This window comes from Streptomyces sp. NPDC005492 (assembly GCF_040605995.1).
Lineage (GTDB): Bacteria > Actinomycetota > Actinomycetes > Streptomycetales > Streptomycetaceae > Streptomyces.
Genome location: NZ_JBEXDX010000010.1, coordinates 112207 through 169877 on the forward strand (window position 1 = coordinate 112207; position 57671 = coordinate 169877).

The 57671-nt window shown below is 70.7% G+C and carries 47 protein-coding genes, 2 tRNA genes and 2 pseudogenes (2 of these 51 only partly in view); 12 read left to right on the forward strand and 39 right to left on the reverse strand.

Going from position 1 to position 57671, the window contains the following annotated elements; genetic code table 11:
• The 3 genes in view from ABZT04_RS16550 to ABZT04_RS16560 are tightly spaced (at most 12 nt apart) and all read right to left on the reverse strand, a layout consistent with a single transcriptional unit that may run on beyond the window.
• Nucleotides 1–436, reverse strand: the start of a protein-coding gene (locus ABZT04_RS16550) for a hemolysin family protein (RefSeq protein ID WP_356056985.1). Its footprint begins 872 nt before the window's first position; 436 of the gene's 1308 nt are visible here — the first part of the coding sequence; its start codon is at nt 434–436; the stop codon falls past the left edge of the window.
• Between the two features lie 11 nt (nt 437–447).
• Nucleotides 448–945 (reverse strand): rRNA maturation RNase YbeY, encoded by a 498-nt coding sequence (gene ybeY / locus ABZT04_RS16555; protein ID WP_355923460.1) that lies wholly within the window; start codon nt 943–945, stop codon nt 448–450.
• Between the two features lie 12 nt (nt 946–957).
• Nucleotides 958–2013, reverse strand: a complete 1056-nt coding sequence (locus tag ABZT04_RS16560; protein ID WP_356056987.1) for a PhoH family protein — start codon at nt 2011–2013, stop codon at nt 958–960.
• Between the two features lie 262 nt (nt 2014–2275).
• Here ABZT04_RS16560 and ABZT04_RS16565 point away from each other — a divergent pair, with 262 nt between their 5' ends.
• On the forward strand, nt 2276–2986 hold the full coding sequence (locus ABZT04_RS16565) for an FAD binding domain-containing protein (protein WP_356056989.1): 711 nt from the start codon (nt 2276–2278) through the stop codon (nt 2984–2986).
• Between the two features lie 21 nt (nt 2987–3007).
• Here ABZT04_RS16565 and ABZT04_RS16570 read toward each other — a convergent pair.
• The 5 genes and pseudogenes from ABZT04_RS16570 to ABZT04_RS16590 all read right to left on the reverse strand — a co-directional run.
• A pseudogene (locus ABZT04_RS16570) lies at nt 3008–3170 on the reverse strand (sugar kinase); the annotation flags it as partial.
• A gap of 8 nt (nt 3171–3178) precedes the next feature.
• Nucleotides 3179–4330: a PfkB family carbohydrate kinase gene (locus tag ABZT04_RS16575; protein WP_356056991.1), complete on the reverse strand. Its 1152-nt coding sequence runs from the start codon at nt 4328–4330 to the stop codon at nt 3179–3181.
• Nucleotides 4331–4355: 25 nt separating this feature from the next.
• Nucleotides 4356–4529 (reverse strand): hypothetical protein, encoded by a 174-nt coding sequence (locus ABZT04_RS16580; RefSeq protein WP_356056993.1) that lies wholly within the window; start codon nt 4527–4529, stop codon nt 4356–4358.
• 189 nt (nt 4530–4718) lie between these two features.
• Complete coding sequence (locus ABZT04_RS16585) at nt 4719–6008, reverse strand: glucarate dehydratase family protein (protein ID WP_356056995.1); 1290 nt, start codon at nt 6006–6008, stop codon at nt 4719–4721.
• On the reverse strand, nt 6005–6955 hold the full coding sequence (locus ABZT04_RS16590; RefSeq protein ID WP_356056997.1) for a 5-dehydro-4-deoxyglucarate dehydratase: 951 nt from the start codon (nt 6953–6955) through the stop codon (nt 6005–6007). Before ABZT04_RS16590 ends, ABZT04_RS16585 begins: the two co-directional genes overlap by 4 nt.
• A 94-nt stretch (nt 6956–7049) precedes the next feature.
• Between ABZT04_RS16590 and ABZT04_RS16595 the strand changes: the two genes are divergently transcribed.
• On the forward strand, nt 7050–7832 hold the full coding sequence (locus tag ABZT04_RS16595) for an IclR family transcriptional regulator (protein WP_356056999.1): 783 nt from the start codon (nt 7050–7052) through the stop codon (nt 7830–7832).
• 230 nt (nt 7833–8062) lie between these two features.
• A pseudogene (locus ABZT04_RS16600) lies at nt 8063–9292 on the forward strand (MFS transporter); the annotation flags it as partial.
• Nucleotides 9293–9355: 63 nt separating this feature from the next.
• Here ABZT04_RS16600 and ABZT04_RS16605 read toward each other — a convergent pair.
• From ABZT04_RS16605 to hrcA, 10 genes are all read right to left on the reverse strand, one after another.
• Nucleotides 9356–10348 carry an adenosine deaminase gene (locus ABZT04_RS16605; RefSeq protein WP_356057001.1) on the reverse strand — a complete coding sequence of 331 codons (993 nt, stop codon included), beginning with the start codon at nt 10346–10348 and terminating at the stop codon, nt 9356–9358.
• Nucleotides 10349–10368: 20 nt separating this feature from the next.
• Nucleotides 10369–11274, reverse strand: coding sequence for a ribonuclease Z (locus ABZT04_RS16610; RefSeq protein WP_356057003.1), 906 nt, complete (start codon nt 11272–11274; stop codon nt 10369–10371).
• Nucleotides 11275–11280: 6 nt separating this feature from the next.
• Complete coding sequence (locus ABZT04_RS16615; protein ID WP_356057006.1) at nt 11281–11634, reverse strand: histidine triad nucleotide-binding protein; 354 nt, start codon at nt 11632–11634, stop codon at nt 11281–11283.
• 57 nt (nt 11635–11691) lie between these two features.
• Nucleotides 11692–14934 carry a S41 family peptidase gene (locus tag ABZT04_RS16620; protein WP_356057008.1) on the reverse strand — a complete coding sequence of 1081 codons (3243 nt, stop codon included), beginning with the start codon at nt 14932–14934 and terminating at the stop codon, nt 11692–11694.
• Between the two features lie 45 nt (nt 14935–14979).
• Nucleotides 14980–15528, reverse strand: a complete 549-nt coding sequence (locus ABZT04_RS16625) for a hypothetical protein (RefSeq protein WP_356057010.1) — start codon at nt 15526–15528, stop codon at nt 14980–14982.
• A gap of 88 nt (nt 15529–15616) precedes the next feature.
• Complete coding sequence (locus tag ABZT04_RS16630; RefSeq protein ID WP_356057012.1) at nt 15617–16009, reverse strand: VOC family protein; 393 nt, start codon at nt 16007–16009, stop codon at nt 15617–15619.
• A gap of 17 nt (nt 16010–16026) precedes the next feature.
• The gene (locus ABZT04_RS16635) at nt 16027–16782 is read right to left on the reverse strand and encodes a 16S rRNA (uracil(1498)-N(3))-methyltransferase (protein WP_356057014.1); all 756 of its coding nucleotides are present in this window, start codon (nt 16780–16782) and stop codon (nt 16027–16029) included.
• A complete protein-coding gene (locus ABZT04_RS16640) occupies nt 16779–17855 on the reverse strand; it encodes a nitronate monooxygenase (protein WP_356057016.1) in 1077 nt (358 codons plus the stop codon). Before ABZT04_RS16640 ends, ABZT04_RS16635 begins: the two co-directional genes overlap by 4 nt.
• A gap of 201 nt (nt 17856–18056) precedes the next feature.
• Nucleotides 18057–19190: a molecular chaperone DnaJ gene (gene dnaJ, locus ABZT04_RS16645; protein ID WP_356057018.1), complete on the reverse strand. Its 1134-nt coding sequence runs from the start codon at nt 19188–19190 to the stop codon at nt 18057–18059.
• Complete coding sequence (hrcA, locus tag ABZT04_RS16650) at nt 19191–20207, reverse strand: heat-inducible transcriptional repressor HrcA (protein WP_356057020.1); 1017 nt, start codon at nt 20205–20207, stop codon at nt 19191–19193.
• A 172-nt stretch (nt 20208–20379) separates the two neighbouring features.
• Here hrcA and ABZT04_RS16655 point away from each other — a divergent pair, with 172 nt between their 5' ends.
• Together ABZT04_RS16655 and ABZT04_RS16660 are read left to right on the forward strand one after the other, a co-directional pair.
• On the forward strand, nt 20380–21099 hold the full coding sequence (locus ABZT04_RS16655) for an MBL fold metallo-hydrolase (RefSeq protein WP_356057023.1): 720 nt from the start codon (nt 20380–20382) through the stop codon (nt 21097–21099).
• A 34-nt stretch (nt 21100–21133) separates the two neighbouring features.
• Nucleotides 21134–21943, forward strand: coding sequence for a DUF3097 domain-containing protein (locus ABZT04_RS16660; protein ID WP_356057025.1), 810 nt, complete (start codon nt 21134–21136; stop codon nt 21941–21943).
• A gap of 9 nt (nt 21944–21952) precedes the next feature.
• Here ABZT04_RS16660 and hemW read toward each other — a convergent pair whose 3' ends face one another.
• Both hemW and ABZT04_RS16670 read right to left on the reverse strand, forming a co-directional pair.
• The gene (hemW, locus tag ABZT04_RS16665) at nt 21953–23185 is read right to left on the reverse strand and encodes a radical SAM family heme chaperone HemW (RefSeq protein ID WP_356057027.1); all 1233 of its coding nucleotides are present in this window, start codon (nt 23183–23185) and stop codon (nt 21953–21955) included.
• 31 nt (nt 23186–23216) lie between these two features.
• The gene (locus ABZT04_RS16670; protein WP_356057030.1) at nt 23217–25130 is read right to left on the reverse strand and encodes a SpoIIE family protein phosphatase; all 1914 of its coding nucleotides are present in this window, start codon (nt 25128–25130) and stop codon (nt 23217–23219) included.
• Nucleotides 25131–25232: 102 nt separating this feature from the next.
• On the opposite strand from ABZT04_RS16670, the gene ABZT04_RS16675 reads away from it, so the two are divergent.
• On the forward strand, nt 25233–29351 hold the full coding sequence (locus tag ABZT04_RS16675) for a HAMP domain-containing protein (RefSeq protein ID WP_356057032.1): 4119 nt from the start codon (nt 25233–25235) through the stop codon (nt 29349–29351).
• The gene (locus tag ABZT04_RS16680) at nt 29348–29923 is read left to right on the forward strand and encodes a response regulator (RefSeq protein ID WP_356057034.1); all 576 of its coding nucleotides are present in this window, start codon (nt 29348–29350) and stop codon (nt 29921–29923) included. The genes ABZT04_RS16675 and ABZT04_RS16680 overlap by 4 nt, the downstream gene beginning before the upstream one ends.
• A 744-nt stretch (nt 29924–30667) precedes the next feature.
• Here ABZT04_RS16680 and ABZT04_RS16685 read toward each other — a convergent pair.
• Entirely contained in the window at nt 30668–32560 is a 1893-nt protein-coding gene (locus ABZT04_RS16685; protein ID WP_356057036.1) for an AMP-dependent synthetase/ligase, read from the reverse strand.
• A gap of 210 nt (nt 32561–32770) precedes the next feature.
• The gene (lepA, locus tag ABZT04_RS16690) at nt 32771–34645 is read right to left on the reverse strand and encodes a translation elongation factor 4 (RefSeq protein ID WP_356057038.1); all 1875 of its coding nucleotides are present in this window, start codon (nt 34643–34645) and stop codon (nt 32771–32773) included.
• A gap of 232 nt (nt 34646–34877) precedes the next feature.
• Between lepA and rpsT the strand changes: the two genes are divergently transcribed.
• A complete protein-coding gene (rpsT, locus tag ABZT04_RS16695; protein WP_019074070.1) occupies nt 34878–35144 on the forward strand; it encodes a 30S ribosomal protein S20 in 267 nt (88 codons plus the stop codon).
• Between the two features lie 177 nt (nt 35145–35321).
• On the opposite strand, the gene holA is transcribed toward rpsT, so the two are convergent.
• The 4 genes from holA to ABZT04_RS16715 all read right to left on the reverse strand — a co-directional run bounded on the left by holA (nt 35322) and on the right by ABZT04_RS16715 (nt 38074).
• Complete coding sequence (holA, locus tag ABZT04_RS16700; protein ID WP_356057040.1) at nt 35322–36311, reverse strand: DNA polymerase III subunit delta; 990 nt, start codon at nt 36309–36311, stop codon at nt 35322–35324.
• Between the two features lie 71 nt (nt 36312–36382).
• Complete coding sequence (locus ABZT04_RS16705; protein ID WP_033285933.1) at nt 36383–36628, reverse strand: hypothetical protein; 246 nt, start codon at nt 36626–36628, stop codon at nt 36383–36385.
• A 35-nt stretch (nt 36629–36663) separates the two neighbouring features.
• Nucleotides 36664–37458: an arylamine N-acetyltransferase gene (locus ABZT04_RS16710; protein WP_356057044.1), complete on the reverse strand. Its 795-nt coding sequence runs from the start codon at nt 37456–37458 to the stop codon at nt 36664–36666.
• 28 nt (nt 37459–37486) lie between these two features.
• Entirely contained in the window at nt 37487–38074 is a 588-nt protein-coding gene (locus tag ABZT04_RS16715; RefSeq protein ID WP_356057046.1) for a TetR/AcrR family transcriptional regulator, read from the reverse strand.
• 56 nt (nt 38075–38130) lie between these two features.
• On the opposite strand from ABZT04_RS16715, the gene ABZT04_RS16720 reads away from it, so the two are divergent.
• Nucleotides 38131–39051: an alpha/beta hydrolase gene (locus tag ABZT04_RS16720; RefSeq protein WP_356057048.1), complete on the forward strand. Its 921-nt coding sequence runs from the start codon at nt 38131–38133 to the stop codon at nt 39049–39051.
• Between the two features lie 90 nt (nt 39052–39141).
• Here the strand turns inward: ABZT04_RS16720 and ABZT04_RS16725 are convergent, their stop codons facing one another.
• The 5 genes from ABZT04_RS16725 to leuS form a co-directional block, all read right to left on the reverse strand.
• Nucleotides 39142–41838, reverse strand: a complete 2697-nt coding sequence (locus ABZT04_RS16725) for a ComEC/Rec2 family competence protein (RefSeq protein WP_356057050.1) — start codon at nt 41836–41838, stop codon at nt 39142–39144.
• Nucleotides 41835–43040, reverse strand: coding sequence for a ComEA family DNA-binding protein (locus ABZT04_RS16730; protein WP_356057053.1), 1206 nt, complete (start codon nt 43038–43040; stop codon nt 41835–41837). Before ABZT04_RS16730 ends, ABZT04_RS16725 begins: the two co-directional genes overlap by 4 nt.
• A 175-nt stretch (nt 43041–43215) precedes the next feature.
• Nucleotides 43216–44061, reverse strand: coding sequence for a DegV family protein (locus ABZT04_RS16735; protein ID WP_356057055.1), 846 nt, complete (start codon nt 44059–44061; stop codon nt 43216–43218).
• Between the two features lie 108 nt (nt 44062–44169).
• Entirely contained in the window at nt 44170–44901 is a 732-nt protein-coding gene (locus tag ABZT04_RS16740; RefSeq protein ID WP_356057057.1) for a hypothetical protein, read from the reverse strand.
• Between the two features lie 143 nt (nt 44902–45044).
• The gene (gene leuS, locus ABZT04_RS16745) at nt 45045–47933 is read right to left on the reverse strand and encodes a leucine--tRNA ligase (RefSeq protein ID WP_356057060.1); all 2889 of its coding nucleotides are present in this window, start codon (nt 47931–47933) and stop codon (nt 45045–45047) included.
• A 434-nt stretch (nt 47934–48367) separates the two neighbouring features.
• On the opposite strand from leuS, the gene ABZT04_RS16750 reads away from it, so the two are divergent.
• Both ABZT04_RS16750 and ABZT04_RS16755 read left to right on the forward strand, forming a co-directional pair.
• Complete coding sequence (locus tag ABZT04_RS16750; RefSeq protein ID WP_356057063.1) at nt 48368–49696, forward strand: cytochrome b/b6 domain-containing protein; 1329 nt, start codon at nt 48368–48370, stop codon at nt 49694–49696.
• On the forward strand, nt 49693–51306 hold the full coding sequence (locus ABZT04_RS16755) for an NADH-ubiquinone oxidoreductase-F iron-sulfur binding region domain-containing protein (protein ID WP_356057065.1): 1614 nt from the start codon (nt 49693–49695) through the stop codon (nt 51304–51306). The genes ABZT04_RS16750 and ABZT04_RS16755 overlap by 4 nt, the downstream gene beginning before the upstream one ends.
• A 127-nt stretch (nt 51307–51433) precedes the next feature.
• Here ABZT04_RS16755 and ABZT04_RS16760 read toward each other — a convergent pair.
• From ABZT04_RS16760 to ABZT04_RS16775, 4 genes are all read right to left on the reverse strand, one after another.
• Nucleotides 51434–51506 (reverse strand) — tRNA-Ala (locus ABZT04_RS16760).
• 137 nt (nt 51507–51643) lie between these two features.
• Nucleotides 51644–51877, reverse strand: a complete 234-nt coding sequence (locus ABZT04_RS16765) for a hypothetical protein (protein WP_003976229.1) — start codon at nt 51875–51877, stop codon at nt 51644–51646.
• Nucleotides 51878–51880: 3 nt separating this feature from the next.
• Nucleotides 51881–52054, reverse strand: coding sequence for a hypothetical protein (locus tag ABZT04_RS16770; protein WP_019063265.1), 174 nt, complete (start codon nt 52052–52054; stop codon nt 51881–51883).
• 69 nt (nt 52055–52123) lie between these two features.
• Nucleotides 52124–53476, reverse strand: a complete 1353-nt coding sequence (locus tag ABZT04_RS16775; RefSeq protein WP_356057068.1) for an MFS transporter — start codon at nt 53474–53476, stop codon at nt 52124–52126.
• 226 nt (nt 53477–53702) lie between these two features.
• Between ABZT04_RS16775 and ABZT04_RS16780 the strand changes: the two genes are divergently transcribed.
• Entirely contained in the window at nt 53703–54560 is an 858-nt protein-coding gene (locus tag ABZT04_RS16780) for a helix-turn-helix transcriptional regulator (protein WP_356057070.1), read from the forward strand.
• Between the two features lie 47 nt (nt 54561–54607).
• On the opposite strand, the gene ABZT04_RS16785 is transcribed toward ABZT04_RS16780, so the two are convergent.
• The 4 genes from ABZT04_RS16785 to ABZT04_RS16800 form a co-directional block, all read right to left on the reverse strand.
• Nucleotides 54608–54680, reverse strand: a tRNA-Ala gene (locus tag ABZT04_RS16785).
• 93 nt (nt 54681–54773) lie between these two features.
• The gene (locus ABZT04_RS16790) at nt 54774–55439 is read right to left on the reverse strand and encodes a histidine phosphatase family protein (protein WP_356057072.1); all 666 of its coding nucleotides are present in this window, start codon (nt 55437–55439) and stop codon (nt 54774–54776) included.
• Nucleotides 55436–55879, reverse strand: coding sequence for a ribosome silencing factor (gene rsfS, locus ABZT04_RS16795; protein ID WP_355921533.1), 444 nt, complete (start codon nt 55877–55879; stop codon nt 55436–55438). The genes ABZT04_RS16790 and rsfS overlap by 4 nt, the downstream gene beginning before the upstream one ends.
• 153 nt (nt 55880–56032) lie before the next feature.
• A protein-coding gene (locus ABZT04_RS16800; protein WP_356057074.1) for an LCP family protein crosses the window boundary here: on the reverse strand, nt 56033–57671 show its 3' portion. 35 nt of this gene lie beyond the right edge of the window; 1639 of the gene's 1674 nt are visible here — the last part of the coding sequence; its start codon lies beyond the right edge, outside the window; the stop codon is at nt 56033–56035.

Consider the following 57671-nt stretch of genomic DNA (forward strand, 5'->3'; position numbering starts at 1 on the left):
GGATCAGCAGATACGGGATCGGGCCCATGATCCGCGCCAGCGGCAGCAGGACGTACGACGCCGCCGTGGCCGTGTTCAGCGGATGCTGACGCCCGATGGTGCGCGGGGAGACCCCGACCGCGACGTACGACACCAGGACCATGACGCCGATCGCGGCGAGGAGGGCGGGCGCGGTGCCGTGGATCACGTGCAGACACTCGTAGGTGACCAGCGCGGCGGCGGCCATCTCGCAGACGACCCTGACCAGCAGCGCCACATTGAGATAGCGGGTCGGGTCGGCGGCGACCTGCGCGAGCTTGGCGCTGCCGCGCCGACCGGACCGTACGGCCTCCTCGGCCCGGAAACTGGAGACGCGCGCGAGACCCGCCTCGGCGCAGGCGGCGAGCCAGGCGACCACGACAAGGGCGATGGCGCCGAGAACGATCTGAGGACTCATCAGGCGGACTCTTATGAGACGGTCGGCGCCGGGGAGGGGCCGTCATGGCCCTTCTCCGCGCGCCAGCCGTCCACGATGGCCGCCTGCAAGCCGAACATCTCGGCCTTCTCGTCGGGCTCCTCGTGGTCGTAGCCCAGCAGGTGCAACACACCGTGGACGGTGAGCAGTTGAAGCTCCTCGTCCATGGTGTGCTGCGTCTCGGCCTCGGCTCCCTGCTTCGCGGCGACCTCCGGGCACAGCACGATGTCACCGAGCAGCCCCTGCGGCGGCTCCTCGTCGTCCTTGCTCGGCGGACGCAGCTCGTCCATCGGGAAGGACATGACATCGGTCGGCCCGGAGAGATCCATCCACTGGATGTGAAGCTGCTCCATGGCGTCGGCGTCCACGACGATCACCGAGAGCTCGGAGAGCGGGTGGATGCGCATCCGCGCGAGCGCGTAGCGGGCGATGTCGAGGATCGCCTGCTCGTCGACCTCGGTTCCGGACTCGTTGTTGACGTCGATCGACATGGTCGTGCTGATCTACTTCCGCTTGTCACGGGCACCCTTGTGGGTGCCGTTCTCCGTACCGTGCTCGCTGTCGTACTTCTCGTACGCGTCGACGATACGGCCGACCAGCTTGTGCCGGACGACGTCCTGCGACGACAGGCGGGAGAAGTGCACGTCGTCGAGCCCCTCCAGAATGTCCTGCACCTGCCGGAGCCCCGACTTCGTACCACTCGGCAGGTCGACCTGTGTCACATCACCGGTGATCACGATCTTGGACTCGAACCCGAGCCGGGTGAGGAACATCTTCATCTGCTCGGGGCTCGTGTTCTGGGCCTCGTCCAGGATGATGAAGGCGTCGTTCAAGGTCCGGCCGCGCATGTATGCCAGCGGCGCCACCTCGATCGTCCCCGCTGCCATCAGCTTCGGGATCGACTCCGGGTCGAGCATGTCGTGCAGGGCGTCGTACAGGGGGCGCAGGTACGGGTCGATCTTTTCGTACAGGGTGCCGGGGAGGAAGCCGAGGCGTTCGCCCGCCTCGACCGCCGGGCGGGTCAGGATGATGCGGCTGACCTGCTTGGCCTGGAGGGCCTGGACCGCCTTGGCCATGGCGAGGTAGGTCTTGCCGGTGCCTGCGGGGCCGATGCCGAAGACGATCGTGTGCTTGTCGATCGCGTCGACGTACCGCTTTTGGTTGAGGGTCTTGGGGCGGATCGTGCGGCCTCGCGAGGACAGGATGTTCTGGGTGAGCACCTCGGCGGGTGTCTCCTCCGGACCATCCCCGTTCTCGCTCGCCCTGAGCATGGCGATCGAGCGTTCCACTGCGTCCTCCGTCATCGGCTGCCCGGTGCGGAGCACCAGCATCATCTCGTCGAACAGGCGCTGGACGAGGGCGACTTCACGGGCATCGCCGGCCGCGCTGATCTCATTGCCCCGGACGTGGATGTCGGCCGCCGGGAAGGCCTTCTCGATCACGCGCAGGAGGGCGTCGCCTGATCCCAGCAGGGACACCATGGGGTGATGGGCGGGGACGGTGAACTCTGCTCTCGCCTGCTCCTGCGCGGGGGTGTGAGCTGTGGGTGTCTGAGTCATGGGCCGGCTCTGTAGGCCTTGCTCGTCCTCCTCGATACGGCTCGCCCGCCACAAGGGCAGCCTGGTGATCCCAGGGTACGCCGGGCCACTGACAACGCCGTAGGGCTTTTCGGTGACCGTCGGGCCACGAAACGCGGGGCGTGCCCAGCGCAGGGCGGGCGCACAGGGTGACGCCGTGAGCCCTGTTCGCGCCCCCTCGTATGTACGGACAATGCGCTGTGTCCGTCAAGTAAGGCCATGCAGGGAAAGCAGGTCGGCCGCTGTGTTCGTGCGTCTGCCCACGTCCGTGTCCGAAGCGCAGGAGTGTCTGGCCGAGGGGGCGGTGCCCGTCGGCGGGGCGACGCTTGTGTGGGCCTCCTGGCAACGGGACGGTTTCCCCGAGCAGGCGGTGTCGCTGCGGGAGCTGCCGGAGGCGCGGGCGATCGGGGACGGGACGCTGGGCGCGGCCGTACTGCTGCACGAGATCGACGCGCGGGTGCCGGAGGTGCTGCGGCGGGCGGCGGGCGGGGTGGGGACCGGCGCGGTGCGCCGGACGGCGACGGTCGGCGGGAACATAGTCGGCAGCACGTTGCGCTGTCTGCTGCCGGCCGCGCTGGTGCTGGACGCCCGCGCGGTGGTGCTGGAGCCGGAGGGGCCGGTCGAGACCGATCTCGCCGAGTTGCTGGCGAAGCGGCCGCTGCTGCTGGGGCTGCGCTGGCGGGAGCCGGCGGCGAGCGGTTACCGCAAGCTGACGGGTGAGTTGCGCGGGGAGGTTCCGTTCGTGGTCGCGGTGGCCGTGGGGGCGGGCGCGTCCGTGGTGCGGGTCGCTGTGCGTGACGGTTATGACGTGGTCAGTGAGACCGTTCCCTACGACACGGACGCGGGCCGGGTCCTCGGCGCGCTGGCGCTCACACCGCTCGGCACGCTGCCGGAGGCGGTCTTCGATGCCGTACGGGAAGAGGTCGTGGGTGTGGTGGAGCGGGCGGCGGCGTAGGTCGGCCAACAGGCTCTGAGTCGATCTGCCGAACCCGATCGCCGGGACCGCCCGCCGCAGCGGCCAGCGGCCCGCGTCGCCCTGGTCCTCCGGCGGTACGACGCCGGCCAGGAACGCGTAACGGCTGAAGGCCCGGCGCGGAGAGCGAGCCGCCGAACTCCTGGACGGAGAAGGCGGCGGCAACAGGTCGCCCTACGTCGATCTGCCGAACCCGATCGTCGGCACCGCCCGCCGCAGCGGCCACCGGCCCGCGTCGCCCTGGTCCTCCGGCGGGACGAGGCCGGCCAGGAACGCGTAGCGGCTCAGGGCCGTCGGGTTCTGGCCCTCGACCGACTGGACCTTGCGCCACCAGGCGCCGATCTCGGACCAGCCGGGTGCGGAGAGGGAGCCGCCGAACTCCTGGACGGAGAGGGCGGCGGTGAGGCCGGCGAAGGCGAGGCGGTCGGCGAGTGGCCAGCCGGCCAGGGTGCCGGTGACGAAGCCGGCCACGAAGACGTCGCCGGCGCCGGTGGGGTCGAGGGCCTCGACGGCGATGGCCGGGACCTCGGCGGATTCTCCGGTGCGCCGGTCGACGGCGTAGGCGCCGTCCGCGCCGAGGGTGACGACGGCTAGCGGCACGTGGGCGGTGAGCGCGTGGGCGGCGGCGCGGGGGCAGTCGGCGCCGGTGTAGCGCATGGCTTCCTCGGCGTTCGGCAGGAAGGCCTCGCAGTGGGCGAGGTCGGCGAGTCCTGCGAGGTCCCAGGCTCCGGTGTCGTCCCAGCCGACGTCGGCGAAGATGCGGGTGCCCTCGCTCGCGGCCTGGGCGACCCAGGGGGCCTGTTTGCCGGGGGTGAGGGAGGCGACGGCGGCACGCGCGCGTGGAGGGTGGGCCGGTGCGCCGCCTTCACCGAACACGGTCTCCGGGGGCGGTTCGTGGCCGTGGGAGACCATCGTGCGTTCGCCTTCGTACGCCATCGACACGGTGACCGGGGAGTGCCAGCCGGGTACCGAGCAGGAGGTGGAGAGGTCGATGCCCTCGCCCTGTTCCAGCGCGTCCCAGCAGTACTCGCCGTAGTGGTCGTCGCCGAATGCCGCGGCGAGGGAGGTCCGCAGGCCGAGGCGGGCCAGGGCGGTCGCCATGTTGGCGACGCCGCCGGGGCTGGACCCCATCCCCCGGGCCCAGGACTCGGTGCCGCGGACGGGGGCGGATTCGAGCCCGGTGAAGATGATGTCGAGGAAGACGGTGCCGGTGAGGTACACGTCCCAGGGCGGATCGTCCGGCGCGCGCAGGCCTGCCAAGGGGTCGACCTGGGCGGCCCGACAGGACGACGGTTCCTTTCCGGTGGACGCGTTGGACGCGGTCACGGTGTGCTCCCTGACGTGATACGGATCAGGCCAGTGTGCACCACCACGCACGCGCGGGGGCGACTCCCGCTCCGGGGCCGCCCTTCGCACCGGTGGCGAGCAGCCGCAGGTCCGGGCCGTACGGTGGGCGCCGCGCCGGGGCGACGGTTCGGGCGGGTCCGCCACGCGCGCCGTGCGGGCCGCCTCCGGAACCGGCCATCGGCCCCGTCCGCCACGCGCGGACAGTGCGCTCGGCGCCGCCGAAACCCGAGAACCGCGGGCCCACGTCGGACCGCCGGCATGCCCGTCCCACGACAGGCGCCACACCCCCGTACCCACCCCTGCTGTCGCCCTCGTAGCCGGGCGTGCCCGAGTCCGAACGGGCTTCAGGGAGACGTGAGTTACGTGGTCACCAGCGTGGCATGGAAGGAGTCACCCACTCCGGGTCGGTGACGCGCATCGCGGCCGCGTCGTCGCGTTCGCGCAGGGAACCGTCGTCGTCGAGCCACCGCTGGTGCAGGAACTCCAGCTTGGCGCGGTCGAGTTCGATGCCGAGGCCGGGGGTGTCGGAGACGGTGACCTTGGCGTCGGCGAAGGTGAGGCGTTCGGTGAGAACGTCCTCGGACTGCCAGGGGTAGTGGGAGTCGCAGGCGTGGTGGAGGCCCGGGACGGTCGAGGCGACGTGGGTCATCGCGGCGAGGCTGATGCCGAGGTGGGTGTTGGAGTGCATGGAGATGCCGACCCCGAACGTGCGGCAGATGGCGGCGAGTTGCTGGGTGTTGCGCAGTCCGCCCCAGTAGTGGTGGTCGGAGAGGACCACCTGTACGGCGTCCTTGGTGAAGGCTTCCTTGATCTCGGCGAACGTCGTCACGCACATGTTGGTGGCGAGCGGCACGTCGGTGCCGGCGGACACCTCGGCCATGGCGGGGATGCCGAGGGCGGGGTCCTCCAGGTATTCGAGGACGTCGCCCAGTTCCTTCGCGACCTTGAGTGAAGTCTCCACGGACCAGGCGCCGTTGGGGTCGAGACGCAGAGGGTGGTCGGGGAAGGCGGCCGCCAGCGCGCGGACGGCGGCGATCTCCTCGTCGGGCGGGAAGACGCCGCCCTTGAGCTTGAAGGAGGTGAAGCCGTAGCGCTCCTTGAACTTCCGGGCCTGCTCGACGACTCCGGCCGGGTCGATCGCGGCGCCCCAGTCGTCCTTCTCGGCCCTCATGCCCTCGGGGTGGTGGGCCCACTTGTAGAACAGGTAGCCGCTGTACTCGACCGCGTCCCGCACCTTGCCGCCGAGCAGTGCGTGCACGGGCAGTCCGAGTGCCTTGCCGAGGGCGTCGAGGCAGGCGACCTCGAAGGCGGAGACGACGGACAGGCGCAGCTTGTCGGCGGTCTGGACGCCGCGCAGTCCGCCGACATCGACCTGTCCGGAGACCCGGGAGCTGTCGACGGCGACCTCGTCGGCGACGGTGAACAGGCCGTTCAGGTCGCCGACTTGACGGCCGATCAGTTTGTCGGCGTAGGGGCGGGCCAGTTCGAGGTACTTGGTGTCCCCGTAGGTCTCGCCGAGTCCGGTGACGCCGTCTGCGGTCACCACTTCCACGATCAGGCGGGGGGTGTACGGCTGGTGGACGCCCTGGGTGTTGAGCAGGGGCGGGTCGGCGACCAGGATCGGGGTGAGGCGGATGTCGGTGATGGTGAGGTTCACAGGGCGGCTCCTACGAGGTCGAGTCCGGCGGTGAGCAGGGCGGTCAGCTCGGTGAGGTCGGTGGCCGAGGGGTCGGTGAGCGGGGCCCGCACGGGTCCCACCGGGCAACCGCGCAGCCGGGCCGCCGACTTGACGAGGGACACGGCGTATCCGGGTACGCGGTCGCGGAGTTCGACGAGCGGGACGTAGAACTCGCGCAGCAGTTTCTCGACCGTCTTGTCGTCGCCGTCCCGCAGCGCGGTGAAGAAGGCGTTCGCGATCTCGGGGGCGAAGGCGTGCACGGCGGAGGAGTAGGCGGGGACGCCGACGGTGGCGTAGGCGCGGGCCTGGATCTCGGCGGTGGCAGCGCCGTTGAAGAAGAGGAAGCCCTCGGGGGCGGCGAGGGTGAGGCGTTGGAGGCGGTCCAGGTCGCTGTGGCCGTCCTTGAGGCCGATGACACCGGGGATGCGCGCGATGCGCTTCAACGAGCTTGCGGTGAAGGCGACTTGGCCGCGCTGGTAGGCGATGAGCGGGAGCCGGGTGCGGGCGGCGAGCTGTTCGAGTTGGGCCACCAGGCCGTCCTGCGGGGCGGCGACGAGGTAGTGCGGCAGGACGAGGAGGGCGTCGGCGCCGGCCATTTCGGCGATGCGCGCGAAGCGGGCGGCCTGGGCCCAGCCGTAGCCGACGCCTGCGACGACGGGGACGCGGCCTGCCGCCTCCTCCACGGTGATGGTGACGACCTGCCGGTACTCGTCCTCGTCGAGCGAGAAGAACTCGCCGGTGCCGCAGGCGGGGAAGACCGCGCCGGGGCCGGCGGCGATCCGCTCGGCGACATGGGTGCGGAAGCCGTCGGGGTCGAGGGAGCCGTCGTCGTGGAAGGAGGTGAGCGGGAAGGAGAGCACGCCGCCCGCCATCCCGTCCCGCAGCCTGCGCACCACGGCATCCGTTTCGCCGCTCACTCGACCCATCTCCCTATGTAGACGCTATCCACGTATGAAGACAGAGATTAGATACGCGAACCGCGACCGTCAATGGGGTGCCCACGCTGGCTACGATCGGCGCATGTCAGAGCCCGGTGGCGTCCGCGAGGTGAAGTCCGCCGCCCGCACGGTCGAGCTGCTCGAACTGCTCGCCGCGCGCGGCGACCGTCCCGCGCGCCTCCAGGAACTCGCCGACGCGCTGGGGGTGCCGCGCAGCTCGATGTACGCCCTGCTCCAGACCCTGATCGCGCACGGCTGGGTCCGCACCGACATCACCGGCTCCCTCTACGGCATCGGCATCCACGCCCTGCTCACCGGCACGAGCTATCTGGACTCCGACCCGCGCGTGCGGGCCGTACGGCCCTATCTCGACGAGGCGTCCCAGGCGCTCGGCGAGACGATCCACCTGGGGCGGCTGGACGGGCGGGACGTGGCCTATCTGGCGACGCGGGAGTCGCACGAATACCTGCGGACCATCAGCCGGGTGGGGCGGCGGCTGCCCGCGCACGTCGGCGCCCTCGGCAAGGCGCTGCTCGCCGAACGGCCGGACACCGAACTGCCCGCCGGGCCCTACGAGCCCGCCACCCCCAACACCCACACCACCCGGGAGTCCCTCACCGCCGACCTCGCCGCGATCCGCGCCCGCGGGTACTCGATCGACCGCGAGGAGGGGGTCCTCGGGATCGTCGGTTTCGGCTTCGTCCTGCGCTACGACAATCCGCCGCTGGACGCGATCAGTTGCTCGGTGCCGGTGGCCCGGCTGACGCCGGAGCACGAGGGGCAGATCGTGGCGGTGATGCGCGAGGTCAGGGCGAAGATCGAGGCGACGGCGCCGGGCGCCGGGGGCGCTCCGCACTGGCGTTAGCACCGGGAATTCGCCGGGCGGCACCGCGAGGTGGGCGCTCGCTTACCCGGCACTCCCCACCCCAAACAGAACGTGCTCCAGATCACACCCCCCGCCCTTCTTCCAGCGACTACGTGCTTGATACAAATTGCCCGCGCGTTCCTGTCCGTCGACGGTCGTCGCCCAACCCCCTTTTCGAGCCGCTTCTTTCGCATGCCCTGGGAACGCCCGTGTCCGCCCGCACCACCACCATGCCCTGGCCCCTCGTCGCCCTTTTCACGGCCGGGTACCTCGCCCCCTACCTCCTGCCCACCACCGTCGGCCGCCTCGACGCCGGGCTGCCGCTGTCCGCCACGCAGGCCGGTGCCGTCGGCAGTGCGCTGCTGCTGAGTTCGGCCGCAGCGGGGTTTCTGCTCGCCTCGCGCGTCGACCGGATCGGCCCGCGCGTCCTCGCCCGCATCGGCCTCGCCCTCGCCGTCCTCGGCTACGGCTCGGCCGCCTTCACGCACGCCGTCCCCGCGGTCGTCGCGGGCGCGGTGATCGGCGGCTTCGGATCGGGTACGGCCACGACGGTCGCCGCGTCCGGCATCGCCGCCCACCGGGACCCCCACCGTGCCTCCACCCTCGGCCTGTTGTGCGTGTCCGCGCTCGCGGGAGCGGTGTATCTGACCGTCCCGCACCTCGGCGCGGGCCACGGCCAACCCCTCGCCGCCCTCACCCTCACCGCACTCGCCGTATGGCCGCTGACCGGCCGTCTCCCGGTCCGTACGGCGACGGAGCACATGCGGGTGGAGACCGCCGGGCTCCCCCACCGCCGCGCCGGACTGGTCCTCGCCGCGACCCTGCTGTGCTGGTCGCTCGCCCAGAACTCCCTCTGGGGCGTCAGCGGACGCATCGGCCTCACCCAGGCCCACCTCTCCGAGGTCACCGTCGGCGCGGTCTTCGCGATCGCGCTCGGCACGGGTCTGGTCGGCGTGATCGGCGCGGGCGCACTCGGCTCCCGGCTGGGGCGCGCGGTACCGATCGGCGCGGGCACGGCACTCATCGCGGGCTGCATCGTCCTCAGCGCGTCCGCACACGACCTGAGGACGTTCGCGACCGGCGAGATCGCCTGGAACACCCTCTACCCCATCGTCCTGTCCTACGTCCTCGGCCTCGCCGCCTCCCTTGATCCGCGCGGGCGTTGGGCCGTCCTCGTCGGCTCGGCCTCGTCACTCGGCACAGCGGCGGGCCCCCTGACGGGCAGCGTGCTGTCGGCCGGGGCCGGCTTCCCGGCGATGGGCGGGATCCTCGCGGCGGGGCTGGTCGTGATCGCCGTACCGATGACGGCGGTGGCGCTGCACACCGGCGGCCGCCTGCTCCTCCCGGGCACGGTCCGCCGCCGCGGCGGCACCCCGGCCGCCGTGGTCGCGGCCTCCACCGGCCTTCCGACCGGCCCGGTCCCGGAGATCGGCGCGCGGGAGCAGGAGATCGTGGAGCTCCTCGCGGTGAGGACGAGGTCGTTCAGGCCGAAGAGGGGTGTGGGGGCACCGCCCCCACCACGCTCACCCGAACTCGTACGCCTCCACCTCGGCGAGATACCGCTCCCGTCGCTCCTCGTCGTCCTCGAGGAAGGACGCCACGAAGGAGTTGCGGGCCAGCTCGCGCAAGCGGTCCTCGTTCAGGCCCAGCGCCGAGCGCACCGCGTCGAAGTTGTCGCCGGCGTAACCGCCGAAGTAGGCCGGGTCGTCGGAGTTGACCGTGCAGAGGAGGCCCGCGTCCAGCATGGCGGGGAGGGGGTGGTCGGCGAGGACGTCCACCGTGCGGAGGCGGACGTTGGACAGCGGGCAGAGGGTGAGCGGGATGCGGTCGCGGACGAGGCGGGCGACCAGTTCCGCGTCCTCCATGCAGCGCAGGCCGTGGTCGACGCGCTCGACGCCGAGGATGTCCAGGGCCTCGGTGATGTAGGCCGGCGGGCCCTCCTCACCGGCGTGGGCGACACGTCGTAGACCCAGCGCGGCGGCGGTCTCGTAGACCTCGCGGAACTTCACCGGCGGGTGGCCGACCTCGGCCGAGTCGAGGCCGATGCCGGTGATCCGGTCGAGGTAGGGCTTGGCCGCGTCCAGGGTCTCCATGGCCGAGGCGGCGGACTCGTCGCGCAGGAAGCACAGGATGAGCCGGGTCGAGATGCCGTGGTTGCTCTCGCTGTCGCCCAGCGCCCGCCACAGGCCCTCCACCACCGTGCCCATGTCCACGCCCCGCGCGAGGTGCGCCTGCGGGTCGAAGAAGATCTCCGCGTGCCGTACGCCCTGCGCGGCGGCGCGGGCGAGATAGGCGTTGGCGAGGTCCTCGAAGTCCCGCTCGGTGCGCAGGACCGCCATCAGCTCGTAGTAGAGGTTCAGAAAGGACTGGAGGTCCTCGAAGCGGTACGCCTCGCGCAGCGCCTCGGTGTCCGCGTACGGCAGCTCGACGCCGTTGCGCGCGGCGAGCGCGAAGGCCAGCTCGGGCTCCAGGGTGCCTTCGATGTGCAGGTGCAGTTCGGCTTTGGGGATGGGCATCGAAATATCGTACGGGTGTTTTACCGGCGTTTCGGAACCGGCACCCTCAGTAGGTCGTGCGCCACGGTCAGCTCCCCCTCGAAGCCCGCGGCCCGCGCCTGCCGCTCGAACTCCTCCGGCTCGGAGTAGCGCTGACTGAAGTGGGTCAGCACCAGGTGGCGCACGCCCGCGTCCCGTGCGACGCGTGCCGCCTGTCCGGCCGTCAAGTGGCCATGGTCTACGGCTAGTTGCTCGTCCTCGTCCAGGAACGTCGACTCGATGGTCAACAGGTCGCAGCCTTCCGCGAGGGCGTGCACCCCGTCGCAGAGCCGGGTGTCCATGACGAACGCGAACCGCTGTCCGCGCCGCACCTCGCTCACCTCGTCGAGGGAGACACCGGCCACGGTGCCCTCGCGCTGGATGCGGCCCACGTCCGGGCCCTTGATGCCGTGCGCGGCGAGGCGGTCGGGCAGCATGCGGCGGCCGTCGGGTTCGATGAGGCGGTAGCCGTAGGACTCGACGGGGTGGGAGAGCTTGCGGGCTTCGAGGGTGTACGCGGGCGTGGTGGCGAGCACGCCGTCCTCGGCCACCGGTGCCTCGGTGATACCGACCGTCTCGCGGTAGGCGGTGGAATAGCGCAGCCGGTCGAAGAACCCCTGGCCGGACTTCGGGTAGTGGGCGGTGACCGGGTGCGGGACCCGGTCCAGGTTGATGCGCTGGATGACGCCCGCGAGGCCGAGGGAGTGGTCGCCGTGGAAGTGGGTGACGCAGATCCGGTTGAGGTCGTGCGCGGCGACCCCGGCGCGCAGCATCTGGCGCTGGGTGCCCTCGCCGGGGTCGAAGAGGATGCCTTCGGCGTCCCAGCGCAGCAGGTAGCCGTTGTGGTTGCGGTGGCGGGTGGGGACCTGGCTGGCGGTGCCGAGGATCACCAATTCACGTACGGACACGGTGAGTTATCCGGGCGGCCACTGCATGCCGCGGCCACCCATGACATGCGCGTGGGCGTGGAACACGGTCTGGCCGGCGCCGCTGCCCGTGTTGAACACGACCCGGTAGCTGTCGAGCTTCCCCTCGGCGGCGACCTCACCGGCCTCGCGCAGCACGTCGGCGGCGATGGCCGGTTCGGCGGCGGCGAGGGCGGCGGCGTCGGGGTAGTGGACCCGGGGGATCACCAGGACGTGGGTCGGTGCCTGGGGGTTGATGTCCCGGAACGCGACGGTGGTGTCCGTTTCGCGGACGATCGTCGCCGGGATGTGTCCCTCGACGATCCTGCAGAACAGGCAGTCGTCCTGCGGTTCCCCTGACATGGTGTGGCCTCCTCGCACCCGGTGATCGCTGACCGGGGCATCGTATCGAGCGGTGGGTCAGTCCACGTCCGGCAGGACCGGCGGTGTTTTCGCGGGAGTCGTCTCCAGCGCCTCCAGCGCCAACCGGATCGCCTCGTCCAGTTGCGCGTCCCTGCCCGCCGCGTAGTCCTGCGGACGCTGCACCACCTCCACGTCCGGGTCGACGCCGTGGTTCTCCACTCCCCAGCCGTAACCCTCGAGCCAGAACGCGTACTTGGGCTGGGTGATGAGTGTGCCGTCGACCAGGCGGTAGCGGCTGTCGATGCCGATCACGCCGCCCCAGGTGCGGGTGCCGACGACCGGGCCGATGCCCAGTGCCTTGATCGCCGCGTTGACGATGTCGCCGTCCGAGCCGGAGAACTCGTTCGCCACGGCCACGACCGGACCGCGGGGAGCGTCCTCGGGGTAGCTGTACGGCCGCATGCCCCGGGGGAGGTCCCAGCCGACGATCCGCCGGGCCAGTTTCTCGACGACCAACTGCGAGGTGTGGCCGCCGCGGTTGTAGCGGACGTCCACGACCAGGCCCTCGCGGGCCACCTCGACGCGCAGGTCGCGGTGGATCTGGGCCCAGCCAGGGGCCTGCATGTCGGGGACGTGGAGGTAGCCGAGGCGGCCGCCGGACTTCTCGTGGACGTAGGCGCGGCGGTCGGCGACCCATGCGTGGTAGTAGAGCGGTTCCTCGTCCGCGAGCGGGACGACGATCGCGTGCCGCGGGTCGCCGCCGCCGGCCGGGGAGATGGTCAGCTCGACGGGCTTGCCCGCCGTGCCGACGAGCAGGGGGGCGGGTCCGGTCACCGGGTCGACGGGCTGTCCGGCCACCGCGAGGATCGCGTCGCCCGCGCGGACGGCGACGCCGGGGGCGGCGAGCGGGGCGCGGGCGGCGGGGTCGGAGGTCTCGGAGGGCAGGATGCGGTCGATACGCCACTGGGCCGATCCCCCTGGGCCGTCCTCGTGACGGGAGATGTCCGCGCCGAGCAGGCCCTGGCGTTCGCCGTGGCCGTGGCCGCCGCGCGGGGTGACATAGGCGTGCGAGGTGCCGAGTTCGCCGTGCACCTCCCAGAGGAGGTCGACGAGGTCGTCGTGGGTGGCGAGGCGGTCCAGGACGGGGCGGTAGCGGTCCAGGACGCCGGTCCAGTCGACGCCGCTCATGTCGGCGCGCCAGAAGTTGTCGCGCATGATGCGGCCGGTCTCGTCGAACATCTGCCGCCACTCGGCCGCCGGGTCGACGGTCTGGCGGATGCGGGACAGGTCGACGTTGATGTTCGAGTCGTTGTCGTCGTCCTCGGAGGAGGAGGCGCGGCGGTCGCTGGGCACGACCCGGAGTTTGTGGTCCGTCCACAGCAGGACGCGTTTGCCGTCGCCGCTGACCTCGAAGTGGTCGGCGTCCCCGGCGAGGTGCTCGATGCGCTGCTGGGCGAGGTCGTAGCGCTCCAACTCCGTTTTGGGGTCCGGGTCTTCGGGGGTCGCGCGGGTGGCGCCGAGGACGCCCTGTACCGGGTGGCGCAGCCATAGGACGCCGTCCTTGGCCGCGCGCAGGTTGGAGTAGCGGCCGGCCTCGACCGGGAAGGGGACGATGCGGTCGGCGAGGCCTTCGAGGTCGACGCGGGTGGTGGGGCGGCCCTCGCTGTCGGGGGTCTCGTCCTTGTCGGGGGCCTCGAAGGGGCGGCCGTGCCGCTGCGGTCCGAACGGGGACGGGGTGGTGGCGGCCAGGGTGATCAGGTGCGGGCGGTCGCCGACCACGAAGGCCAGGTCGAAGACGTGCTCGTCGTAGACCGGGTCGAAGGAGCGGGTGGAGAGGAACACCAGGTGCTTGCCGTCGAGGGTGAAGGCGGGGGCGTAGTCCTGGAAACGGAGCGGGGTCGCCTCGGTGACCGAGAGGTCGGTGGTGTTGGCGAGCTTGAGCTGGCGCAGCGGGCGCGGGCCGGGGTGCGACCAGGCGAGCCAGGCCGAGTCCGGGGAGAAGGCGAGGCCGGAGGCGTCGCCGTCCTCGCTGCGGTCGACCTCGCGGACCTCGCCGGTCTCCCGCTCGACGAGGAGGACGCGGCCGTCGTGCGAGGCGACGGCGGCGCGGCTGCCGTCGGGGGCGACGGTGAGGGCGAGGACGCGGCCGAGCTGTCCGGCGGCGATCCTGCGCGGGGTGGCGCCGGGGGCGAGGCCGGTGGCGGGGGCGAACTCCAGGGCGTCGTCGCCCTCGGCGTCCGTCACCCACACCACCCATTCCTCGCCGTCGCTGCGGAAGGTGCGGGGCAGCCGGGCCCGTACGCCGGGGGTGGCGGCGAGGGCGCGGGCCGGGCCGGAGCGGTGGGTGACCCAGTGGACGGCGCCGCGCACGGCGACCGCGCTGCCGCGCGCGGTGTGGTCGGGCGAGGCGGATCCGAACCAGCGGCCCGCGGCCACCGGGAAGGGCTGCTGGTCGGTGCGCTGCCCGCCGAGCCGGATGTCGAGCCGGCGCGGCTCGGCGCCGTCCAGGTCGTCCAGGAGCCAGAGTTCACCGGCCGAGGAGTACACGATCCGGGTGCCGTCGCCGGCCGCGTGCCGGGCGTAGAAACCGTCGAGAGGGGTGTGCCGGCGGAGGTCGGAGCCGTCGGCGAGGGAGGAGTAGAGCGCGCCGGTGCCCTCGTGGTCGGAGAGGAACGCGATCCGGTCGCCCGCCCACACCGGGTACTCGATGTTGCCGTCCAACTCCTCGTGCAGGCGCGTGAATTCACCATCGCCATCCCGGTCGATCCACAACTTGCCCGCGGTGCCGCCCCGGTAGCGCTTCCACCAGGCGGCCTCACGGCCCATGGGGGCGGAGAGCAGGACCGTGGCCCCGGGGCCGACGGCGACATCGCCGACGGGCCCGTACGGGAGGGTCGTCGCCGGTCCGCCGTCCAGCGGGATCGCGCGGGCCCAACTGCGGCGGAGATTCGCCTGGCCCGCGGTGCTGAGTGCGAGGACCTCGCCGTCCGCCGTCCAGCCGCGCACCTGGGTGCGTGAACTGCCCCAGTGCGTCAGGCGTTTGGCGGGTCCGCCGTCGACGGGGGCGATGTGCACCTCGGGGGCGCCGTCCCGGGTGGAGGTCCAGGCGACGGTGGTGCCGTCGGGCGAGATCCGCGGATGGTTCACGGGAACGTTCTCCGCGCTGACCCGCCAGGCCCGGCCGCCGCCGTCGAGGGACGCCAGCCACACGTCGTCCTCGGCGGTGAAGGCGATCAACTCGCCGTGCAGGTGCGGGAAGCGGAGATAGGCCTGGGCTGCGGACGCTGAGGGCTGAGTCACCTGATCAGGGTATGCATCGACGGTATCCGCCGACAGCCCTTTGGATCACTTGCCTTCCACGGGCCAGCAGGTCGGGTCGCCCTTGCACCAGATGGTCTTGGTGACGGTGACGGTCGGTCCCGGGCCGTAGGTGAGGGTCGGGTTCGGGTTGCTCACGGACGACGGTGTCGCCGCGTTGCAGTCGCCGAGCCCGGTCACGTGGAAGACCTGCTTGCCGCCGACCTTGGCGACCAGGTCACCGCGCACACAGGCGCCGTCGACGGCGCGGGTGACCGTGCCGGTGACGGTGATGTCCCGGTTGTCGTTCGTCTGCCCCTGGCAGTCGACGGTGACGACCGTGGTCTCGGTCGGCGAGGGCGTGGAGACCTTGTTGTTGCTGCCGTAGTTGCCCGTGCAGGTCAGCCAACTCACGCTCACGTGGTCCCGATTGAGCTCGGCGGTCGCGGTCTTGTCGGTGGTGTACGCGACGGTCGCCGCGCTGAGATCACCGGGCTGGCACGCGACGGCCCCGCCCACGGTCACCGCCACGAGTCCCGCCGCAGCGGCCACTCGCCGCCCGCGCGGCCGACGCCAGATCTGTCTCAACGCCCCCATGGACGGCAGCCTGCCACCGTCGAGGCGCACACGGAAGAGCGCATACGGCCACCCGTGCGCCGGGGGCGTAATCACCGGCGCACGACCGTCAGCCCCGCAGCAGCAGCCACTCCTGAAGCTCCACCACATTGCCCTCGGGGTCCTTGAGATGGGCGACCCGCATCCGGTCCGTCATCGGCGCCGGACCGTGCAGCAGCACCGCGCCCCGGGCCGCGATCTGCTCGCAGTACCCGTCCAGGTCGTCGACGCGCAGCACCACCAGCGAGCGGTGCCCGGTCGCCAAGTCCCCCAGTTCACCGAGGACTTGGGCCATCATCGCCCGGTCCTGGAGCGCGATCCCGGCCGCCCCGATGGAGGGGGAGAACTTCTCGTACGGCCCCTGCGCCGACCCCGACTGCGGCTTCAGGCCGAGGACTTCGGCGTAGAAGCGGTAGCAGGCGGCGAAGTCGCTGACGAGCAACCGTACTTGGGCGAGTTCCACGGCGATTCTCCCCTGCCTCAGGACCAACGTCCGGTACGGCCCAGGAGCAGGGCCGTCGCCGCGGTCCCGGCCGTCGATGTACGCAGCACGCTACGCCCGAGCCGGTAGGCCTTCGCCCCGGCCTCCTCGAAGAGGGTCAACTCCTCGGGCGAGACGCCTCCTTCGGGGCCCACGACCAGCACGATCTCGCCCTCGGCGGGGAGTTCGGCGGTGGCCAGCGGTTCGCCGGCGTAGACGCGGTCCTCGTGGAGGACGGCGGCGAAGTCGGCTTTGGCGAGAAGTGCGGCAACCTGTTTGCTCGTCGCCGCGTCCGCGACCTCCGGGAAGCGGATGCGGCGGGACTGCTTGCCTGCCTCCCGGGCGGTGGCCCGCCACTTCGCGAGGGACTTCAGACCCCGTTCGCCCTTCCACTGCGTGATGCAGCGGGAGGCCGCCCAGGGGACGATCGCGTCGACCCCCGTCTCGGTCATCGTCTCGACGGCCAGCTCGCCGCGGTCGCCCTTGGGGAGGGCCTGGACGACGGTGATGCGGGGCTGTTCCTGGGGCTCCTCCATCACGGTCGAACCCAGGACGACCAGGCGGTCCTTGCCCTCGACGGTCTTGACGACACCGTCCAGATACCGGCCGCGCCCGTCGGTGAGCGTGATGTCCTCGCCCGGCCGCAGGCGTTTCACCGAGACGGCATGACGCCCCTCGGGACCGTCGAGGACGACCTCGCCACCGCTGAAGTCCGGGATCACCAGTGGATCCACGACGAACACCGCCGCGGTCATCGGAGATCGCCTCCGGCCGACAACGCTGTCCGGGCGGAGGCCAGTTCGGCGGCCAGCACCTCGACCAACTGGCCGGCGGGCAGCTCGCGCGCCATGCGGTGGCCCTGTCCGGCCCACAGCGCCATGCCCTGTGCGTCACCGGCCTTGGCGGCGGCCTTGCGCAGCGGCGAGGTCAGGTGGTGGACCTCGGGGTAGGCGGCGGGGGCGTAGGGGCCGTGCTCGCGCATGAAGCGGTTGACCAGGCCGCGGGCCGGGCGGCCGGAGAACGCGCGGGTCAACTCGGTGCGGGTGAAAAGGGGGTTGGTGAGGGCCTGCTTGTGCACGGCGTGCGCGGCGGACTCCGGGGTGGCGAGGAACGCGGTGCCGAGCTGGGCCGCGCTCGCGCCCGCCGCGAGGACCGCGGCGATCTGGCCGCCGCGCATCAGACCGCCGGCGGCGACGATCGGGAGGGTCACGGTCTCGCGGACCTGCGCGACGAGGGAGAGCAGACCGATGCCCGCGCCCTCGTGCTCCGGGAGGTCACGGTGGGTGCCCTGGTGGCCGCCTGCCTCGACGCCCTGCGCGATCACCGCGGCGGCACCGGCCCGCTCCACGGCGAGGGCCTCCTCGGCGGTGGTGGCGGTGACGAGGGTGAAGGTGCCGGCCCGGCGCAGCGCGTCCAGCACCTCACGCGTCGGGACGCCGAAGTGGAAGGAGACGAACGGCACCGGGTTGTCGAGCAGTACCGACAGCTTGGCGTCGTAGCCGTCCTCGCGGCCGCTGTCCGGATCGCCGAGTTCCGTCTCGTACCAGGCGGCCTCGCCGGCCAGCTGATGGGCGTAGACGTCGACGGCGGCCCTGTCCGCGTACTCGGGCTGGGGCAGGAACAGATTCACGCCGAAGGGGCGGGCCGTCAGGCTCCGCAACTGCTTGATCTCCTGGTACATGCCGTCGGCCGTCTTGTGCCCGGCGGCGAGGAACCCCAGCCCACCGGCCTCGGACACGGCCGCGGCGAGCTGGGGGACGGAGACACCGCCCGCCATCGGGGCCTGCACGATCGGATGAGGGAGGAGATCGGTCAGTGCGGAGGACATGACGGCATGTTGTCACGTCCTCCGAACAAGTCCGAATCCGGCCTTCCGCCCGGCATAGGACAGGTGCATGCCCCGGTTCCGACCGGGTCAGCGGCCGTTGAACGCGTCCTTCAACCGCGAGAACAGACCCTGCTGACCAGGCTGACTGTGTCTGCCCGGGGGACAACCCCCGGACCCCCGGCAGTTTCCACCACGCCGGCGTCAGCGACCGTTGAACGCGTCCTTCAACCGCGAAAACAGACCCTGCTGGCCCGGCTGGAACTGGCCCGTGGGCCGCTCCTCGCCGCGCAGTTTCGCCAGTTCCCTCAGCAGGCGTTCCTGCTCCACGTCGAGCTTGGTCGGCGTGGTGACCTCGACGTGCACGATGAGGTCGCCCCGGCCACCGCCGCGCAGATGCGTGACGCCCCGGGTGTGCAACGGGATCGACTGGCCGGACTGGGTGCCCGGCCGGATGTCGACCTCCTCCATGCCGTCCAGCGTCTCCAGCGGCACCTTCGTGCCGAGGGACGCCGCCGTCATCGGGAGCGTGACCGTGCAATGCAGGTCGTCGCCGCGGCGCTGGAACATCGCGTGCGGCAGCTCGTGGATCTCGACGTACAGGTCACCGGCGGGGCCGCCGCCGGGGCCGACCTCGCCCTCGCCCGCGAGCTGGATCCGCGTGCCGTTGTCCACGCCCGCCGGGATCTTGACGGTGAGCGTGCGCCGCGAGCGGACGCGTCCGTCACCGGCGCACTCCGGGCACGGGGTCGGGACGACGGTGCCGAAGCCCTGGCACTGCGGGCAGGGGCGGGACGTCATGACCTGGCCCAGGAAGGACCGGGTCACCTGCGAGACCTCACCGCGGCCGCGGCACATGTCACAGGTCTGCGCGGAGGTGCCGGGGGCCGCGCCCTCGCCGTTGCAGGTGTTGCAGACGACGGCGGTGTCGACCTGGATGTCCTTCGTGGTGCCGAAGGCCGCCTCGTCCAGCTCGATCTCCAGCCGGATCATGGCGTCCTGGCCCCGGCGGGTGCGCGAGCGCGGTCCGCGCTGCGAGGCCGTACCGAAGAAGGCGTCCATGATGTCCGAGAAGTTCCCGAAGCCACCGGCGCCGAAGCCGCCCGCGCCGCCGCCCGCCTGCGAGAGGGGGTCGCCGCCGAGGTCGTAGACCTGCTTCTTCTGCGGGTCCGAGAGCACCTCGTAGGCGGCGTTGATCTCCTTGAACCGCTCCTGGGTCTTCGGGTCCGGATTCACGTCCGGGTGCAGCTCGCGCGCGAGCCGGCGGAAGGCCTTCTTGATCTCATCCTGCGACGCGTCGCGACGCACGCCGAGAACGGCGTAGTAGTCCGTGGCCACTTAGGACTCCGCCAGGATCTGTCCGACGTACCGTGCCACTGCGCGTACCGCTCCCATCGTTCCCGGGTAATCCATGCGGGTCGGTCCGACCACGCCGAGCTTGGCGACTGCCTCGCCGCCCGAACCGTAACCGACCGACACCACCGAAGTGGAGTTGAGTCCCTCGTAGGCGTTCTCGTGACCGATCCGTACGGTCATGCCCGAATCCCCCGCCTCACCAAGCAACTTGAGGAGGACGACCTGCTCCTCCAGGGCTTCCAGGATGGGGCGGATGGTGAGGGGAAAGTCATGTCCGAAGCGGGTGAGATTGGCGGTGCCGCCGATCATCAGCCGCTCCTCGGTCTCCTCGACGAGGGTCTCCAGGAGGGTGGAGAGCACCGTCGTGACCGTGCCGCGGTCCTCGGCCTCGAAGGCCTCCGGCAGGTCCTGCACGAGCTGCGGCACGTCCGCGAAGCGGCGGCCGGCGATCCGGCTGTTGAGCCGCGCGCGTAGATCCGCGAGCGAGGCCTCCCCGAACGGCGCCGGGCAGTCCACCATGCGCTGCTCCACCCGACCGGTGTCCGTGATCAGCACGAGCATCACGCGCGCGGGCGCCAGCGCCAGCAGCTCCACGTGCCGCACGGTCGAGCGGGTCAGCGAGGGGTACTGCACGACGGCGACCTGCCGGGTGAGCTGCGCCAGCAGCCGTACCGTACGGCCCACGACGTCGTCGAGGTCGACGGCGCCGTCCAGGAAGTTCTGGATCGCCTTGCGCTCGGGGCCGGTCATCGGCTTGACGCCGGCCAACTTGTCGACGAAGAGCCGGTAGCCCTTGTCGGTGGGGATCCGCCCCGCGCTGGTGTGCGGCTGGGCGATGTACCCCTCGTCCTCCAGGGCCGCCATGTCATTGCGCACGGTCGCCGGGGAGACGCCGAGGCTGTGCCGCTCGGTGAGCGCCTTGGAGCCGACCGGCTCCTCGGTGCCGACATAGTCCTGGACGATGGCGCGCAGCACCTGAAGCCTGCGTTCGCTGAGCATCGCGCACACCTCCAGTTCTGGTCGCCGGTACCGTCGGTCTGCCCTTTTCCTGGCACTCTGTGCGCGCGAGTGCCAGCGTTCCCCGGCCCAGTGTACGGCCGTGAGGTACACCCCGGGCAAGGCCCGTCCTGCGATGTCACGCCGTGGGTGCCGTCACCGTTAGCGTCGCCGTATGACGGTGACTTGGGAAGAGCTGGGGTGGGAGCGGCTGGCCGCCGGGGTGGGGCGGTGCCGGCTGCCTGGCTGGGACTGCACGGTGGGGCTGGTCTTCGGAGGCGGCTCGGCGCTCATGATCGACGCGGGGTCGAGCGTCACGGAGGGCGCGCGGTTGCGCAGGGAGGCGCAGGCGCTCGCCGGCCACCGTGTGACCCATCTCGCGCTCACCCACCCGCATTTCGACCATGTCTTCGGGGCGGCGGTCTTCGCCGGGGCGACGGTCTTCTCGGCCGGGGGCACGCGCGAGGTGTTCGAGCGCGGCGGCGAGGAGCTGCGGGCCGACGCCGTGCGCAACGGGCTGGACCCGCGGGCGGCGGAGAACGCGGCGGACACCCTCGTACGCCCCCGCGCATACGTGTGGGGCAACGCGCTGCTCGAACTCGACGGCGGCCCGAAGGCCCTGATGGTGACCGCCCGGGGACACACCGCCCACGACCTCGTGCTCGTGGTGCCGGGCGACCCGGTGGTCGTCTTCTGCGGTGACCTGGTCGAGGAGTCCGGCGAACCCCAGGCGGGCCCCGACGCCGTGTCGTCCCACTGGCCGGCCGCCCTGGACCGGCTCCTGGACCTGGGCGGCGAGGACGCGGTGTACGTGCCCGGTCACGGAGCGGTGGTGGACGCGGGGTTCGTGCGGGCCCAACGGGACGCGTTGGCAAGCCGTTTCGGCGTGTCGTGACAGGGTGCGGGCCGGTTCTCCTATCGTCATCCGAATGCGCCAGTACTCCGCCGATCTGACCCCGCCGTGGAAGAAGCCCAAGCCCGTCCCCGAGGTCGCCGCGGAGGCGGGCCTGGTGGTCGAGGAGCCCGGCACCGGTTTCTGCGGCGCGGTGATCCGCTGCGAGGCCGGCACGGTCACCCTGGAGGACCGCTTCGGCAAGCACCGGGTGTTCCCGCTGGAGCCCCGCGGCTTCCTCCTGGAGGGCCGGGTGGTCACCCTGGTCAGGCCCGCTTCCGGTCCGCTACGGCCCACCCGTACGGCGTCCGGTTCGGTCGCCGTTCCCGGTGCACGCGCGCGTGTGGCCCGCGCCGGGCGGATCTATGTGGAGGGCCGGCACGACGCGGAACTCGTCGAGCGGGTGTGGGGCGACGACCTGCGCATCGAGGGTGTGGTGGTGGAGTACCTGGAGGGCGTCGACGATCTCCCGTCGATCGTCGAGGACTTCTCCCCCGGCCCGGACGCCCGCCTCGGCATCCTGGTCGACCACCTGGTGCCCGGCACCAAGGAGTGGCGCATCGCCCAGTCCGTCACCAGCGAGCACGCGCTCGTGGTCGGCCACCCCTACATCGACATCTGGGAGGCCGTGAAGCCGTCCTCCGTCGGCATCGAGGCCTGGCCCCGGATCCCTCACGGGCAGGACTGGAAGACGGGGGTGTGCCGGGCGCTGGGTTGGCCGGAAAACACCGGTGCGGTGTGGCAGGCGATTCTGGCCAAGGTGGGGTCGTACAAGGATCTTGAGCCGGAACTGCTGGGGCGGGTGGAGGAGCTGATCGACTTCGTCACGGCACCCGACGGCGACTGACGGGTCCGGTCAGTCCACCAGGTCCCGCACCACGGCGTCCGCCAGCAGCCGCCCGCGCAGCGTGAGCACGGCGCGCCCCTCTTCGTAGGGACCGGTCTCCAGCAGCCCCTCCCCCAGCGCCCGGCGCGAAGCCGCCAGCCCGTCCGGCCTGAGCAGGGACAGCGGGGCGCCCTCCCGGAGCCGTAGTTCCAGCAGGATGCGCTCCACCCGGCGGTCCTCGTCCGACAGCAGCTCCCGGCCCGCGCCCGGTGAGCGGCCCGCCGCCAGCGCGCCCGCGTACGCCCCCGGATGCTTCACGTTCCACCACCGCACGCCGCCCACGTGGGAGTGCGCGCCGGGGCCGGCGCCCCACCAGTCGGCGCCGCGCCAGTACAGCTCGTTGTGCAGACAACGGCCGGATTCCGATGTCGCCCAGTTCGAGACCTCGTACCAGTCGAAGCCCGCCGCGGACATCACCTCGTCCGCGATGAGGTACCGGTCGGCGTGCACGTCGTCGTCCGTCATCGGGACCTCGCCGCGGCGGATCCGGCGGGCCAGCTGGGTGCCCTCCTCGACGATCAGGGCGTACGCGCTGATGTGGTCGGGGCCCGCGCCCAGGGCGGCCTCGAGCGACGCGCGCCAGTCGTCGTCCGTCTCGCCGGGTGTGCCGTAGATCAGGTCGAGGTTGACGTGGTCGAAGCCGACCGCGCGGGCCTCGGACACACAGGCCTCGGGGCGGCCGGGGGTGTGGGTGCGGTCGAGGATCTTCAGGACGTGCTGTTTCGCGCTCTGCATGCCGAAGGAGATCCGGTTGAAGCCGCCGTCGCGGAGGGCCGCGAGGTAGGCGGGGTCGACCGACTCCGGGTTCGCCTCCGTGGTGATCTCCGCGTCGGCCGCGAGGCCGAACTCGTCGCGGATCGCGCCCAGCATCCGTACCAGATCGCCCGCCGCCAGCAGCGTGGGGGTGCCGCCGCCGACGAAGACCGTGCGGACCGGGCGGGGGTCGTCGCCGAGGACCTTGCGGGCCAGGCGGACCTCGTCGATCAGGGTGTCCGCGTAGTTGTCGCGGGAGGCCAGCACTCCGCCCGTGCCGCGCAGCTCGGTCGCCGTGTAGGTGTTGAAGTCGCAGTAGCCGCAGCGGGTCGCGCAGTACGGGACGTGGAGGTAGAACCCGAGGGGGCGGTCGGCGGCCCCGGCGAGCGCCTGCGTGGGCAGGTTGCCGTCTTCGGGGACGGGATCGCCGTCGGGGAGTGCGGAAGGCATGTCCTCCATTGTCCAGCACCCGTACGACTCTCTACTCCGCCTGGAGCACCAGCAGCGCCAGGTCGTCCTCCGGGGGCCTGCCGCCGAACTCGTGCACCAGTCGTTTGATCCGTTCCGCGATCAGCTCGGCGCTCAGCCCCGCGCACCCGGCGAGCGCGGTCGCGAGCCCGTCGCCGTCGTCGAACTGGACTGAGCCGGAGCGCCGCTCTGTCACCCCGTCCGTGACACACAACAGGCTGTCGCCCGGCCGCAGTTCGAAACTCTCGCTGGTGTACGTCACATCCTCTATGACCCCGAGGAGGGTCTGCGGGCGCGCTGCCGTACCGACGCTGCCGTCCGGCCCGAGGAGCAGCGGCAGGGGGTGTCCGGCGGAGGCGAGGGTGCAGCGGACGCCGCCGTCGAAGGGGACGAGTTCGCCGTAGAGGAGGGAGAGGAACCGGGGGCCGTCACCGACCGGACCCGGCCGGCCACCGGCTGCTACCAGGGCGTGGGCCGCCGCGTCGGCGGCCTCGGTGGCGTCGTCGAGGAGGAGCTGGTTGAGGCGGTCGAGGACGTCGGCGACGCGGTAGCCCTCGCGGGCCAGGAGCCGCAGCCAGGGGCGGGCGAGGCCGATGACCACGGCGGCCTCGGGGCCCTTGCCCTGAACGTCGCCGAGGGCGAAGCACCAGCGGCCGTCGCCGGCCGGGAACACGTCGTAGAAGTCGCCGCTGGGGCCGCCCTTGTCGCACGGTTCGTAGACGAGGGCGCTGTGCACACCGGGAATCTCGGCCACGGCACCGGGCAGCAGGCCGCGCTGGAGGACGCGGCTGATGGTGGCCTGGCGCGCGTACTGGCGGGCCGCGCCGATGGCGAGCGCGACCCGGCGGCTGAGGTCCTCGACCAGACCGGTGACCTCGTCGGGGAAGCACGGCAGCCCGGACCGTCCGATGACCAGCGTGCCGAGCGGCCGGCCGCCCGCGATCAGCCGGTACGCCAGGGCCGCGCCCTGCGTGCCGTCCGGACCGAGGGCGTCGGCGGGCCAGGGGTAGGACACCGGCCGCAGCGAGTCCGACGGGCGGGGCGGGTCCTTCTCCAGGGCGCCGCGCAGTTCCTCGATGCGGTTCTCGCTGCCGTGCCAGACACGGGCCAGGCGCGGTCCTGCGCCGGCGTCCTCGCTCCAGCCCCCGCGGCCCATCGCCTCGTCCTCCAGCCATACGGCGCACCAGTCGGCCAGTCTGGGCACGATCAACTGTCCGGCGAGGGCGGCGACCAGGTCCTCGTCGAGCTGACCGGCGAGGAGGTCGGAGGCCTCGGCGAGGAAGGAGAGGGCGCCGCGGCCCAGCCAGTCCCGGTCGCGTTCGGCGCGCCGGGGTTCGGGCGCGAGTATCTGCGCGACGCGCAGGCCGCGTTCACCGGCGTACGTCTCGTAGGTCTCGTAGGCCTCGTAGGTCTTCAACTCCTCGGCGGCGGAGCTGTCTTCGGCCGGCAGCCGGGCCCACACGGTCTTGGTGCCGGTGCGGTAGGTGACGCCCCAGGCCTCGGCGAGTGTGGCGACGAGCCGTAGTCCGCGCCCGAACTCCGGTGTCTCGTAGGCCTGTTCACCGCTGTTGTCGCGCGGGGCGCGGGAGGGGTGGTGGTCGGCGACCTCCACGACGACGGCCCGGGTGTCCTCGAGCCGGCAGACCAGCTCGACGTCCGTGCCGGCGTGCACGACGGCATTGGTGACGAGTTCGCTGACGACGACCATCGCGTCGTCGGCCAGCCGGTCGGTGAGGTGTTCGGTGCCGGGCAGGGCGAGTTCGGTCCATTCGCGGAACGCGGCGCGCACCAGAGTGCGGGCGGAGCCGGGCGCGAGGGGGCTTCCGGACAGCGTGGCGCGCACCGTCGTACGCGGCTCCGCGCCGTGGTGCGCGGGCGCGCCGGGAGCACGCGGAGTGGTCTCCCGTTGGGTCGGAATGGCCCCCATGGACAGCCCCCCGGGCAGATCGGACGATTACGTCTCGGTCGATGCGGACAGAGTGACAGACTGGCCGCGGCCATAAGCGCCGAGTTACCGAAGTGGGCTGCCATGAGTGAGAACCGTGCTACGCGCGTGCTCGAAGACGGACACGAATCCGTCGCGGGCGACTGGATTCGAGCATCCGATCTCCGTCCGCTGCTCGCCGTGATGACGGCGGCGCGGGACGGCGACTTCGCGAAGGCGCCGGAGACAGGTCACGGCATGGTGGCCGAACTGACCGCCGTCTTCAACCAGATCATGGACCGCAGCACCCACTTCAACTCCGAGACGCAGCGCGTCAAGCGGGAGCTGGTGCGCCACGGCCGCCTCGACGAGCGCCTCTCGGCCAGCCCCGGCCAGGGCGGCTGGACCTCCCGCGTCAACGACGTGAACCAGCTCCTCGACGCCCTGGTGGCCCCGGCCGCCAACGCGACCCGGGTGCTGGACGCGGTGGCGGGCGGCGATCTGACCCAGCGGGTCGATCTGCACGACGGCAGCAGGCAGTTGCGTGGTGATCTACGGCATCTGGGCCGGGCCGTGAACAAGATGGTGGACCAACTCTCCCTGTTCACCGGGGAGGTGACCCGGGTCGCCCGCGAGGTCGGCACCGAGGGCAGGCTCGGCGGACGCGCCAAGGTACAGGGCCTGTCCGGCAGTTGGCGGGACGTGACCCTGGCGGTCAACACGATGGCGTCCCGGCTGACCGCGCAGGTGCGGGACATCGCCCTCGTCACGACGGCGGTGGCGCGCGGCGACCTGACGCGTACGGTCACCGTGGAGGCGACCGGTGAGCTGCTCGAACTGAAGCTGACCGTGAACACGATGGTCGACCAGCTCTCCGCGTTCGCCGACGAGGTGACCCGGGTGGCGCGCGAGGTCGGCACCGAGGGCCAGTTGGGCGGACGCGCGCAGGTGCGGGGCGTCTCGGGGGTCTGGAAGGACCTCACCGACAACGTCAACTTCATGGCCTCGAACCTGACGTCGCAGGTCCGCAACATCGCCCAGGTGACGACCGCGGTGGCGAACGGCGACCTGTCGCAGAAGATCACCGTGGACGCGCAGGGCGAGATCCTGGAGCTGAAGTCGACCATCAACACGATGGTCGACCAGCTCTCCGCCTTCGCCGACGAGGTCACCCGCGTCGCCCGCGAGGTCGGCACCGAGGGCAACCTCGGCGGACGCGCGCAGGTGCGGGGCGTCTCGGGGGTCTGGAAGGACCTCACCGACAACGTCAACTTCATGGCGGACAACCTGACTTCACAGGTCCGGAACATCGCGCTCGTGTCCACGGCCGTGGCGCAGGGCGACCTCGGCAAGAAGATCACGGTGGAGGCCAAGGGCGAGATCCTGGAGCTGAAGTCCACCATCAACACGATGGTCGACCAGCTCTCCGCGTTCGCCGACGAGGTCACCCGCGTCGCCCGCGAAGTCGGCACCGAGGGCAACCTCGGCGGACAGGCACAGGTGCGGGGCGTCAGCGGGGTGTGGAAGGACCTCACCGACAACGTCAACTTCATGGCCCTGAACCTGACGTCGCAGGTGCGGAACATCGCCCAGGTGACGACCGCCGTCGCCAACGGCGACCTGTCGAAGAAGATCACCGTCGATGCCCGCGGCGAGATCCTCGAACTCAAGGACACCGTCAACACGATGGTGGAGCAACTGCGCGCCTTCGCCGACGAGGTGACCCGGGTGGCCCGCGAGGTCGGCACCGACGGCCGACTGGGCGGCCGGGCCCAGGTGTTGGGCGTCTCCGGGGTCTGGCGCGATCTGACCGACAACGTCAACTACATGGCGGACAACCTGACTTCGCAGGTGCGGAACATCGCCCAGGTCGCGACGGCGGTGGCTCAGGGCGACCTGTCGAAGAAGATCGACGTGGACGCGCGCGGCGAGATCCTGGAGCTGAAGACCACCATCAACACGATGGTCGACACCCTCTCCTCCTTCTCCTCCGAGGTCACCCGAGTGGCCCGCGAGGTCGGCTCCGAGGGCCAACTCGGCGGCCAGGCACGGGTGGAGGGCGTCTACGGCACCTGGAAGCGCCTGACGACCAACGTGAACGAACTCGCGCTCAACCTCACCACACAGGTCCGCGCTATCGCCGAGGTGGCCTCCGCGGTGGCACAGGGCGACATGTCCCGCTCGATCACGGTGGAGACCCAGGGCGAGGTCACCGAACTCAAGGACAACATCAACCTGATGGTGGCCAACCTCCGCGAGACGACCCGCGCGAAGGACTGGCTGGAGTCCAACCTGGCCCGCCTCGCCGCGCTGATGCAGGGGCACCGGGACCTGATGGAGGTCGCCGACCTGATCCTGCGCGAGCTGACCCCGCTGGTGAACGCCCAGTACGGCGCGTTCTTCCTGGCCGACCCGGACGAGGACAGCCTGCGGACCGCGATCCCGGCCAAGGGGTTGGCGTTCATCGCCGGGTACGGGTCGGCGCAGGGCGCGACCGTGGACACGGGCGGGATGCCGGTGCACGGGCTGGTGCGGCAGGCGGCGCGGGAGAAGAAGCGGATCCTGGTGGAGGAGGCCCCGCCGGACTACATCAAGATCAACAGCGGGCTCGGGGAAGCCGCCCCGGCGAGCGTGGTCATCATCCCGATCATCTTCGAGGACAAACTCCTCGGGGTGATCGAACTGGCCTCCTTCTCCCGCTTCTCCGACGTCCACCTCGCGTTCTTCGACCAGTTCGTGAACACCATCGGCGTCGCGATCAACACCATCATCGCCAACTCCCGCACGGAGTCCCTGCTCGGCGAGTCCCAGCGCCTGGCGATGCAGTTGCAGGAACGTTCGGACGAACTCCAGAAGCAGCAGGCCGAGTTGCAGCGCTCCAACGCCGAACTGGAGGAGAAGGCCGCCCTGTTGGCGACCAGCTCCCAGTACAAGTCGGAGTTCCTGGCCAACATGTCGCACGAACTGCGCACCCCGCTCAACTCGTTGCTGATCCTGGCCCGGCTGCTCTCCGACAACCCGGACGGCCGGCTCTCCGACCAGGAGGTGCAGTTCGCGACCACGATCCACCGCTCCGGCTCGGACCTGCTCCAGCTCATCAACGACATCCTCGACCTGTCGAAGATCGAGGCCGGCCGCATGGACGTACGGCCGAAACGGCTCCCGCTCATCAAGCTCCTCGACTACGTCCACGCCACCTTCCGCCCGCTCACCCTGGACCGGGGGCTCGCCTTCGAGGTGTCGGTCGGCGAGGACGTACCGCGCGAGATGTGGTCGGACGAGCAGCGGCTCCAGCAGATCCTGCGCAACCTGCTGTCCAACGCCATCAAGTTCACCGCGACGGGCCGGGTCGAACTCCGCGTCAACCGGGTCAAGGACCCCGAGCACCGCTACTCCGACGGCGACGAGGTCATCGCGTTCGCGGTCTCCGACACCGGCATCGGGATCGCCGCCGAGAAACTCCCGGTGATCTTCGAGGCGTTCCAGCAGGCCGACGGCACCACCAACCGCAAGTACGGCGGTACGGGGCTGGGGTTGTCGATCAGCCGGGAGATCGCCGGGCTGCTCGGCGGCCGGATCGTCGCCGAGAGCGAGCCCGGCAGCGGCTCGACCTTCACCCTCTACGTCCCCGTCGTCAGCCCCGGCAACTCGGCGACCGGGCCGACCACCGAGGACCATGAACTGCCCACGATGGCCGAGCAGTTGTCCACCGAGGCGTTCACCGGGCACGAGGTGGACGACTCCTGGCCGACACCCACCAAGCTGGAGGCGTGGAAGGCCGGGCGGGCGGGTCAAGTGCTGCCGGGGCGGCGGGTGTTGATCGTGGACGACGACATCCGCAACGTCTTCGCCCTCACCCATGTCCTGGGCCGCGTCGGCATGCCGGTGCTCTACGCGGAGAACGGCCGCGAGGGCATCGAGACGCTGGAGCGCAATCCCGATGTCGAACTCGTGCTGATGGACATCATGATGCCGGAGATGGACGGCTACGAGACCATCGCCGCCATCCGCCGCGCCCCGCACTGGACCGGCCTGCCCATCGTCGCGCTGACCGCGAAGGCGATGCCGGGCGACCGGGAGAAGTCCATCGCGCGGGGCGCCAACGACTACGTACCCAAGCCGGTGGACGTCGACCAACTGCTGACCGTCGTCTGCGCCCTCCTCGACCCCGAGGCCGTGGAGACGGAGGAGCCGGACGCCACGAGGGAGACACCGTCGCCATGACCGCCGCGAAACCGACCGGAGAACCTGCGGGCATCCTCCTGGTGGACGACATGGAGGACAACCTGATCGCCCTGGAGGCCGTCCTGGCCTCCCTCAACGAGCCGCTGGTACGGGCGCGTTCGGGCGAGGAGGCGATGAAGGCACTGCTGCGGCAGCGCTTCGCCGTGATCCTGCTCGACATCCGGATGCCGGGCATGGACGGTTTCGAGACCGCCGCCAACATCAAGCGCCTCGACCAGACCAAGGACGTCCCGATCATCTTCCTGACCGGCACGGACGCCGACGCGGGCTACGCCTTCCGCGGCTACGCCACAGGCGCGGCCGACTACTTGACCAAGCCCTTCGACCCCTGGGTCCTACGCGCCAAGGTCACCGTCTTCCTCGAACTCCACCGCAAGAACCAGCTGCTGGAGAGGATGATGACGCGGGCCCAGGCGGACTACGGCGAAGTGGGCACCAGGCTCACCGAGTTGGCGGAGGAACTGTCCAGCGAGGAGCCCCCGGACCTGCCCGCGCTGCGCGAACGGGTCCGGGAGCTGCGCGAACTTGTGGGCAGGGGGCGGCCGTTCTGAGCGGCTAGGCCCCGGGCGAGCCGGCTTACGTCTCGTCGATCAGGTGCTTGGCGGCGTCACGGGGCGGGGGCGACGGCCACGCTCCCAGCGGACCCGGGCGGCCCGAGCCGAGCGGCCGAAAACCACGCCTCGCGCGAGAGCCGCGTTCCTCTCGTCGATCAAGTGCCTGGCCGCGTCACAGCAGGCCCCGGGCGCCCGCCAGCCGAACGGCCGCGAGTCCGCGTGTGGCACCGGACACGTGGTCGGGGGGATGTCCGGCAGCACCCACCAGCCGGGGCACCCTCATCACACAGCGACCCCGGGCCACCGCCGGACAACTACGCCTCGCGCGACCTCGCGTACATCTCGCGGATCAGACGCCTGGCCGCGTAACAGCAGGCGCGCCCCTCACACTCCCAGCAGACCCAGGCGCCCCCGCCCGAGCGGTCACGAGTCCGCGCGCGTCGCCGGCCACGCGGTCGAAGAGGCGCCCGCCGTATCCACCAACCGGGACACCCTCACCACAAACAGACTCCGGGCTCCCGCCCGACAAATACGCCCCGCGCGAGCCCGCATACATCTCGCGGATCAGACGCCTGGCCGCGTAACAGCAGGGGCGCCCCTCACGCTCCCAGCAGACCCAGGCGCCCCCACCCGAGCGGTCACGAGTCCGCGCGTGGCACCGGACACGCGGTCGAGGAGATACCCAGTCCCACCCACCACCGGGGCCCCCGTCACAAAGAGACCCCGGACCCCGCCCGACACCTACGCCTCCCGCGACCCCGCGTACATCTCGTCGATCAGGTGCTTGTACTCGCGTTCCACCACCGGTCGCTTCAGTTTGAGGCTCGGGGTGATCTCGCCGTGTTCGATGTCCAGGTCGCGCGGGAGGAGGCGGAACTTCTTGATGGTCTGCCAGCGCTGGAGGCCCTCGTTCAGTTCCTTGACGTAGGCCTCGATCAGGGCGACCGTCGCGGGCGCGGCGACGACCTCGGCGTAGGACTTGCCCGCGAGGTCGTTCTCGTTCGCCCACTCCAGGATGGACGGTTCGTCGAGGGCGATGAGCGCGGTGCAGAAGTTTCGGTCGGCGCCGTGCACCAGGATGTTGGAGACGTACGGGCACACGGCCTTGAACTGGCCCTCGACCTCGGCCGGCGCGATGTACTTGCCGCCGGACGTCTTGATCAGGTCCTTCTTGCGGTCGGTGATGCGGAGGTAGCCGTCGGGGGACAACTCGCCGATGTCGCCGGTGTGGAACCAGCCGTCCGCCTCCAGGACTTCGGCCGTCTTCTCGGGCAGCCCGTGGTAGCCCTCCATGATCCCGGGGCCGCGCAGCAGGATCTCGCCGTCGTCCGCGATCCGCACCTCCGTGCCGGGCAGCGGCTTGCCGACCGTACCGGTGCGGTAGGCCTCGCCCGGGTTCACGAAGGAGGCCGCGGAGGACTCGGTCAGGCCGTAGCCCTCCAGGATGTGGATACCGGCGCCGGCGAAGAAGTAGCCGATGTCGGGCGCGAGCGCGGCCGAGCCGGAGACACAGGCACGGAGCTTGCCGCCGAAGGCCTCGCGGATCTTCGCGTAGACCAGCGCATCGGCGACCTTGTGCTTGGCGGCGAGTCCGAACGGCGCGGTGGCCGCACCGGTACGGCGGAAGTTGTCCTGGGTGACCTTGGCGTACTCGCGCGCGACCTCGGCCGCCCACTGGAAGATCTTGTACTTGGCGCCGCCACCGGCCCGCGCCTTGGCCGCGACCCCGTTGTAGACCTTCTCGAAGATGCGCGGAACGGCTGCCATGTACGTCGGCTGCACGACCGGCAGATTCTCGATGATCTTGTCGACCCGGCCGTCCACCGCGGTGACATGCCCGATCTCGATGTGCCCGGACGTGAGCACCTTGCCGAAGACATGCGCGAGCGGCAGCCACAGGTACTGCACGTCGTCCGGGCCGAGCAGCCCGGTCGCGGCGATCGCCTTCGCCAGGTACGACCAGTTGTCGTGCGGCAGCCGGACCCCCTTGGGGCGGCCGGTGGTGCCGGAGGTGTAGATGATCGTCGCGAGCTGGTCCTTGGTGATGGCCCCGACCCGCTCCTTGATCAGCTCCGGGTTCTTCTCCAGGTACGCGGCACCGCGCTGCTCCAGCTCGGCGAGGGTCAGCACCCAGTCGCCGGTCGCCCCGGCCTCTCCGGTTTCGACGCCGGCCGGGTCGATGACCACGACATGCGTCAGCTCGGGCAGCTCGGCGCGCTTCTCCCGCGCCTTGGCGAGCTGCGCCGCGTCCTCCGCGATCAGGACCTTGCTGCCGGAGTCGGCGAGGATGAACGTCGACTCGTCGGCGTTGGTCTGCGGATACACCGTGGTCGTGGCGGCCCCGGCGCACAGGATGCCCAGGTCGACGAGGATCCACTCCACGCGGGTGGCGGAGGCCAGCGCGACGCGCTGCTCGGGCTGTACGCCGAGTTCGATCAGGCCGGCCGCGATCGCGAAGACCCGCTCGGCGGCCTGCGCCCAGCTCAGCGACTTCCAGTCGTCGGGGCCCTCGCCCGAGGCCGCCGGCACCGGGTAGCGGTAGGCCTCGGCGTCCGGTGTGGCCGCCACCCGCTCCAGGAAAAGGCCCGCCACGGACGGGGGACGGTTCTCGATCAGGGTCTGTGTGTCGCTCACGACATCCTCCGGGGCCCGCGACAGTGCGGCTGGCTCAGTGCTGCGGCGGTTGGCTCAATGCGGCTGTTGTTTAACTCGCGAGTAACTATCGAGCAGTGATCAGAGTAAGCCGCGACCGGCCGGTGCGTAAGGGGCGGCGGACCGTCACTTCCTCCAGAGCCCAGACACAGGGCCCGCCGCGCGACAGCGCAACGGGCCCCGTACATCAAGCTACTTCTTGCCCTTGCCTCCGCCACCGCTGTCGTCACTGGACAGCACCGCGATGAAGGCCTCCTGGGGAACCTCCACGGAACCCACCATCTTCATCCGCTTCTTGCCCTCCTTCTGCTTCTCCAGCAGCTTCCGCTTACGGGAGATGTCACCGCCGTAGCACTTGGCGAGGACGTCCTTGCGGATGGCGCGGATGGTCTCGCGGGCGATCACCCGCGAGCCGATGGCCGCCTGGATGGGCACCTCGAAGGCCTGCCGCGGGATCAGCTCCCGCAGCTTGGCGACCAGCCGCACCCCGTACGCGTACGCCGCGTCCTTGTGCGTGATCGCCGAGAAGGCGTCCACCTTGTCGCCGTGCAGCAGGATGTCCACCTTGACCAGGCTGGACGTCACCTCGCCGGTGGGCTCGTAGTCGAGCGAGGCATAGCCCCTGGTCTTGGACTTCAACTGGTCGAAGAAGTCGAAGACGATCTCCGCGAGCGGCAGCGTGTAGCGGATCTCCACCCGGTCCTCGGACAGGTAGTCCATACCGAGCAGGGTGCCGCGCCGGGCCTGGCACAGCTCCATGATCGAACCGATGAACTCCGAGGGCGCGAGGATCGTCGCCCGTACGACGGGCTCGTAGACCTTGTCGATCTTCCCCTCGGGGAACTCGCTCGGGTTGGTGACGACATGCTCGCTGCCGTCCTCCATGTCGACCCGGTACACCACGTTCGGCGCCGTCGCGATGAGGTCGAGCCCGAACTCGCGCTCCAGCCGCTCCCGGATCACGTCCAGGTGCAGCAGCCCGAGGAACCCGACCCGGAAACCGAAGCCGAGCGCGGCCGAGGTCTCCGGCTCGTACACGAGCGCGGCATCGTTGAGCTGGAGCTTGTCCAAGGCCTCGCGCAGCTCCGGGTAATCGGAACCGTCCAGCGGATACAGGCCCGAGAAGACCATCGGCTTGGGGTCCTTGTATCCGCCGAGAGCCTCGGTCGCACCCTTGTTCAGGGTGGTGATCGTGTCACCGACCTTGGACTGGCGGACGTCCTTCACCCCGGTGATCAGATAGCCGACCTCGCCGACGCCGAGCCCGTCCGCGCCGAGCATCTCCGGCGAGTTGGTACCGATCTCCAACAGCTCGTGCGTGGCGTTGGTGGACATCATCCGGATCCGCTCACGCTTGTTGAGCTGCCCGTCGATGACGCGGATGTACGTCACGACCCCGCGGTAGGAGTCGTAGACGGAGTCGAAGATCATGGCGCGGGCGGGCGCGTCCGCGTTCCCGACGGGCGCCGGGACCTCCTTGACGACCTTGTTGAGCAGCGCGTCGACACCGAGCCCGGTCTTGGCGGAGACCTTGAGCACGTCATCGGGGTCGCAGCCGACGAGATTCGCCAGTTCCTCGGCGAACTTCTCGGGCTGCGCGGCCGGGAGGTCGATCTTGTTCAGTACGGGGATGATCGTGAGGTCGTTCTCCATCGCCAGGTAGAGGTTGGCGAGGGTCTGGGCCTCGATGCCCTGGGCGGCGTCCACCAGCAGCACGGTGCCCTCGCAGGCGGCTAGCGACCGCGAGACCTCGTACGTGAAGTCGACGTGCCCCGGGGTGTCGATCATGTTGAGGATGTGCGTACTGCCCTCGCCGCCCCCGTCCGTGGGGGCCCACGGCAGACGCACCGCCTGGGACTTGATCGTGATGCCGCGCTCGCGCTCGATGTCCATGCGGTCGAGGTACTGAGCACGCATCTGCCGCTGGTCGACCACTCCGGTCAGTTGGAGCATCCGGTCGGCGAGCGTGGACTTGCCATGGTCGATGTGCGCGATGATGCAGAAGTTGCGGATCAGCGCCGGGTCGGTACGACTCGGCTCGGGCACATGGCTGGGGATCGCGGGCACGCAGGGTCCTGATTCTTGAGGCGTCCGCAGTGTCTGCGGTCTCGGGTCGGATCTATACGTAGGCTCCATGGTCCCATGAGCGAGGGCCTGCGACCGGTTTGGGCCGCTCCCGGAGCCACTGGTAGGCTGGGTGGCTGTGTCTCCTGCCCTCTCGGCAGCGGGACACACCCCAAGAAAAATCATCGGCCCGGGACCCGTGCGGCCCCGTGCCAGAACCTGCAAAGGCTCATTCGTGGCGAACATCAAGTCCCAGATCAAGCGGATCAAGACCAACGAGAAGGCTCGGCTGCGCAACAAGGCCGTCAAGTCCTCCCTGAAGACCGCGATCCGCAAGGCCCGTGAGGCTGCTGCCGCGGGTGACGTCGAGAAGGCCACCGAGTACCAGCGCGCTGCCGCGCGTCAGCTCGACAAGGCCGTCTCGAAGGGCGTCATCCACAAGAACCAGGCCGCCAACAAGAAGTCGGCGCTTGCTTCCAAGGTCACCGCGCTCAAGGGCTGATCCTTCCGCACTTGACTCGGCCCGCACCGCGGGCCGGGACCAGTAGCAATCCACCGTGAGGACACGTCGAGCCCTCTACCTCGATTCACGGACAGACATCGTGGTCGCCACGCCACGTACAGTGCCCCCGGACCCACTTCGGGGGCATTGCTGTATCCGGAGGGGGAGGCTGAGGTACTAGCCCTGCCCCCGTGACCGGGCGGCCCGGGCGATCGTGACGACCGCCTTCTCCAACGCGTACTCCGGATCGTCCCCCCCGCCCTTCACTCCCGCGTCCGCCTCGGCCACCGCCCGCAGCGCGACGGAGACCGCGTCCGGTGTCCACCCCCGCATCTGCTGCCGCACCCGGTCGATCTTCCACGGCGGCATCCCCAGCTCACGCGCCAGATCCGCCGGCCGGCCCCCGCGCGCGGACGACAGCTTCCCGATCGCCCGCACCCCCTGCGCCAACGCACTGGTGATCAGCACCGGAGCCACCCCGGTGGACAGCGACCACCGCAATGCCTCCAGCGCCTCCGCCGCCCGCCCTTCGACGGCCCGGTCCGCGACCGTGAAGCTCGACGCCTCCGCCCGCCCGGTGTAGTACCGCCCGACGACCGCCTCGTCGATGGTCCCCTCGACATCGGCGACCAACTGGGAGACGGCGGACGCCAGCTCCCGCAGATCGCTGCCGATGGAGTCGACAAGCGCCTGGCAGGCCTCGGGCGTGGCCGATCTCCCGGTCGCCCGGAACTCACCCCGCACGAAGGCCAGCCGGTCCGCCGGCTTCGTCATCTTCGGGCAGGCCACCTCCCGCGCCCCCGCCTTGCGCGCGGCATCCAGCAGCCCCTTGCCCTTGACCCCGCCCGCGTGCAGCAACACCAGGGTGATCTCCTCGGCGGGCGCGCCGAGATACCCCTTCACATCCTTGATCGTGTCCGCGGACAGATCCTGCGCGTTGCGTACGACCACGACCTTGCGCTCCGCGAAGAGCGAGGGACTGGTCAGCTCGGCGAGCGTGCCGGGCTGCAACTGGTCCGAGGTCAGATCACGTACATCCGTGTCGGCGTCGGCGGCCCTGGCGGCGGCCACCACCTCCTGCACGGCACGGTCGAGCAGGAGGTCCTCCTGGCCCACGGCAAGCGTCACCGGGGCGAGAGGGTCGTCATTCGCAGTGTTCCTGGCCATCCCGTAAAGCATCGCACGCGCCACTGACAACGCGTCCCGAGTGCCGGGCGCCGAAGCCCAGAGGGTGCCGGTCACGGCTCCTCGCGCCAGCCGTCCCACTCGCCCGCGAACGCGTCCAACTCCGCCGGATCGAGCCGTCCGTCCTCGTCCCGCAGCACAAGGAGCCACTGCGCGTCCTCGGCGTCGTCCTCACCGGCCAGCGCGTCCCGCACCAGCCGCGGCTCCTCGTCGAGCGCGAACCGCTCCCCCAGCACCTCCGCCGCCTCCTGAGCCGCGTCACGGTCGGGCAGTACCAGCACATGTCTCACATCACTCACGGGATCATTTTCCGGCATCCGGTACCCGCGCGTGTCTACGCCGGCTCGCGCACCGTCGGCACCGCCCCCAGCTCGATCCCGAACCGCTCCCGGTACACCGCCAACACCTCGTCGTCCGTGGCCAGTTCGCGTACCTCCCGGGTCCCGTCCGCCCCCGTCACGGTCAGACCGCGTCCGCTGAGCGTGATCCGCCCGCCGTCGTCCGTGAGGCGCGAGCAGACCAGTGACCGGGTGAAGTGCGACACGGGCGAGGTGCTGTGCCACCAGGCTCCGGCCACGAAGTCACCGAGCACGCGAGGCCGTGTCTCCAGGCGGTACTCGGGCTGTCCGTTCCGGACCACATCCAGGTCGGCCGCGTCCGGTCCCGATGCGACGACCCTGAACGTGCCGCCGGGATCCTCCTGTTCACCCCGCTCCTCGTAGGCCAGGGGATAGTGACTGTGCGTCCCGAACCCCACATCGGCCAGCCACACAGCTCCGTCCACCGTCCGCACCCGCAGCGCGAGATGGTCGTACGGAATCCCCAGCCGCCCGCCGTCCCCGTAGACCCGCGCCGCGAGCAGCTCGACGTCGAAGCCGAGCACGGCGAGCAACGCGCCGAACAATCCGTTCAGTTCGTAGCAGAACCCGCCCCTGCGGGCGCCGACCACCTTGTCCAGCAGCCGGTTCTCCTCCAGCGCGATCTCCTCGCCCAGATGAACCGACAGATTCTCGAAGGGCACGGTCTGCAGATGCCGCCGATGCAACTCGCGCAGGGCGTCGACGGTGGGCGCCGCCGGGCGCTTGGCTCCCAGCCGGCGGAGGTAGGCGTCAGTCTGTGCGGGGTTCATGGTCTCAGTCAGTGTTCGAGAGGGCTTCTCAAGGTAGTGGATGTGGTCCTTCGGGGATACGGGCGGCGGCCGCGGCGACGGTTGCCAGGTCTTCGCCCGAGAATCCGACGCGGCTCAGCACCGCCAGGGACTTGTTCGTCGCCAGCGTGCACAACGCCAGCTCTGCCGCCTCCTGCTCACCGGCCCCCGCCGCCCGCAACGCCTGCTCCAGCATCGTCCGCAGAACGTCGATCAGGGCGCGGACCATCGCCTGGCCCTCCGCGTCGAGGGCCGGGAACTGCGTTGCCGACACCGTGAGCAGGCAGCCGTCCGGGACTGTCGGGTCGGCGATGCGGTTCAGGGTGACCTTCAGGTAGGCGGCCACAACGGCGCCCGGGCTCGGGTGGGGGCCGGACAGCGCCTTGGCGTACAGCGGGTGGTAGGTCTGCGCGTACCGTTCGAGGCTTTTCCGGAAGAGGGCGCTCTTGTCGCCGAACGTTCCGTAGAGCGAGCCCCGGCCCAGGCCCGTGCCCTCGGTCAGGCGGTCGATCGAGGCCTCCGAATAGCCCCAGCGCCAGAAGACATGCATCGCACGTCGGAGCGCCTCGTCCACGTCGAATTGCTTGCGGCCTGCCATGGTCGTCAGTCTACAGGTCTTGTAACGATCGTTCAAAGATGCGTAGGATCACCGGCATGACAAGCCTGAGTTCGCTGCGGCTGCCCGACGGGTTCACCGATGTCTTCACCAGCCGGCTCGTGGAGCTGAACGGCCTGCGACTGCACGCGGTCACCGGCGGGGACGGCCCGCCGCTGCTGCTGGTCGGGGGATGGCCACAGACCTGGTACGCCTGGCGGGAGGTGATGCCCGCGCTCGCCCGCGAGCACACCGTCGTCGCCGTCGACTCGCGCGGAGCCGGGCTCTCCGACAAGCCCGACGACGGTTACGACACCGGCACCCTGGCCGCCGATCTGGTCGCGCTGATGGCCTCGCTCGGCCACGACCGGTTCGACGTGGTCGGCCACGACATCGGCACATGGACCGGATACGCCCTCGCCGCCGATCACCCCGAGCGGGTGGGCCGGCTCGCCATCGTCGAGGCCATGATCCCCGGTCTCACACCGTCCCCGCCGGTCTTCAGCCCGGCCGCGGTCAACCAGAAACTCTGGCAGTTCGGCTTCAACCGGCTCACCGAGCTCAACGAGGAACTGGTCCGAGGACGGGAGCGGATCTTCTTCGGCTGGCAGTTCGCCACCAAGGCCGCCACCCCGACCTCGATCCCCGCGTACGCCGTCGATGTCTACGTCGACGCGATCACCGCGGATCCTCGCGCGCTGCGGGCGAGCTTCGCGTACTACCGGGCGCTGGACGAGACGATCGCGCAGAACGAGCGGCGCGCCAAGACCCGGCTGACGCTGCCGGTGCTCGCCGTCGGCGGCGCGCTGTGGAGCGGCGCGAACGCCGCCCAGACGATGCGGCTGGCGGCCGACGACGTCACCGAGGTGGTCCTCGACGACTGCGGCCACTACCCGGCAGAGGAGCAGCCGACGCGGTTCACCGAGATCCTGGGGGAGTTCCTCGACGGCAAACCGGTGTCGGGGGTGCCGCACGTCTGACGCGTGCGTGGCGGAGTTTCGCCGGGTCCGTCTTCCTCCCCCCTCCCCCTCCCCCTCCCCGCCCCACCCCGCTCTCCCTTGCCCCCGCCCTCAGTCCCGTGTCACCCGAAGTCCGGCGCCCGCTCCTCCCACCGCCAGCGCACCGTCCACGTCCGTCCGCAGGACCACCGCTCCCATCGACCGCAGCGCCGCGACCGTGCTCGGGGCGGGGTGGCCGTAGACGTTGTTCTCACCGCAGGAGATCAGGGCCAGCCTCGGGGCCACCCGCCGTATCAGCTCCGGGTCCTGGTAAGCGGACCCATGATGGGCGACCTTGAGTACGTCCACGCCTCCCAGCAACGCGGCCGCCGGTGACCTCAACAGCTCCTGCTGGGCCGGGGGTTCGAGGTCCCCGAGCAGCAGCAGGCGCAGTCCGGCCGTCCGTACCAGCAGGGCGACACTGGCGTCGTTCGGCCCGTCCGGGTCCGGTGCCGGGCGCGGCGGGGGCCACAGCACCTGCCAGGCGAGCGGACCGGTGCGTCGCTGTTCCCCCGCTACGGCCCGGGTGATCGGGATGTTCCGTTCCGCTGCCGCTCTCCGTACGAACTCGGCCTGGTCCGCGGGCTCTTCGAAGGAGGTCGTCTCGATGGCGCCCACCGAGCGGCCCCGCAGCACCCCGGGCAGGCCCGCCACGTGGTCGGCGTGGAAGTGGGTCAGGACGACGAGCGGGATCCTGGTGATACCGAGCGTGCGCAGACACTGGTCGACCAGCTTCGGATCGGGTCCGGCGTCCACGACGACGCCGGCGCCCTTGCCCGCCGCGAGCACCGTCGCGTCCCCCTGCCCGACATCGCACATCGCGAACCGCCAACCCGGCGGCGGCCAGCCCGTGATCACCCGGGTCAGTGGCGCCGGCTCCACCACGACCAGCAGCAGAAGCAGCCCGCAGACACCGCACAGCCAGGGATGCCCCAGCAAGCGTCGGCCGACCAGCACGAGGGCCGCGACGGCCACGGCGAGCAGCAGCGCCCCGGTCCAACTGCCCGGCCAGTCCACTCCCCCGCCCGGCAGCGCCGCCCCGGTGCGAGCGACATCCCCGATCCACCCGGTGGGCCAACTCGCGCCCCAGGCAAGGACCTTGGCCACCGGCATCATCAGCGGTGCCGTCGCCAGTGCCGCGAAACCCAGCACCGTGGCCGGTGCGACAGCGACCTCCGCGAGCAGGTTGCACGGCACCGCCACCAGGCTGACCCGTGCCGACAGCACGGCCACGACCGGCGCGCACAACGCCTGCGCGGCGGCAGCGGCGGCCAGCGCCTCGGCCAGCCGAGGCGGAACCCGGTGCCTCCGCAGCACCTCGCTCCAGCGCGGCGCGAGCGTGAGCAGGGCGCCGGTGGCCAGCACGGAGAGCAGGAAGCCGTAACTCCGGGCCAGCCACGGGTCGTAGAGGACCAGGAGCAGCACGGCCGTCGCCAGTGCCGGGATCAGTGATCTGCGGCGTCCGGTCGCCAGGGCGAGCAGCGCGACGGCACCGCAGGCGGCGGCCCGCAGAACGCTCGGGTCGGGGCGGCACACCACGACGAACCCGAGTGTGAGCACCCCGCCGAGCAGGGCGGTCGCCCGGAGGGAGATCCCCAGGCGGGGTGCCAGACCTCGGCGTTCGATGTGCTGCGCGAGGCCGGGTGGTCCGATGAGGAGGGCGAGCAGGATGGTCAGGTTGCTTCCGGAGACGGCGAGTGTGTGGGCGAGGTCCGTTTCCTTGAAGGCCTCGTCCAGCTCGGGTGTGATGCGCGCGGTGTCCCCGACGACCAGCCCGGGCAGCAGGGCCCGAGCGTCGGCCGGCAAACCGTCGGTGGCCTCGCGCAGTCCGGCCCGCAGCCGCCCCGCGAATCTCTGTGCTCCGGTCGGCTCTCCCACCACCTCCGGCACCGGCTGGTTCCGCACCCGCAGCACGGCCGCGACCCGGTCCCCGCTGGTGAGCGAGGGCGCCAACCGCGCGGTCACCCTCACCCGCGTGGAAGGAAGCAGCCCGAGCCAGGGCGAACGCTCCGGCCCACCATGGAAACCCCGCACGCCGTACGCCGCGCCCTTGCTGCGCGAGCCCGGGTCGACGATCAGCAGCACCGGCGCCCGCGTGTCCACGACCGTCCCGTCCGTCTCCTCCACCCGTCGCACCTCGGCCTCGACCAGCACGGAGACCGGAGCCGCGTGATCCCCACTGATCCGGGGCCGGGTCAGCCGGGGATCGGAACCGACCTCCACCTCCGCGGTCACGGCCGCGTACTCCCGCGCCAACTCCGGCACCGGTCCTCGGCGCAGATCGGCCCCGTGCAGCCCGGCTGAGGCGGCGGCCGCGGCGATGGAGAGGAGCAGGGCGGAGATCGAGGCACGGGGCCAGGCGGCCTGCCGCCATGACGACGTGAGGCGGAGCCTTTGCGGCGAGAGGGCCGGACCTGCGTCCGGTGAGCGGGCTGAGCGTGCATCCGGTGAGCGGGCTGCGCATGCGTCCGGCTCAGATGGGCTACGACTGTCGTCGCCCGCGCTGCACCGGCGCCGTCGCCGCGTCACCAGAAGCAGTACGAGCGCCACCGCCAGCGCGGCGACGGCGACCCCGGTGACCCAGGCCGGCGACGCCTCCAGCGCCAGCGCCGCCGTCGCCCAGGCCGCGAGCGCGGGCGGTACGAGTCGTAGATCCGTCGGCCCTTCCTGTTGGGGGTGTGCGGCGCCCCGCCGATTGCCGGAGGCGGCGTGCACGTCTCGGCGAGGAGTCACCGACCCGGGCGGACCGCCACCTTGGACGAGGGTCATGGCTGCACCAGGTCCCGCAGATCGGAGAAGCGTCGGTCGCCGATCCCATTGACCTGGCGCAGCTCGTCCACCGAGCGGAAACCGCCGTGCTGGGTGCGGTAGTCGATGATGTGCTGGGCCAGCACGGGTCCCACGCCGGGCAGGGTGTTGAGCTGGTCCGCAGTAGCGGTGTTGAGGGAGATCGGTGCCGTCGGTGCCGCTCCCGCGGCGGAACCCACCGTGTTCGCACCGCCTGTGCCGGGCACCGCCGCAGGGGCGGCACCGCCGACGACGATCTGCTCCCCGTCCACGAGGAACCGGGCACGATTGAGCCCCTCGGTGTTCGTGCCCGGGCGCACTCCACCGGCCGCCCGCAGCGCGTCGGTCACCCGCGAACCGGCCGGAAGCCGATGAACCCCGGGTGCCCGGACCTTGCCACTGACGTCCACGACGATCTGGGCGCCGGCCGCACTCGAAACACCCGGCGCTCCGGCCGATGAGGCACGCGGGCGGCCCTCTTCGCCCGTGGTCCTGTCTCCGTAGGGAGCCACCGCCCGGACCACCTCAGGAGCGCGCACGGGCTGGGTCCGGCCCGCCCAGAAGTGCTGTAGGGCGAAGACGGCGGCCACGACCAGCAGCACGCCTAGCGCGACCGCGCTCCGCCGCTCCAGCCCGCACCGCGTCTGCACCCACACCGGCATCCGCTCCCGCAGCGCCACCCCGAGCCGCTCCCGCCAGGCCCCCGCCACCCGATCGCCCCGGACACCGGAATCCTCGGCATATCCGGTATGCGAGAAGACATCAGGCTCTGGTGCGGCATCCCTCGGTGATCCCACCGGAGCCGCCCACTCGCCCTCCTCCGGAACACTTCGCGGACGAACATCCACAGGTGCCGGAAACCGAAGTCCCGCGGCCCTGGCCACAGGCCGAACAGGGCGTCCCACGGCTTCAGCCACCGGCGAGGAAAGGCCCTTGGCGGCCCCGCCCTCGCCCTCCCCCACCGCCCGTTCCTCCCCTGGCGGCCCATTCCCCAACTCCCCCCGCTCCCCGCCACGTTCAGCGAAGAGCACCTCCGCGCGTCGCCGGAGTTCCTCCGCCGAAGCCTGCCGATGTGCCCGCCGCCGTGTCGGTTGGCGGCGATGCCGGGTTCGGCCGTCGGAGGACGGGGCGCGGCCCGGGCCGCTGGTCGCGGTCGCTGTGTGTGAGCGTGATCGAAGTGCCATGCGCCGAGGATCGGACATCCTGCGACTTCGCGATGATCTTGGTCAATTCCCGGGGACGACCGCCCAGCTGTGGATAACTCCGTCACCCACACGAATCATCGGCCCCCGAAAATCTCCCCCTCGAAGAATCGAAGTGCCGTGCGCCGAGGAACCGTTCACCCGGCGGAGCCACCCCTCACCGCGCCGAAACCACAGCCCCCAACAAACCAGGCCCGGTATGCGCCCCGATCACCGCCCCGACCTCGCTCACATGCAGCTCGGCCAGCCCGGGCACCCGTACCCGCAACCGGTCCGCGAGGGCCGACGCCCGCTCGGGTGCGGAGAGATGGTGGACGGCGATGTCGACCTGGGCACTGCCCGCACGGTCGGCCGCGAGTTCCTCCAGGCGGGCGATCGCCTTCGACGCCGTCCGCACCTTCTCCAGGGGTTCGATGCGCCCGCCCTCCAACTGGAGCAGGGGTTTCACGGCGAGCGCGGAGCCCAGCAGGGCCTGGGCCGCGCCGATACGGCCGCCCCGGCGCAGATAGTCGAGGGTGTCGACGTAGAAGTAGGCGGCGGTGCCCGCGGCGCGCTTCTCCGCCGCTGTGACGACCTCGTCCACGGTGCCGCCCGCTTCCGCCGTCTCGGCCGCGGCGAGTGCGCAGAAACCGAGGGCCATCGCGATCATCCCGGTGTCCACGACCCGCACCGGCACAGGTGCCTCACGCGCTGCGACGACCGCCGCGTCGTAGGTGCCGGAGAGTTCGGCGGAGAGGTGGAGGGAGACGATTCCGCTGGCGCCGGACTCGGCGACCTTGCGATAGGTCTCCGCGAAGAGCTGCGGGCTGGGGCGCGAGGTGGTGACCGGGCGCCGCTTCTGCAGGGCCTGGGCCAGGGAGCGGGTCGAGATCTCGGTGCCCTCTTCGAGCGCCCGATCGCCCAGGACCACGGTCAGTGGGACCGCTGTGATGCCGTGGCGCTCCATCGTCAGCGGCGGCAGGTAGGCCGTTGAATCGGTGACGATCGCGACATGGCGGGACATGAGCTGGAGGTTACCTGCCGTAGCGGCCGGGCGGCAGCCCGACCCCTCTCACCTGGGCCGGATCCGGCGGGATCACCCCATGCCGTCGGACCGAGCCGTGCCGCCCGATCAAGTCGTGCTCTCGGGACGGGGTTTCTTCTGCCAGGGGTAGGTCGGGCGTCGTCCCGGCGGTGCGATGGCGGACGGAGCCGGTTCCTCGGTGGCGGGGCGGGAGCGCGGGGTCTCCGGCCAGGTCTGCTGGGCCGTCGCGCTGTCGGCGGGCGGGGCGTCGGGCCACGGAGGCGGTGTGTGCTCCGACTTCGTCCAGTGCCGCAGGGCGCCGGCCTCCACGTCTATCTGGGCGCTCAGCGCGTCCAGGTCGTCCTCCGCGAAACGGCCGGCACGGTCGCGGGCGGCCCAGCGCAGCGAGTCCGCCGATTTCGTGATGCGCTCGGTGCGCTCGCGCAGGGCGGGCAGCCGCTCGGCGAGGGTGCCGCGGTCCGGCTCCGACTCCAGGCGCCTGAGCTCGCCGTCGAGCTCGCGGCCGTGTGCGCTGAGCCGCTCGAAGAGGCCCAGGGACTCCTTGAGCGACTCGTCCTGGGTCACGCCCGCGTGCAGCGCGTCCTGGGTCGCGCGCATCGATGTGCGCAGCGCGAGCCGCAGTTGGGCCACCTGTCCCTGTGGTCCCGGTTGGGCGAAGGACTTGGCGCGCAGGGTGTGGTCCTCGACGGTGCGTCGGGCCTGCGCGACGGTGCGGTCGACGCCGCGCTTGGCCGCACCGATCGCCTTCACCGCGGCATAGCCGCCAAGGACCACGAACAGCAGGAAGAGAAGGGCGAAGACTGCGATCACGGCTTCCAACGCTCCTCCACCGGCTCCGGGCGGCACACACCGCGCCGCTCTTCAACGGTAAACGCAAAGGGCAGGCCCGGAGTTCCAAAAGAACCCCGAACCTGCCCGTAGGGGACTACCCCCACACCTCCGTACGACTCCGACGACGGCACCTACGCCGGAACGATGTTCACCAGCTTCGGCGCCCGCACGATGACCTTGCGGATGCCCGCGCCCTCCAGCGCGGCGACGACCTTCTCGTCGGCCAGCGCGGCCTTCTCCAGGTCGGCGTCCGAGATCGTCGGGGAGACCTCCAGGCGTGCCTTGACCTTGCCCTTGATCTGCACGACGCAGGTCACGCTCTCGTCCACGACGTACGCCGGGTCGGCGACCGGGAAGTCCTGGTGGACCACCGAGTCGGTGCGGCCCAGCTTGCGCCACAGCTCCTCGGCGATGTGCGGGGCCAGCGGCGCGATCAGCAGCACCAGCGACTCGGCGACGGAGCGCGGCACCGCGCCGCCCGCCTTGGTCAGCTGGTTGTTCAGCTCGGTGATCTTGGCGATGGCCGTGTTGAAGCGCAGTCCCTGCAGGTCCTGGCGCACCCCGTCGATGGCCTTGTGCAGGGCACGCAGCGTGTCCACGTCGATGTCGGCGTCCGGGACGTCCACGACGGTGACCTCGCCGGTCGTCTCGTCGACGACGTTGCGCCACAGCCGCTGCAGCAGCCGGTACTGGCCCACCACCGCGCGCGTGTCCCACGGCCGGGACACGTCCAGCGGGCCCATGGCCATCTCGTACAGGCGCAGCGTGTCGGCGCCGTACTCGTCGCAGATCTCGTCCGGAGTGACCGCGTTCTTCAGGGACTTGCCCATCTTGCCCAGCAGCCGGGAGACCTTCTCGCCCTGATAGAAGTAGGCGCCGTCGCGCTCCTCCACCTCGGCGGCCGGCACCGGGAAGCCCCGGCTGTCCCGGTAGACGTAGGCCTGGATCATGCCCTGGTTGAACAGCTTGTGGAACGGTTCGGCCGACGAGATGTGCCCCAGGTCGAAGAGCACCTTGGACCAGAACCGCGCGTACAGCAGGTGCAGTACGGCGTGCTCGGCGCCGCCGACGTACAGGTCGACTCCGCCGTGCGGCATGTCCGCGCGGGGACCCATCCAGTACTGCTCGATGGACGGGTCGACCAGCTTCCGGTCGTTGTGCGGGTCCAGGTAGCGCAGTTCGTACCAGCAGGAACCGGCCCAGTTCGGCATGGTGTTGGTCTCGCGGCGGTACTTCTGGGGGCCGCGGCCGTCGCCCAGGTCCAGGGTGACGGCGACCCAGTCCTCGTTGCGGGACAGGGGCGTCTCCGGGGACGTGTTCGCGTCGTCCGGGTCGAAGGTGCGCGGAGAGTAGTCCTCGACCTCCGGCAGCTCCAGGGGCAGCATCGACTCGGGCAGGGAGTGGGCGACGCCGTCCTCGTCGTAGACGATCGGGAAGGGCTCGCCCCAGTACCGCTGGCGGCTGAACAGCCAGTCGCGCAGGCGGAAGTTGACGGTGCCCTCGCCGATGCCCTTGCGGGCCAGCCACTCCGTGATGCGGGCCTTGGCCTCGGGGACGGGCAGGCCGTCCAGGGAGATGTCGTCGTTCGAGGAGTTGATGATCTTCGCGTCGTACGACGCGAAGGCGTCCTCCCAGGTGGACGTGTCGGTGCCGCGGCCGTCGGTCGGCTCGACGATGCAGTGGATCGGCAGCTCGAAGGCGCGCGCGAAGTCGAAGTCGCGCTGGTCGCCCGCCGGGACGGCCATGATCGCGCCGGTGCCGTAGCCCATCAGTACGTAGTCGGCGATGAAGACGGGGATCCGCTCGCCGTTGGCCGGGTTGGTCGCGAACGCGCCGGTGAAGACACCGGTCTTGTCCTTGGCCTCGGCCTGCCGCTCCACGTCGGACTTGGTGCCGGCCTGCGCGCGGTACGCGGCGACGGCCTCCGTGGGCGTGGCGTGACCGCCGGTCCACACGTCGTGGGTGCCCTCGGGCCAGGCGTTCGGCGTGAACTTGTCGACCAGCGGGTGCTCGGGCGCCAGCACCATGTAGGTCGCGCCGAACAGGGTGTCGGGGCGGGTGGTGAAGACGGTGATGTGCTCGCCGTCGACGGGGAAGTCGACGCGGGCGCCCTCGGAGCGGCCGATCCAGTTGCGCTGCTGCAGCTTGATGGCCTCGGGCCAGTCCAGCTCCTCCAGGTCCGCCAGCAGCCGGTCGGCGTAGGCGGTGATGCGCATATTCCACTGGCGCAGCTTGGCCTTGAAGACGGGGAAGTTGCCGCGCTCTGAGCGGCCGTCGGCGGTGACCTCCTCGTTGGCCAGGACGGTGCCCAGGCCGGGGCACCAGTTGACGGGTGCGTCGGAGGCGTAGGCCAGGCGGAACTCGCTCAGGACGTCGGCGCGCTCGGTGGCGCTCAGCTCCGGCCACGCGCGCGCGTGCCCCGGTACGGCTCGCTCACCGGTCTCGAACTGGGCGATCAGCTCGGCGATCGGGCGGGCCTTGTCGGCCTCGTCGTCGTACCAGGAGTTGAAGATCTGCAGGAAGATCCACTGGGTCCACTTGTAGTACTCAGGGTCGATCGTGGCGAACGACCGGCGCTTGTCGTGGCCCAGGCCCAGTGCGCGCAGTTGGGACTTCATGTTGTCGATGGCGGCGACGGTGGTGATCCGGGGGTGCTCGCCCGTCTGCACGGCGTGCTGCTCGGCGGGCAGGCCGAAGGCGTCGAAGCCCAGGGTGTGCAGCACGTTGTGGCCGGTCATCCGCTGGAACCGGGCGAACACATCGGTGGCGATGTAACCCAGGGGGTGGCCGACGTGCAGGCCCGCACCCGAGGGGTATGGGAACATGTCCATGATGAACTTCTTGGGCCGGGCGGCCAGTTCGGGGTCGCCGGCCAGGTCGCCGCTCGGGTTCGGCGCCTCGTAGGTACCCTCGGCTTCCCAGAAGTCCTGCCAGCGTGCCTCGATGTCCGCGGCCATGGCGGCGGTGTAGCGGTGCGGCGCGACCGCCTCGGAGGCGGCAGCGGGGTTCGTCTCGCTCATGATCCTCAAAGCTCCATCGATCGTCTCTGCCAGCGGTTCATGCTGCGACATCCAACAAATGAAAAATCCCCTCGCACAGGAGGGGACGCCGCGCCGATTCCGACCTCACCGATCACCGGTGGTCGGGACTCATCAGCGCGGCTCGCTAAGCAGAAGGCGTACAGCACGCATGGCATGAGGGTACCGCAGCGCTTGAGCACAACGCGACGCGCTTCCGTATGGCTTCTAGATGCCCCCGCGCATCACGCCCAGGACCGCACCGAGACCACACAGTCGCCAAGGGTTACTTCGCGTAACGCCCCCTAAGGGACATCACTACAACCGCATAGTCACTTGATAACAACGCAATAACTCAAACCTCGTACCCACCGGTATGGAGCCACTTAGAGTTCGGCAGCGGGACCGCTTTCCCGATACTGCTCGGAGTTGCCCCCATGAACCCTCGTCGTAGTACCAGTTCGCTCCCCAAGCCGGGCCGTTCGGCCTATGGCGTGATGAGCGTCGTCGTCCTGCTCTTCATACCCGTGTTCGTGCTGCTCGGAGGCAGCCGTGTGCAGGACTTCCTCAACTTCGGTGCGGGCGTTCTCTCGCTCGTCTCCCTCACCTGCTCGGTGATCTGGGGGCTCGTCGCCCAGGACCGGGTCGTCCTCAACATCCGCCAGCGGATTGTGGCCCAGGGCATCCACCGGGTGACCGCCGTCGGCTCGATCGCCTTCCTCGTGATCCACATCACAGTGAAGCTGGCGCTCGACCACACCGTCCTGATCGCCGCGCTGATCCCCTTCAGCCTCGGCGTGAAGGGCAGCGCCGGGCTCATCGGCCTCGGCTCCCTGGCCGGCCTGCTCATGATCTTCGTGGGCATCACCGGCGCCCTGCGCAACCAGTTCGCCTCCCCCGCGCCGGTCGCCGCCCGCTGGCGCGCGATGCACATGCTGGCCTACCCGGCCTGGTGCGCGGCGCTCGTCCACGGCCTGTTCGCGGGCCGCGCGGCGAAGCCGTTCTTCATGATCTCGTACGAGCTGTGCCTGGTCGGGGTCGCCGCCGCCCTCGCCCTGCGCTCGGCACCCCGCCCCTTCAAGCGGCGGTTCGCCGACAGGATCGCCATGCTCCTGGGCAACGAGGAGCGGCCTGGTCTCGACGAACTCGACGCGAGCCGGGGCCGTGTGGCCGAGTCCGCGCTGCCGGGCTACGAGAGCCGACGGCCGGCCGAGGGCCGACGCGCCGCGCAGCAGCCCTCGTTCACCGAGACCGGCTCCGTCCCGCGCGTGGACCCCTCCATGTACGAGACGAGGTCCATGACCCCGGAGCCGTCGAACGGTTTCGCGGCCGCCTACCGCACCGCCGCGCCCGACTCCACCGGTCAGATGCCGTTCGTCACCGACCAGACCTCGCGCATGAACGTACCGATGGACATGCAGAACACTCAGGCGGCCCCGCGCGTGGACAGTGGCGGCAGCACCTCGGGCAGTTGGCCGATCCCGTCGCCGCCGCCGGTCGGCGAGGCGCCCCCGTCGGCCTACGACCCGCTCCAGGACACCGGATACAACATCCCGACGTACAACAACAATTCGGGCGCGGGCGGGTACGGCGAGGGATATGTGTACGACACCGGTGAGTCGAATGGTGCCTCCGGTACGTACAACCGCAATGACACGTACAACAGCGGTCCCGCCACTGATCAGACGCCTGGTGCTTCGTACGACTTCGACGCGCCGGGCAACTCGGGCGAACCTTGGAACACGCCTTCCGGAGGCTATAGGTGAACGAGGCCCTGCCCGACGTCCCGGAAGTCCGCGTCGTCGGACTTCCTCAGCTCACGTCGGGTTTCGACCTTGTCGAGAGACTTGACCTGCCCATGCACCTGAAGGTGCATGGGCCGCTCGAACCGATGGGCGGGGAGCAGCTCGCGAAGCTCTCCGAGGCCATCAACCTGAAGGGCCGCGGCGGCGCGGGCTTCCCCTTCCACAAGAAGCTGCGGTCGGTCGCCGAGGCGGCGATCAAACGCGGCGTACGACCCGTTGTCGTCGTCAACGGCAGCGAGGACGAACCGGCCTGCCGCAAGGACACGGTGCTCATCAACCGTGCCCCGCACCTCATCCTGGACGGCGCGCTGCTGGTCGCCGAAGCCCTGGGTGCCCGCACGCTCGTGGTGGGGGTCACCAGGGAGTCGACCCAGCGCTCCATGGAGGCCGCGCTCTCCGAACGCGGCCTGAGCAACAGCCGCCGCTCGGCGCTGAAGGCGTTCGTCCAGCGCAACCCGGTCCGCATGGTCACGGGTGCCGCCGCGTCACTGATCCGCTCGATCGACGGCGGCCCGGCGATCCCGCCCGGCCGCAAGGTCAGCGCCTCCCAGACCGGCGTAGGCGGCGCCCCGACCCTGCTGTCGAACGCCGAGACCTTCGCCCAACTCGCCATCGCCGCCCGCATCGGCCCGGAGCGCTACGGCAACACCGGCCTCTACGACGAGCCCGGCACCGTCATGCTCACGGTCTCCGGGGCGGTCGCGCGCCCCATGGTGATCGAGGTCCCCACCGGTGTACCGCTGCGCTACGTCCTGCAGTTGGCCGGCGCCCCGCCGGTCCCCCAGGGCGTGCTGACGGGCGGATACCACGGCAAGTGGATCGACGCGGCGACGGTCAACGAGGCGATCGTCTCCCGCAACTCCCTGGACGCGGTGGGCGGTGCGCTCGGCGCCGGCGCGATCATGCCGATCACCCAGGAGACCTGCCCCCTGGGCGAGTCGCTGCGCGTGGCCCAATGGCTGGCCGACGAGAGCGCGGGACAGTGCGGTCCCTGCTACCTCGGTCTGCCCGCCGCCGCACGCGGCATGGAGGACATCCTCAACGGCGGCGGCCCGGCCGCCCTGGAGGCGCTCAAGCAGGTCGCCAAGGCCGTGAAGCGGCGCGGCGCGTGCTCGCACCCGGACGGCTCCGCGATGTTCCTGGAGTCGACCATCAAGGCGTTCACGGACGACCTCGCCGCCCACGTCCTCGGAAACGGCTGCGGAAGGCCCGTGGAGGGCGTTCTGCCGCTCTTCGAGGGCGGCCAGCTCCCGGCGGGCATCACGAGCGGCGCGGAGGCCGAGGAGAGCGGTCCCAGCCGTCAGAAGATCTACGTCGACTGGACGCTGTGCCGGGGCCACGGTCTGTGCGCGGACATCCTCCCGGAGGTCTTCGAACTCGGCGCGGACGGATTCCCCACCGTCGCGCAGGCCCAGGTGCCGCGCTACGCGGAGGCGAAGGCGCTCCGCGCGGTGCGCCGCTGCCCGGCGCTCGCCCTCCGCCTGGAGGAGGAGACCGCCCGGGACAAGGGCCCGTCCCGCAACCTGCCGGTCCTCTCCCAGGGCCGCGGCCGGCGCGCCCTGGGCCGCTGAGGCAAGCAGACGAACGGTGGGCCGCTCTCCACAAAGAGGGCGGCCCACCACGCCATGTGCGGCGCCAACTCCCCCCGGATACACCGAAGGCGGGTCATCCTCTCGGATGACCCGCCTTCGACTTCTGTGGAGCTAAGGAGAATTGAACTCCTGACCTCCTGCATGCCATGCAGGCGCTCTACCAACTGAGCTATAGCCCCTTGCGGCCACGCGGCGGAGCCGCATATCGTCCGCGCCCCCGGGTCTCCCTGGCGGCGACGCCAACAGTACCGGTGGACCCGGTGCACCACCAAATCGTTTCCGTCCGCCGGGACCTCCTCGCGGGTCCCGGCCGGAGTCAAGCGGTGACGAACGAATAGAACCGCTTCAAAGTGCAGTGCTCTTCGAGGAGCCGACCGTAGATCGGCTCCCCCTCGAGTTCGCGGTACGTCTCGATCGGGTCGCCTTTTATGATCAGCGCCCGCGCGCACTCCTCGCACCAGTACTGGTAGTCGGGATTCACCGGTTCCATGTCACGGACGATCGGCGTCCCACTGCCGCACCAGTCGCACTTTCGCCTGTGTGCACCCATCGATCAGCTCCAGCTGTGGCCGCAGGCCGTGCACACGTAGGAAACTCCGCCGTTGTCACCGAGGACTTGGGCCACGTGGGCGGAACCGCAGGAAGGGCAGCTCAGGCGGGTGATCGTATCCCGTATCAACGCCGCATCGAAGAGGTGGTCGACCTCCTCGATGATGCTCGCAGGCATCGCTACTCCCTCCCGTCGGGCCGCGCCCCCTTCCGGCCGTTTGATTCTGCCACGGCCGGACCAATACGGTCAGCGACGCCTCAGTACCAGTCCGGACACGGCACCCACCGCGGCCGTCCCCGCCAGCGCGAACATGCACGCCAAAAGCGCCTCCGCAGAGGTATACGCCCCCGGGGCCCCAAGTGACTCAAGCCGGTTCAAGAACAGTGTGCCGAAAACCGCGACTCCGATGAGCTGACCCAACTGCGCGACCGTGGAGAGCAGACCGCTGGCGTCCGCCGCGTCCTCGGGCCGCACGGTGGCGAGGGCCCGGGTCAGCGTCGGACTGAAGGCGAGCGCGAGCCCGGCCCCCACACCGACGTACGCCACGTACAGTACGGCCCCGCCGCGATCGCCGCCTTCGAACGCCAGCCCGACTCCCGCGACGGCCACCGTCGTGATCACGAAACCGAGCGGGGTCAGCACCCGCTGCCAGGCCGCGGGCCACCTGCGCCAGGTCAGGCCGACCACCCCGAAGGCGACCGCGGTCGGTGCGAAGGTGAGGCCGGCCCGCAGGGCGCTGAAACCGAGGCCGCCCTGCACGTGCAGGGTCAGCGCGAACAGGAAGCCGCCGTTGACGGCCATCGCCGCCAGGATCCGGAAGACGGCGAGACCCATGCCGGGGTGACGCAGCACCCGGGGCGCGATCAGCGGGGCGCCGCCGCGCCGCGCGAGCCGGGACTCGTAGACCCAGAAGGACGCGAAGAGCACCGCCGCCGCGATCAGCGACAGCCACGACCACAGCGGCCAGTCCTCCTCCTGCCCCAGCACCAGCGGGACCGTGAGCAGCGACACGGCCGAGCCGAGCAGCAGCAGCCCCGGCAGGTCGAAGGGCCGCGCCCGCTCCGGCTCCGCCCGGCCCTCCCGCGGCAGTACGCGCCTGCCGACGAGCAGAAGTACGACGCCCACGGGCACGTTGACCAGGAACACCGGCCGCCAGCCGGTGCCGAACAGATCGGCGCTGACCAGCACGCCGCCGACGATCTGCCCGGCCGCCGCGCCTACGGCGATGACCGCCGAGTACATGCCCAGCGCCCGCGCCCGGGCCTCTCCGGTGAAGTTGCGTTGGATCAGGCTGAGCACCTGCGGAAGCATCAGCGCCGAGCCGGAACCCTGGATCAGCCGGAACACGATCAGCCCGGTCGAGCTCTGGGCCAGTCCGCAGGCGAGCGAGGCGGCGGTGAAGAGGGCGAGCCCCACGAGATGGACCCGGGCGTGGCCGAGCCGGTCGCCGAGCCGTGCGCCGGTGATCAGCAGCACCGAGTACGTGATGGTGTAGCCGGCGATCACGAGCTGCAAGTCGGCGCCGGACGCGTCGAGTTCGGCGCCGATGGTGGGGGCGGCGACGTTCACGATGAACACGTCGAGCAGCGCCATGAACATGGCCGAGAGCAGGACGGCGAGCAGCGGCCCACGGCGATTGTCAGTGCCAGGGTCTTTACTGGTGGCAGGACTTGGAACGGGGGCGGAAGCCGGTCCCGTCCGGGGTGTTGTCGTCATGCCGTCGAGCGTGGGGCCGCTTCGGTAAGGGTGCCGAGTGCCCGCCGATGCTGGTACTGGCAGCACCTGGCACGGGCCAAGTCGGGCGTCGAGTATGGGGGATGTGACGATGGGGACGACACAGCGCCGCCGACCTGAGCTGGCCGCGTTTCTACGCAGCAGGCGCGCCAGGGTGACACCGCACGACGTCGGCATGCCGCCGGGCTTCAGGCGGCGTACGCCGGGCCTGCGCCGCGAGGAGGTCGCGCAGCTCTCCGGCGTGGGCGTCACCTGGTACACCTGGCTCGAACAGGGCCGCCCGATCAACGCGTCCGCGCAGGTCCTGGACGCGGTGGCGCGCACGCTGCGGCTGGACGCCCCGGAGCGGGAGCATCTGTACCACCTGGCCGAGGTGCCGTACGCGCATCCGCCGGAAGTGATCGCGCAGAGCGTGGGGCCGGAGATACAAGGCATCCTCGACGCCCTCGACCCGCGCCCGGCGGTGGTCTACAACTCGCGGTACGACATCCTCGCCGCCAACTCCGTCTACCGGACGATGTTCTGGCCGGAGCCGCTGCCGACGGATCAAGTGCCGAACGTGATGTGGAGGTTGTTCGCGGTGCCGGAGGAGGAGTGTCCGCTGCTGTTCCGGGAGACGGAACTGCCGGTGATGGTGGCGATGCTGCGCTCGGCCTACGGACTGCATACCGGCGAGCCCGCCTGGGAGGAGTTCATACGGGGGCTGTCGGCGGCGAGTCCGCTCTTCGCGCGGCTGTGGGAGAGCGGGGACGTGGCGGAGCCGGGGCGGCGGGTGAAGACGTTCCGGCACGCGGAGGTGGGCGAGATGCGGATGACGTCGGTGTCGTTGTCGGTCAACGGCATGCCGGAGTGCCGGATCGTGGTCTACACCCCGGCCGACGAGGAGACTCGGCGGCGCGCGGAAACGCTGACAGCAACGGTGACCGCAACAGAAAAATCCCGCCCCTGAGCGGGACGGGATCTTTGACAACTGGAGAGTGTCGATCTATCGATCTGTGGAGCTAAGGAGAATTGAACTCCTGACCTCCTGCATGCCATGCAGGCGCTCTACCAACTGAGCTATAGCCCCTTGTGTTCTTCCCGCTCGGCGGGCGAACAAGAAGAACTTTAGCCTGCGACCTGCCGGAAAGTGAAATCCGGGGTCGGGGCCCATCGGCGCAGCTCAGTCGTCGTCGCCGAGCACCGGTTCGGGGAGCGTGCCGGCGTTGTGTTCCAGCAGACGCCAGCCGCGGGCGCCCTCGCCGAGCACGGACCAGCAGCAGTTGGAGAGACCGCCGAGGCTCTCCCAGTGCGGGGACTCCAGACCGAGGAGCCGGCCGATGGTGGTGCGGATCGTGCCGCCGTGGCTGACCACCACGAGGGTGCCGTCCTCGGGCAGCTTCTCGGCGTGCCGCAGCACGACGGGGGCGGCCCGGTCGGCGACCTCTGTCTCCAGTTCGCCGCCGCCGCGGCGCACCGGCTCGCCGCGCTTCCACGCGGCGTACTCCTCGCCGTGGCGGGCGATGATCTGCTCGTGCGTCAGGCCCTGCCAGACGCCCGCGTAGGTCTCCCGCAGGCCCTCGTCGTGCGTGACGTCGAGGTCGGTGAGGGCGGCCAGTTCGGCGGCCGTGTTCGCCGCCCGCTTCAGGTCGGAGGCGACGATCGCGTCGGGCCCGAGCGAGGCCAGCAGCCGGGCGGCCCGGCGGGCCTGGCCGATGCCGGTCTCGGTCAACTCGACGTCCGTGGTGCCCTGGAAGCGGCGCTCCACGTTCCACGCGGTCTGGCCGTGGCGCCACAGGATGACGCGGCGGCCCCGGCCCGCCTTCCGGCCGTCCGCGCCGACGCTCACCGCACCTCCCCGAACTCGGAGGCGTCCTCCTCGGCCTGCAGCTTGGCGTGCTCGGCGGACTTGCCGCGGGTGGCCTTGGCGTCGGCGGGGAGGTCCAGCTCGGGGCAGTCCTTCCACAGCCGCTCCAGGGCGTAGAAGACCCGCTCCTCGCTGTGCTGGACGTGGACGACGATGTCGACGTAGTCGAGCAGGATCCAGCGGGCGTCGCGGTCGCCCTCGCGGCGGACCGGCTTGGCGCCGAGTTCTTTGCTGAGCCGCTCCTCGATCTCGTCGACGATCGACTTGACCTGACGGTCGTTGGGAGCGGAGGCCAGCAGGAAGGCATCCGTGATCGACAGCACGTCGCTGACGTCGTAGGCGATGATGTCGTGCGCGAGCTTGTCGGCGGCCGCTTGGGCGGCGGCGGTGATGAGCTCGATGGAGCGGTCAGTGGCGGTCACTACGCGGCTTTCGGTCGGCGGTCAACAGACCTCAAGGGTCTCACGGACCGTGGACGGCACCCCACGTGAATGACGGATCACGCCCCGGACGGCGGCCCGAACTCCGGCTCGGGCCTCCGGGGCGTGCTCTCCGTCACAGCCGCCGCGCCTTCGTCACGAGGACGACGACGGCTTGTAGTCCTCGCCCAGGACCACTGAGACATCCGCGTTCGCGGACACTGTGCCCTTGGTCACGGTGCTGGTGGGCAGGCCCAGGGTCTTGGCGACCTCGGTGGCGTTCTCCTTGTCGGCCGCGTCGGAGTACGTGATCTTGGACGTGGCCGAGGTCGAGGACGTGGTGCCCGACTCCAGGAAGGTGAAGCCGCCGTTGAGGAGGACGACGCGGGCCTTCTCGGTGTCGTCCTTGACGCCGGTGGCGTTCTGGACGGCGACCCGGACCGCCGAGCCCTCGTCGGGGCTCTTCGCGCTGCCGCCGAGGACGTCCTTGACGACACTGGCGGAGGCCTGTGCGGTCATGGTGCCGTCGTTCTGGACGGGCAGCAGGGCCGTCTTGTAGTCGCCGCCCTTGGCGAGGTCGGCGAGCTTGGCGAGGAAGGTGCCGAGGTCCTTGTCGGTGAGCGACGGGTCGAGGATCTGGGCCAGCGTCTGCACGGTGGTGGTCGCCGCCGTCGGGTCGGAGGTCAACTGGCGCAGGACGCCCTGCATGACCTGGCCGAACCGCTCCAGTTGGGCGTTCTGGGCCTCGCCCGAGGCACGGTAGGTGGCGTAGGCGACGGCCATCTTGCCGCTGAGGGTCTGGTCCTTGCCCTTGTGGACGAGGGGCGCGGCACCCTTCTTCGTCGCGGTCGGGTCGGGCACCTCGGCGTTGGTGTCGATGTTGATGTTGCCGACGAGGTCGACCAGGTTCTGGAGGTAGGGGGTGTCCAGGCGCCAGGTGCCCTCGATGTTGGTGCCGAGGACTGTGTCGAGTTCGTCGCGCGTCCCGGAGGAGCCGTCGTCGTCGACCGACTTGGCCAGCGTCGTCGTGTTGCCGTCGTCGTCCGTGAGGGCGAGGGAGTTGGGCACCAGCACGGTGGTGCCCTGCTTGGTGGTGGTGTTGTCGACAAGCAGCGCGGTGGAGGTGCCGCCCGCCGAGGTGTTGTGCAGGTGGACGACGATCACGTCGCGGTTCTGGGCGCCCGCGGCCGTCGTGGTGCCCGTCTTCGAGCCGGACGAGGACACTCCGGGGAGCTTCCCGGCGTACCAGAGGTAGCCGGCGCCGCCGGCCACGACCAGCGCCATGACCACGACGAGGGCGACCAGGCGGCCGCGGGCCCGGCGCTTGGCCTCTTCGCGGCGCTCGGTGCGGTTCTCGGTGAAGTTCAGCCAGTCGATGACGTCCTCGGAGTCGTCGGTCGGCTCCTCCACGAAGGCGAACTGCCCGGTGTGGTAGTCCCGTTCACGCGCGTCCGGGGTGTCCGTGTCCTCGGCCGGCCCGGCCTGCTGCGGGATGTAGGCGGTCTGCTCGGCGACCCGGGGCTGCTGTCCACTGGTCGCGGCCTGCCCGTAGGGGTCGTAGGCCGTCGTGGTCCCGGTGTCGTAGGGGTCGTAGGGCGCGACAGGCTGCTGGGTGCCCGTGTCGTAGTCGGGCGTCCGCTGCTGGGTGCCGGTCGCGTACGGGTCGTAGCCGTAGCCCTGTTGCTGCTGCCCGTACGGGTCGTACGGCTGCTGCTGCGGGGGCTGTTGGGCCTGCTGGGCCGGGACCTGCCGGTAGACAGGCTGGTTGTACTCGTCGTAGCCGACGAGTTCGTAC

Coding starts and splice junctions, on each gene's coding strand:
- ybeY (WP_355923460.1), bottom strand. CDS start 945: ATGTCGATCGACGTCAACAACGAGTCCGGAACCGAGGTCGACGAGCAG.
- ABZT04_RS16560 (WP_356056987.1), bottom strand. CDS start 2,013: ATGACTCAGACACCCACAGCTCACACCCCCGCGCAGGAGCAGGCGAGA.
- ABZT04_RS16580 (WP_356056993.1), bottom strand. CDS start 4,529: ATGGCCGGTTCCGGAGGCGGCCCGCACGGCGCGCGTGGCGGACCCGCC.
- ABZT04_RS16590 (WP_356056997.1), bottom strand. CDS start 6,955: ATGGGTCGAGTGAGCGGCGAAACGGATGCCGTGGTGCGCAGGCTGCGG.
- ABZT04_RS16595 (WP_356056999.1), top strand. CDS start 7,050: ATGTCAGAGCCCGGTGGCGTCCGCGAGGTGAAGTCCGCCGCCCGCACG.
- ABZT04_RS16605 (WP_356057001.1), bottom strand. CDS start 10,348: ATGCCCATCCCCAAAGCCGAACTGCACCTGCACATCGAAGGCACCCTG.
- ABZT04_RS16615 (WP_356057006.1), bottom strand. CDS start 11,634: ATGTCAGGGGAACCGCAGGACGACTGCCTGTTCTGCAGGATCGTCGAG.
- ABZT04_RS16625 (WP_356057010.1), bottom strand. CDS start 15,528: ATGGGGGCGTTGAGACAGATCTGGCGTCGGCCGCGCGGGCGGCGAGTG.
- ABZT04_RS16635 (WP_356057014.1), bottom strand. CDS start 16,782: ATGACCGCGGCGGTGTTCGTCGTGGATCCACTGGTGATCCCGGACTTC.
- ABZT04_RS16640 (WP_356057016.1), bottom strand. CDS start 17,855: ATGTCCTCCGCACTGACCGATCTCCTCCCTCATCCGATCGTGCAGGCC.
- hrcA (WP_356057020.1), bottom strand. CDS start 20,207: ATGCTCAGCGAACGCAGGCTTCAGGTGCTGCGCGCCATCGTCCAGGAC.
- ABZT04_RS16655 (WP_356057023.1), top strand. CDS start 20,380: ATGACGGTGACTTGGGAAGAGCTGGGGTGGGAGCGGCTGGCCGCCGGG.
- ABZT04_RS16660 (WP_356057025.1), top strand. CDS start 21,134: ATGCGCCAGTACTCCGCCGATCTGACCCCGCCGTGGAAGAAGCCCAAG.
- hemW (WP_356057027.1), bottom strand. CDS start 23,185: ATGCCTTCCGCACTCCCCGACGGCGATCCCGTCCCCGAAGACGGCAAC.
- ABZT04_RS16670 (WP_356057030.1), bottom strand. CDS start 25,130: ATGGGGGCCATTCCGACCCAACGGGAGACCACTCCGCGTGCTCCCGGC.
- ABZT04_RS16675 (WP_356057032.1), top strand. CDS start 25,233: ATGAGTGAGAACCGTGCTACGCGCGTGCTCGAAGACGGACACGAATCC.
- ABZT04_RS16680 (WP_356057034.1), top strand. CDS start 29,348: ATGACCGCCGCGAAACCGACCGGAGAACCTGCGGGCATCCTCCTGGTG.
- holA (WP_356057040.1), bottom strand. CDS start 36,311: ATGGCCAGGAACACTGCGAATGACGACCCTCTCGCCCCGGTGACGCTT.
- ABZT04_RS16710 (WP_356057044.1), bottom strand. CDS start 37,458: ATGAACCCCGCACAGACTGACGCCTACCTCCGCCGGCTGGGAGCCAAG.
- ABZT04_RS16715 (WP_356057046.1), bottom strand. CDS start 38,074: ATGGCAGGCCGCAAGCAATTCGACGTGGACGAGGCGCTCCGACGTGCG.
- ABZT04_RS16720 (WP_356057048.1), top strand. CDS start 38,131: ATGACAAGCCTGAGTTCGCTGCGGCTGCCCGACGGGTTCACCGATGTC.
- ABZT04_RS16725 (WP_356057050.1), bottom strand. CDS start 41,838: ATGACCCTCGTCCAAGGTGGCGGTCCGCCCGGGTCGGTGACTCCTCGC.
- ABZT04_RS16730 (WP_356057053.1), bottom strand. CDS start 43,040: ATGGCACTTCGATCACGCTCACACACAGCGACCGCGACCAGCGGCCCG.
- ABZT04_RS16735 (WP_356057055.1), bottom strand. CDS start 44,061: ATGTCCCGCCATGTCGCGATCGTCACCGATTCAACGGCCTACCTGCCG.
- leuS (WP_356057060.1), bottom strand. CDS start 47,933: ATGAGCGAGACGAACCCCGCTGCCGCCTCCGAGGCGGTCGCGCCGCAC.
- ABZT04_RS16750 (WP_356057063.1), top strand. CDS start 48,368: ATGAACCCTCGTCGTAGTACCAGTTCGCTCCCCAAGCCGGGCCGTTCG.
- ABZT04_RS16765 (WP_003976229.1), bottom strand. CDS start 51,877: ATGGGTGCACACAGGCGAAAGTGCGACTGGTGCGGCAGTGGGACGCCG.
- ABZT04_RS16770 (WP_019063265.1), bottom strand. CDS start 52,054: ATGCCTGCGAGCATCATCGAGGAGGTCGACCACCTCTTCGATGCGGCG.
- ABZT04_RS16775 (WP_356057068.1), bottom strand. CDS start 53,476: ATGTTCATGGCGCTGCTCGACGTGTTCATCGTGAACGTCGCCGCCCCC.
- ABZT04_RS16780 (WP_356057070.1), top strand. CDS start 53,703: ATGGGGACGACACAGCGCCGCCGACCTGAGCTGGCCGCGTTTCTACGC.